Raw genomic sequence first — 57097 nt, 5'->3', positions numbered from 1 at the left:
GGAACCGACGAAGCGGGCAGCCGACCACATGGCCGACCACCTGCTCACGGCGGCCCGAACGCTGCCGCCTGCCGGTCTGTCACCGCGTGCCGACCGACCCGGTGGGGCCGGCCGGCGCCGACCGTTCTAGTCGGTCGCCGCGACAGCCTCGTCGACCGTGGTGTGAATGGGAAACACCTTGGTCAGGCCTGTGATCCGGAAGATCTTGAGAATGCGTTCCTGGTTGCACACCAGACGCAGCGAGCCCTCATGGGCCCGGACACGCTTCAAGCCGCCCACGAGCACGCCGAGTCCGGTGGAGTCGAGAAAGTCGACGCCTTCCATGTCGACAACCAGGTGGTAGCTGCCGTCATTCACCAACTCGACCAACTGCTCGCGCAGCTTGGGCGCGGTATACACATCAATCTCGCCACCGACCTCGACGACCGTACGGTCGCCACCAGGGCCGGACACATTGCGAGTCGACAGGGACAGGTCCACGGATCCTCCAGCACCTTGCTATCGAGCGGTCGCCCCTCGGTCTCCCCGACGGAGGTCAGGGGACGGATCGCCAGCCGCGATGGCATTCAATCACTTACCAGCAGCCATGCACGACGCCTTGGGACCATTGTCCGTCATGCCAGTGACACACTCGATGCCGATGGCCAAGAATCACCGCCCCAGTCGACCACCCGAGAACGTGGGCTCGCGCCCCTCTCCGTCGGTGGTTCTCGACCGGCTCGCCGCAGGGGCGAGCCGGGCGACGCGCATCACTCATACGGAGCACTTGCCCCCACGTGCCGGAACCCATGCCATCTGGCCGGATCGCATCCGGCCGGAAGTGATCTCGGCGATCGGCAGGGCCGGAATCGACCATCCGTGGACGCACCAGGCCACGGCGGCCGAGCACGCCCTGGACGGCGAGTCCGTCGTGATCGCCACCGGGACCGCGTCCGGGAAGTCGCTCGCCTACCTCGCGCCGGTACTGAGCGCCCTCGTCGACGGCTCCGAAGCCTCCAACGGCCGCGGCACGACCGCCCTGTACCTCGCTCCCACGAAGGCTCTCGCGGCCGACCAGCGCCGCGCGGTCAAAGCGCTCGCGGCTCCCCTCGGCACAGCGGTCCGCCCCGCCGTCTACGACGGGGACACACCGGTCGAGGAACGCGAATGGGTACGTCAGTACGCCAACTACGTCCTGACGAACCCCGACATGCTGCACCGCGGCATACTCCCGTCACACCCTCGGTGGGCCTCCTTCCTTCGCGCCCTCCGCTTCGTCGTCATCGACGAGTGCCACACCTACCGGGGCGTTTTCGGGTCCCACGTCGCCCAGGTACTGCGCCGCCTCCGCCGACTGTGCGCCCGCTACGGCTCCGATCCGGTCTTCCTCCTCGCCTCCGCCACCGCGGCACAGCCTGCGGTCGCCGCGGGCCGCCTGACGGGCCTGCCCGTCAAGGAGGTCGCGGACGACGCCTCCCCTCGCGGAGAGATGGTCTTCGCCCTGTGGGAACCCCCGCTGACCGACCTGCACGGTGAGAAGGGCGCCCCCGTACGCCGTACCGCCACGGCCGAAACAGCCGACCTCCTGACCGACCTGACCATCCAGGGCGTCCGATCCGTCGCCTTCGTACGCTCGCGGCGTGGCGCCGAGCTCATCTCCGTCATCGCCAAGGAGCGTCTGGCCGAGGTGGACCGTTCTCTGCCCGCGCGCGTCGCCGCCTACCGGGGCGGTTACCTGCCCGAGGAGCGTCGCGCTCTGGAGCGCGCCCTGCACTCCGGCGAACTGCTCGGGCTCGCCGCCACGACCGCTCTGGAGCTCGGCATCGACGTCTCGGGGCTGGACGCCGTCGTGATCGCGGGCTACCCCGGCACGCGCGCCTCTCTCTGGCAGCAGGCCGGCCGCGCCGGACGGTCCGGGCACGGGGCCCTGGCCGTCCTCGTCGCCCGGGACGATCCGCTGGACACATTCCTCGTCCACCACCCCGAGGCGCTGTTCCAGCAGCCCGTGGAATCGACCGTCCTCGACCCGGACAACCCATACGTACTCGCACCGCACCTGTGTGCCGCCGCCGCTGAGCTGCCGCTCACGGAGGCCGACATCGCACTCTTCGGCCCCGCCGTGCCCGACCTGCTGCCCCAACTGGAGGCTGCGAAGCTCCTGCGCAGGCGGACGACGGGCTGGCACTGGACCCGCCGCGAACGCGCCGCAGACCTCACCGACATCCGCGGCGGGGGCGGCCGGCCGGTCCAGATCGTGGAGGAGGGCACTGGGCGGCTTCTGGGAACGGTGGATGAGTCAGCCGCGCACACAGCCGTTCACGAGGGGGCCGTCCACCTCCATCAAGGCCGGACGTACCTGGTCCGGAAGCTCGATCTGGAGGACGCGGTCGCCTTGGTGGAGGAAGCCGCCCCGCCGTACTCGACCAACGCGCGGGACACCACCGCCATCGCCGTCCTGGAGACCGACACCGAGGTCCCGTGGGGTGACGGCCGGCTGTGCTTCGGCTCGGTGGAGGTCACGAACCAGGTCGTCTCCTTCCTGCGCCGGCGGCTGATGACCGGCGAGGTCATGGGCGAGACCAAACTCGACCTGCCGCCCCGGACTCTGCGCACCCGTGCCGTGTGGTGGACGGTCACCGAGGACCAGCTCGATGCCGCCAGGATCAATCCCGAAATCCTCGGAGGCGCCCTGCACGCGGCCGAGCACGCCTCGATCGGGATGCTGCCGCTCTTCGCCACCTGCGACCGCTGGGACATCGGCGGCGTCTCTGTCCCCCTGCACCCGGACACTCTCCTTCCCACGGTATTCGTCTACGACGGCCATCCGGGTGGCGCGGGCTTCGCCGAGCGCGCCTTCCACACGGCCCGCACATGGCTGACGGCGACCGTGCAGGCCATCGCGTCCTGCGAGTGCGAGGCGGGTTGCCCGTCCTGCATCCAGTCGCCCAAATGCGGCAACGGCAATGAGCCACTGCACAAGCGCGGCGCCGTACGCCTCCTGAACGAGCTGCTCAGAACCGCACCGCCGGACCCAGAGGCGGACCCGCGAGTAACACCCGAGGCGGACCTGGGACCTGACCGGAGAATCGACCGCCGGGCGACGGGGACGGAAGACCCCGGGCCGGAGATTGCGGAGGGTTGAGTCCACGAGCCCGGACCGGTTTGCCGGCCGACACCGACACAGACGAGCGTCCTGCGGGCGCTACCGGCTCGGGAGGTCCTGCTCGCGACCTGACCTCCGCCTTGTACGGGCCGAAATGCGCGCGGGCCGTCACGTCGGCGATTTCGCCCTGGACCGAGCACCGCACAAGCACCGCTTCCTGAGCCCCGGCGACCTCGCGCGCCGCACCGCATGCCTCGGCCGAACCGCGCAGCACACGGTCGGCCGCGGCCAACGCGGCCAGGTCCGCCGCGCCGCCGGCCCGGTGCCGGGCGGACACAGCCTGGCCGAGAACCAGCACCACCGCGAACACCGCACAGAGGCTCGTCGTCGTGATGGCCGCCCAGACCGTCGCCAGCCCGTCGTCCCCACCACGAAACCCGCCACACTTCCTCCCGGCCCGTGGCCCATGGACGGTCCGCCTCACGGTTGCGACCCTCCCGTGCCCCTTGGCTCCACCCCTACCGTGTCCTCGGCCAGCGCGACCGCCTCCGCGCTCAGCGTCAGGCCCAGCGGTCCAGGACCCGGCGTCGGCGCCTCCACCCGGACGCGCCACACCTCCCCGGTCCGCCGCACATCCACCCGAGCCCTGGCCGGTGCAGTCTCCTTCGCCACCAACCGGACAGCCGCCTCCGGTTCGGATCTGGCCGCGGCCCTCGCACCCGCTCGTGCAGCATCCACACACCGGATCTGGTCCGACGCGGCGACCAGCGCCCAGACAAGCGCCATGACGAACGCCACCAACACGGGCAGCACCATCGCGGCTTCCGCTGTCACCGCCCCGCGGTCACCACGCCGTTGGTTCCTCCTCACCGCCGACCTGAGCATCGTGCGTACCCTCCCCGCTTCAGAACTTCGCATCGAGCGCGTCCTTGATCAGTGACTGCAGCGCCGACAGCACGGCTCCGCTGGTCACCACCTTGTAGAGCACAGCCGCGAACGCGCAGGCGGCGATGGTCCCTACCGCGTATTCGGACGTCGTCATTCCCCGGTCGGAGCCATCGGACCGGGTTCGCCTGCCCACCGTGGTCTCCCAAGCGCGACGGCCCGCACTCAGCGCCCGCTCGAAGGTGTTCTTGCTCATCTCGACCTCCATGATGTTGTTGCGTTTCACTGATGTTGTTGCGCTTCGTTTTCCGACTTCGACTACGCCGAACACCCCGGCCCTCCCTTGGTTTGAGCGAGAGCAGGTTTCGAGATCGATCGCAGACCCGGCTCGGTCGCTTCAGTCACAGACCCGACTCGATCGCGGGGGCGGAGGGAGGGCCGGCCGCGCCCCACTCGTTTCAGCTCAGTTGCGGTGCAACAGACCGGTCGCGAGCCCGATGACCACAGGCGCGACGCCGACCGCCAGGAAGGCGGGCAGGAAGCAGAGGCCGACGGGAGCGGTGATCAGAACACCCGCTCGCTGGGCGCGCGCCACGGCCGCACTTGCCCGCTCCGCGCGCATCTCATCGGCAAGTCGGGCTACCGGCTCCGCGGCGGGTGCCCCAGTCGTCCCCGCCCGCTCCAGGCAGCGCGCCAGGGGTGCGGCACCCGGTACCTCACCGAACCGTCCCCACGCCTCGATCGGGTCGCCACCGAGCCTGATCTCGGCCGCCGTTCGGGCCAATCGGTCGCCGAGCGGTCCTCCCATGGATTCCCCCACCGCTTCCGCGGCATCCCGGGGCCCGGCTCCGGCGGAGATGCAGGACGCCAGAAGGTCCGCAGCGAGGGGCAGTTGTCGGGCGATCCGAGCCAATTCGCCTTGCTCACCCTTCGCTTCTCGGCGCTTCGAAAAACGCTGCCACCGCCAGACGCCGTACGCGGCCGCCGCGCCGATCACGCAGCCCGTCGCGCCACCGACCAGAACCCACCCGGTCGCCCAGGACGCGAGAGGTGCGACCCAGCGCCGAGCCGGATCCCATCCCGCCCCCCGTAGATTCAGTCGTCCTCGCCCGTTGCGGGGCGACGAGGTCGTGGTCAGGAGTGCCCCTCGTCTGCGTATCACCCGCGCGTGCCGGCCCTCAGCCAACGTGAGGGCCAGATACGCCGCTGCCCCCAGTGCCGCTCCCACCGCCACCGCAGCTCCGGGCAACTCGCCGCCCTCAGGCAAGCCGTTCACGTCGCCTCTCCCGCAGTCACGATTCGCGATGCCCAGAACAGCCCAGCGGCCTCGAGCAGGCCACCCGACGTCAGGCAGACCAGGCCCCCGGGGGTGTGCAACAGGACGTGCAGTGGATCCGCGCCGAGGGCCGCCCCCAATCCAAGACCGACCACCGGAAGCAGAGCCAGCACCATCACCGTCGACCAGGCTCCCGCCAGCTGAGCTCTCAGTTCATCGCGTCGGCGTCGGTCGGCCCGCAGTGCACTCTCCAGGCGTGCCAGGCCGGCGGCAAGGCCGGCTCCCCCGTCCACCGCGACTCGCCAGCAGGCCGCGACTCCCACAAGCCCGTCAAGACCGGGGCCGGCCGATGCCCGTCGTAGCGCGCTCGGCACGTCGCCGCCGAACAGCGCAGCCGCCAGCACCGCGGACTCGGCGACGCCCAGCGCACCCGCATTCCGCCCGGCAGCCAGCAGCGCGTGTCCAGGCTCCCTCCCTGCCCGCAACTCACCCACCACTGCTCCGCAGAGCGCCGTGACCGCGTCGGCGGCTCGCTCGCGCTCGCGCCGCCGGGCTCTGCGGCGCATCCAGCGCCGCACCAGAGGAATCACCACGGCCCCGGCAAGCAAGGGCAGCACCGAGTCGCCCACGACAGCGAGCAGAGCCGCCACAGGGGCGCACAGCCATTCGCGCCGCCGATCGGCGAACATGCGCACCATGGCCCACGCCAGCCTCGCGTCCGGCCAACCAGCTCGCTTCCTCGCGAACAAAGCCCTCGCCCGCCGCACGCCCGGATCGCGAGTCACGGCCAAGCCACCCGCCACCCCCGCGCATACGGCCATCACCCACGCGAGTCCGCTCATGAGCGGGTCCTCGCCCACCGCGATCACGGCTGCTCCCCGGTCAGCGCGCCGAGACGCTGCCATCCGCGCTCCCGGATGAACCCCCCCGGGCCCCAACTGAGCGCGGGCACGGTGATCACAAGGCCGGCCCGGTCCCTCTCGAGTACGTGCACCTCGGCCAACCGGCGCCGCCCCCCGCCATCCCTGACGAGGTGGAGCACTACGGAAAGTGCTGCCGCCAGTTGGCTGTGCAGTGCGGCCCGGTCAAGGCCCGCAGCTGTACCGAGGGCCTCCAGACGCGCTGGAACGTGCTCAGCCGCGTTCGCGTGCACGGTGCCGCATCCACCCTCGTGCCCGGTGTTCAGGGCCGCCAGCAGCTCCGTCACCTCGGCGCCTCGCACCTCGCCCACCACAAGACGGTCAGGGCGCATGCGCAACGCCTGCCGCACGAGATCCCTGAGGGTCACCTGGCCCGCTCCCTCCTGATTGGCGGGCCGTGACTCCAGGCGCACCACGTGCGGGTGGTCGGGACGCAATTCCGCAGAGTCCTCTGCGAGCACGATGCGTTCGCGCTCGCCGACCGCCCCCAACAGGCTCGACAGCAAGGTCGTCTTGCCGGCGCCGGTCCCGCCGCTGATCAGGTAGGACGTCCGAGCCTCCACCAATGCCTTCAGAAGCCGGTCGCCACCCGGCGGGATGGTTCCCGCCCTCACCAGCTCCGCCAAGGTGAAGGCTTTGGGCCGCACCACCCGCAGAGACAGACAGGTCGAGCCGACCGCGACCGGTGGCAGGACCGCGTGCATCCGCGTCCCGTCCGGCAACCGCGCGTCCACCCACGGCCGGGCATCGTCCAGGCGACGTCCGGCCACCGCTGCGAGCCTTTGAGCCAGCCTCCGGACCGCAGCCGCATCACGAAAGGTCACGCGGGTCAGTTCGAGCCCGCCGCCTCGGTCCACCCACACCCTGTCCGGTGCGGACACCAGTACGTCGGTCACCGCCGCGTCTGCCAGGAGCCCCTCGAGGACCCCTGTACCGACCAGCTCGCCGCGCAACTCCTCTGCCGCCCCCAGTACTTCTGTGTCCCCGAGAAGCCGGCCCTGTTCCCGAAGTGCGGCAGCCACCCCTGCCGGGGTGGGCTCCGCCCCACTACGGGCCAGTCGCTGCCGAACCGCGTCGAGAAGCGCCTCGGTCATGGCGTGCCTCCCTGGTAGTCCCCGGCCGGGATTCCGCCCGAGGCACCCGCGGCTTCCCAGAACGCCGCACAGAAGCGGGCCAGGGCTCCACGGGAGTCCCCGCCGGGCGGCATACCGCCGTCCTGGGCCGCGAACAACTCCGCCTCCACCGGCATATCGCCCACGAGTGGCAGCCCAAGCGCCTGCGCCACCCACTGTTCGTCCAGCCCCGCCCCGTACGGGCCTCGGGCGACGACTCGCAGGTCCTCCAAAATCGTTCCCACCGCGGATGCCACGCGCTGGGCCGCCGCCACCGCTCTCAGTTCACCGGGGACCACCAAGAGCCCGACATCCAGTTGCGCGATGGCTTCTGCCACGCTTTCATCGACCCGCCGCGGGAGGTCCACCACCACCACTCCACCGAGTCGGCGGGCCGCTGCTAGAACCGATCGCATGGCTTGACGTGGAACGATCACCCCGTCGTCCCGGCTCCAGCTGAGGACGCGCAAACCGTGCAGTGCGGGCAGGGAATCCTCCAGCGCGCCACCGCCGACCCTCCCCTTCGACCGTGCGAAATCCGGCCACCGTAAGCCTTTGGATTGTTCTCCCCCCAGCAGCACGTCGATGCCACCGCCCAGCGGGTCTCCGTCGATCAGCATGGTCCGGTGGCCGGACCTGGCCGCCGTGACGGCCAGTGCGCAGGCGAGTGTGGACGCGCCGGAACCGCCCCGGCCTCCCATCACTCCTACGGTCAGCGCCGCCCGGCCCACGCCCTCCGCTGCATTGGCGATCTGATCGACCAGCCAGCCCTCAGAATCCGGAAGCCGCAATACGTACTCGGCCCCGATCTCCACCGCACGCCGCCACACCTCGGGGTCGTCCTGATCGCGCCCGACGAGCATGACGTCCCGCCTGCGGGTCATGCCCCGGCAGCGCGCCGCCGCGTCATCGCCCACCAGGACCATCGGGGCGCGCTCCCACTCGCTTCTTTCGCCCGGTGGGCCGTGATGCACCTCGGGCACCGCTCCGGCAGCGGCACACAGCCGGAGCAGATCGTCCAGGAGGTCCACGTCCCCCGTCACGATCATGGGCCCACCCACCGCCCCTTCGACGCTCGACAGCGCCACGTCCGTGATAGATCCAGCCACGATCTCCGGCCCCTTCTCCGGTCCCTTCACTGCGGATTCGCGACGGCTCGATGCCTTCCGAGATGCGCGATTCCGGAACCCGCGGTCTTCACGGGTGGAAACAACATGCAGCGCCTCGGGAAAACGTGTGGATCTTGCTCGAAAACTGTGGACAACCGCGGCATTGTGAATAACTCGGTCGCTCGTACAGGGGACTTTCGGAGCGCAGCCCTTTCGCTACAGTGAGTGACCATGCATGATCAAAGCAACCCGCTCCACAGGGGGGCGACCTGGGCACGCGGCAAGGGGAGGAGTTTGGATCGTGAAGCCGGAAACGGGTCCGGACATGCGACGACCCCCGCCGGGGGGGAGAGCGGGGGTCGTCCCCACGGCCGACTCGGGGGGGGAGGAGCCGGACCGGGTTAGCACGGTCGCGAACGATCCGTGACTTCCATGGTGTACCCGAGCGCCTTCTCAGGCAAACCCACCCGCCGCGGTTTACGCCGAATGGCGGGCCCCTATGCTCACCTTTGTGGAAAACTGCTTCTCGCCGCGCACCGCAGCCTTCTTCGACCTGGACAAGACGGTCATTGCGAAGTCATCGACGCTGACCTTCAGCAAGTCCTTCTACCAGGGCGGGCTGATCAACCGCCGCGCCGTTCTGCGCACCGCGTACATCCAGTTCGTGTTCCTCGCCGGAGGCGCCGATCACGACCAGATGGAGCGGATGCGCGAGTACCTCTCGGCACTCTGCAAGGGTTGGAACGTCCAGCAGGTCAAGGATCTGGTGGCCGAGACCCTGCATGACCTGATCGACCCGATCATCTACGACGAAGCAGCGACCCTCATCGAGGAGCATCACACCGCCGGGCGCGATGTCGTCATCGTTTCGAGCTCAGGGGCCGAAGTAGTCGAACCCATCGGGGAACTCCTCGGCGCGGACCGGGTCGTCGCGACCCGGATGGTCGTCGGCGACGACGGCTGCTTCACCGGCGAGATCGAGTACTACGCGTACGGGCCGACAAAGGCGGAGGCGATCAGGGCTCTCGCCGAATCGGAGGGCTACGACCTCTCGCGTTGCTACGCCTACAGCGACTCGGCCACGGACGTGCCGATGCTCGACGCGGTCGGCCACCCCTACGCCGTCAACCCGGACCGGGCCCTGCGACGGGAGGCAGCCCTCCGCGAATGGCCAGTTCTCGTCTTCGACCGGCCTGTCCGCCTGAAGCAACGCCTGCCCGCGTTCTCGATGCCGCCACGTCCGGCTCTCGTAGCCGCCGCAGCGGTAGGCGCCGCGGCCTTGACGGCAGGGCTGGTTTGGTACACCAACCGTCGCCGTGCCGCCGCGGCAGCATTCTGACGGGCGGGGTGCAGTCGAAGCCGAAGCGTAGCTTCCGGCACGACTTCGCGGATGCCTACAAATGCACGATTCACCCCTATTTGAAACCAAAAGTAAAGAAATCTGCCCAGGGGTTCCTCTGCACCGGGTCCTGGAGTAAAAAGGGATTACCGGCCCGCGAGACCTGGGACATCCGAGAGGATCACCCATTCACGCACGAACGGCCCCACGGACCGCGCACGAAAGCTGAGCACCCACGCGACGTCGACCCGTCGATTACGGGCCAGCCGCACCAGGTGACGGGCAATGAACCCGACCTGATGGGCATATCTCGAGGACGCCTGGTAACCCGGCGGACGTGCCAGCGGCGGTACCGAATCCGGTACCGCCGCAACCCTTACCCCGCCATGACGCCCAGCTCCGGCCGGTGGCGGGTCACGTCGGCCCTAAGCCGCGCCCCGCTGCAGGGCTTCGCACACCGCCGTGGATTCCCTGACGCCCAGTTCCACAGATCGTCCGCAGTGGGTGATCCACGCGGCCATACCCTCGGGTCGCCCCGAGAGATACCCGTCGAACGCCGCTACGTACGATGCCCGCCCCTGTTCGGCGTGACCGACTTCGGGGGGACAGATCGCTTTCGGATCAAGACCGCTACCGATCAACACGATCCGCTCGGCGGTCCGGGCCACCAGACCGTTATGGGAACCGAAGGGTCGTAGCGCCAGAAGCTCACCGTGGACGACCGCAGCGGTTACCAGTGCGGGCGCCGCACTCCCGGTGATGATCAGATGCGACAGCCCTTCGAGCCTTCCGGACACCTCATCCGCGTCGGGAAGAGGTGCCTCGATCACGGGCTCCTCCACCGGCTCACCCGACAGCCGAGGCCGGCCGACGCCGTCGTCGGGGACGGCTCCGCCCGCTGCGACGAGATGCAGACGCGCGAGCACCCGGACAGGCGACTGCCGCCAGATGGAGAGCAACTGCCCCGCCTCCGCCGTGAGCCGCAGAGCGGCACCGACGGTTCGGGCCTCCGGCTCACCACTGAAATCCGTACGCCTGCGCACCTCTTCGAGGTTCCAGTCGGCGCCCGAGAGGGCAGCTGAACCCCGGGCGCCACGCAGGGCCGCTTCCGCGGTGACCTCGTTACCGCGGCGCCGCATCACTCGATGGCCGTAGACCCGGTCCACAGCCTTGCGAACGGAGTCCACCGCGCCGGTGACGCCCGGCAGGGCGGCCAGGGCGGCAAGCGGGTCCGAGGAAGTCGTACTCATAAGTAGCAAGGCTACGCGCCCCTGCGCCTACGCCACCGCGAAGTGTCTTTCTTCACGAAGCCTGGACACAAAGAGCAATCAAACCGCTACCGTAGGTGAACATGAAGATCGCTTTCGTGGGTAAGGGCGGCAGCGGCAAGACAACGCTGTCCTCGCTCTTCATCCGTCACCTCGCCGCCAATGAAGCCCATGTCGTCGCAGTGGACGCCGACATCAACCAGCATCTCGGAGCCGCCCTCGGCCTGAACGAGGACGAGGCAGCCACGCTGCCCGCCATGGGGTCCCAGCTCCCCCTCATCAAGGACTACCTGCGCGGTAACAACCCGCGCATCACCTCCTCGGCGACCATGATCAAGACAACGCCGCCCGGGCAGGGCTCGCGGCTGCTGCGCGTCCGCGAGGACAATCCCGTCTACGACGCCTGCGCCCGCACAGTCGCGCTCGACGACGGGGACATCCGGCTGATGGTCACCGGTCCGTTCACCGAGTCCGACCTCGGAGTGGCCTGCTACCACTCGAAGGTCGGGGCGGTCGAACTCTGCCTCAACCACCTGGTCGACGGCCCCGACGAGTACGTCGTGGTGGACATGACGGCTGGTTCGGACTCTTTCGCGTCAGGGATGTTCACGCGTTTCGACATGACCTTCCTCGTCGCCGAGCCGACCCGGAAAGGCGTTTCCGTCTACCGGCAGTACAAGGATTACGCGCGCGACTTCGGCGTCGCGCTGAAGGTGGTCGGCAACAAGGTGCAGGGCCAGGACGACCTCGACTTCCTGAAGGCGGAGGTCGGCGAAGACCTGCTGGTCGGTGTCGGCCATTCCAACTGGGTACGAGCGATGGAGAAGGGCCGCCCCGCACCGTTCGACCTGCTGGAGGCGGACAACCGGATGGCTCTGCAGGCTCTGCAGAATGCCGCGGAGGATTCGTACGAACTGCGCGACTGGGAGCGCTACACCCGGCAGATGGTGCACTTCCACCTGAAGAACGCGGAGAGCTGGGGCAACGAGAAGACGGGCGCCGACCTGGCTGCCCAGGTCGACCCCGCCTTCGTCCTGGATGAGCACCGCACCGTGGCGAGCGCTACCCAGCCGGCCTGACCGTACGGAAAGAACCAGGTGGCTCAGTCCCGTCCAGCGCTTTCTTCGGCACCCGTGCCGGCCGGCCGTCCGTCGGGCCCGGCGGGCACGGGACTCCCCGAGGCGTCGGCCTGAGCAGCGCCGGCGAGAAAGGCCGCCCAGCCGGGCTTGGGTGCCTGGCCAACCTTCAGAGTGCCGAGCTTGGCCAGCGTCGCGGGGTCCTGTGCATCCAGCCAGTCGGCGAGCTGGCGGAAGGAAACGCACTGCACATCCCGCTGGGTGCAAACGGTCTTGATCGTCTCCTCGATCGCACGCATGTACGTGCCACCATTCCAGGATTCGAAGTGGTTACCGATGATCAGTGGGGCACGGTTTCCGTTGTAGGCGCGGTCGAACGCCTGGAGCAGACCATCACGCATCTGGTTGCCCCAGTACGCGTGCTTGGTCGGGTCACCCTGCGTCGTGCCTGACTGGTTGAACATGAAGTTGTAGTCCATCGACAGCGTCTCGAACGCCCGGCCCGGCACAGGGACAAGCTGCAGCGGGAGATCCCAGAGTCCCTCCTTCTTCGAAGGCCAGACCTGGTTGCCGATACCGCTGGAGTCGTAGCGGAAGCCCATCGTCCGCGCTGCCGCGACCATGTTCTTCTGACCCTCGAGGCAAGGAGTACGGGCGCCGACGAGCTCCTTCTCGTAGTCGAACGGCAGCGGCGCTTCGTTCTTGAGGGCCGGGACGTTGGTCTTCCAGCTCTTCACGAACGACTTCGCCTGACTGATCTCGCTCTTCCACTCGTCCACGGACCAGGTGCCGACGCCTCCGTCCGGACCACAGAAGTGCCCGTTGAAGTGGGTGCCGATCTCGTTGCCGTCGAGCCACGCGGCCCGGAGCTCCGTGAGGGTGTCACGGATTCCCTCAGCGTCGTTGAACCCGATGTCGGAGCGGCCCTCAGAGTGCTGTGGCGGGTCATAGAGCGCCTTCTTCTCCTCCGGCAGGAGATACACACCGCTGAGGAAGTACGTCATCCTGGCGTCGTACTTCTTGGATACGGCCCGGAAATGCGAGAACAACTTCTGACTGTCCTCACCAGCACCGTCCCAGGAGAACACCACGAATTGCGGCGGCTTCTGACCGGCCTTCAGGCGCTTCACCGCGGGGAGCTTCGGCTGAGGTCCGGTGAAGGCGGTGGAACCGTCCCCGATGAGGGTGACCGCAGCCTTCGGCGCCGCAGCCGGCGAGTTGCCCTCAGCCGGCTTCTTCCCGGCGCCGGGACCGGCGGCTCCCGTACCCAGCCCCGAGCAGCCGGCCAGACCGGCGATCAGCGCCGTGACCACGGCACCCAGGGCGATCCGCTTCGTGGCGGCCATCATCCGTCCACCCTCTTCCTTGCAGGAGGTCGCGCGTCGTAACGCCGACACGGCGCGGCCAACCTCACACGCAGAGCTGCGGAAACCAGTACGACAAGCCGGACGAAAAGCTGCTTATTCACTTGAACGAGTGACCAAATGCGCTATTTGCTCGAAAACATGGACACTACTCTTTACTCTCCATTACGATTCATTTACTGAGAGTTGAGAATCCCGCCGCTTCACCCCACCGCCGCACGCCGTGATCCACGGCCGCCGTCAGTCACATACCGCGACCGCGCTGCCCCGGAGGAGACGGGAACATGTCTGCCTGCGTCCCCACCCGCAATGACCACTCATCCCGCAGTTCGCGCCTCTCCCGGGCGTCGGGCTTCAAGCGGCACCACAGTCCGCCACCCCGCCGCGGACGCTTCCGCGTCTCCGGTGCCGACCTGTCCGCATCGATCACTGTCTTCCTCATCGCCGTGCCCATGTCGCTCGGGCTGGCCGTGGCCATGGACGCCCCCTTGGCGGCCGGCCTGGTCTCGGCGGCAATCGGCGGCATCGTCGCCGGGTCGCTCGGAGGCACCCCCCTCCAGGTCAGTGGACCGTCCGCGGGACTGACCGTTGTCACGGCCGAGTTGATCCAGATCTACGGCTGGCGCACCACCTGTGCGATCACCGTAGGCGCAGGCCTCCTGCAGATTCTGCTCGGCTCACTGAGAGCCGCCCGTAGCGCATTGGCCGTCAGCCCGGCCATCGTGCACGGCACGCTCGCGGGCATCGGGGTGGCGATCGCCCTCGCCCAGGTCCACATCGTGCTCGGCGGAGGCCCTCAAAGCTCCGCGCTCGACAACGCGCTTGCACTCCCGGCCCGCCTCGCGCAGTCCGATCCGGCCGCTCCCCTCATCGGAGCGCTGACGATCCTCCTCCTGATCGTGTGGCCACGCCTGCCTGGCCGCATCGGATCGATGATGGGAAGGATTCCGGCCGCGCTCGCCGCCGTGGTCTCGGCAACGGCCGTAGCCGCCGCGACGGCGCCGGGAATCGCCCGGGTCGACCTTCCGTCATGGCGCTCGCACGCCCTGCCCGAGGTACCGCAGGGCCCGGTGGCCGCGCTCGCCACAGCGGTGTTCACCGTCATGCTCGTCGCGAGCTTGGAGTCCCTGCTGGCCGCCGTCTCCGTGGACAAGATGTCGGCCGACCGGGTGATGTCGGCCCCTAAGGACGGGGCGGCACCGCTTCCGCCCGTCAAACGCTCGGATCTCGACCGGGAGCTGCGCGCCCAGGGCGTCGCCAACACATTGTCAGGGCTTGTCGGAGGACTGGCAGTCTCCGGGGGTGCGGTACGCAGCTCCGCGAACGTGCGGGCAGGCGCAGAGAGCCGTGCTTCCACGGTTCTGCACGGCGTATGGGTGCTGCTGTCGGCAGCTTTGCTTGTCACGGCGCTCGAATGGATTCCTCTGGCCGCGCTCGCCGCGCTGGTCATGGTGGTCGGCATCCAGATGGTCAACTTCGCGCACATCCGCAAGGTGCACAAACACCGTGAGTTCCTGGTGTACGGAGCCACCATCACCGGCGTGCTCCTCTTCGGCGTACTCGAGGGGGTGGCGATCGGCATCGTCGTTGCGGTGGCGGTCGCCCTCCACCGGCTGGCCCGCACACGCATCACGGTGTCCGAGCAGGAGGGCCGCTATCTCGTGGCCGCTCGCGGACAGCTGACCTTCCTCGCGGTGCCACGACTGAGCCGGGCCCTGGGACGGCTTCCGCACGGAGTCGACGCCGTGGTCGAGTTGGACGGCTTCTTCATGGACCATGCGGCCTACGAGACCATCCAGGACTGGTACGCGGCTCAGACCGCGATGGGTGGGCGGATCGAATTCACCGGACGTTCCGGGGGCAGGATCGCCGAGCCGGCATCGGCGGCGCACTCCTGCTGCCGACCATGGACACCGTGGCGCAACCATCACTGTCACGACCGCGTGCAGGAAGCCGCCCCCACGCCCACGGTCTCACCCATGGTCCGGGAAAACCCTCCGGCAGCCACCCCGTCGGCACCCCCGGCCGAGCGACAGGGCGGGCATCGCCTGCTCAGCGGTCTCAGCTCCTTCCAGCGCAACACGGCACCCCTGGTCCGTGAGGAACTGGCCCGTCTGGCCGCCGAGGGGCAGCGACCCTCCCAGCTCTTCATCACCTGCGCCGACTCCCGCCTGGTCACGAGCATGATCACCGCCAGTGGGCCCGGCGATCTCTTCACTGTGAGGAACGTCGGAAACCTGGTACCCCCGCCGGGCACTCCGGAGGCCGTCGCCCAGGACGACTCGGTGGCAGCCGCGATCGAGTACGCCGTGGACGTGCTGGGGGTGGACTCCATCACGGTATGCGGCCACTCGGGATGCGGTGCCATGCAGGCCCTATTGGGGGCGGCCCCGGAAACACCCCGTACGCCTTTGTGGCGTTGGTTGCGCCATGGACTGCCGAGCCTGGACAGAATGCGTTCGCGTCACCACTCCTGGGCTCGCATCGCGGGCAGGATGCCCACCGACGCGGTGGAGCAACTCTGCCTCACCAACGTGGTCCAGCAGTTGGAACATCTGCGGGCACACGAGTCGGTAGCCCGCAGGCTGGCGGCGGGTTCCCTGCAGCTGCACGGCATGTACTTCCACGTCGGAGAGGCGCAGGCTTACCTGCTGACCGAGGGTGTCAGCTCCGGGACGGGACCCGACGAGGTCTTCGCCAAGGTCGCTCCCGGAGTGGAAGGGGCGGTGAACGACGGCACGGAGGTCCTGGACCTCGCACCCGACGCCGCGGTCCGTACCTGAACCGCTCGCACATCTGGTCCGTGAAACCTGGTGGTCCCGCTTCCGCGCGGCGCACGTCGAGGCACGCGGAGGCGGGACCTGTGGCTCCTTACACGAAGCACAGGTCTAAACCAATTCCCGGCAGACACTTGTCACCTGGCCCGCAGCCTGATGAGCTGTCCCCCGGGACACAACGGACACCCTGGGAATGGGAGATGTCGTGAGCAACGAAAGCCTGGCCAATCTGCTCAAGGAGGAGCGGCGGTTCGCACCGCCTGCCGATCTGGCCGCGAACGCCAACGTGACAGCGGAGGCGTATGAGCAGGCCGAGGCGGACCGGCTGGGCTTCTGGGCCGAGCAGGCCCGTCGCCTGACCTGGGCCACGGAGCCGACCGAAACACTGGACTGGAGCAATCCCCCCTTCGCGAAGTGGTTCGCGGACGGCAAGCTCAACGTCGCCTACAACTGCGTGGACCGGCACGTCGAGGCAGGCAACGGCGACCGAGTCGCCATCCACTTCGAGGGCGAGCCCGGCGACAGCCGCGCGATCACCTACGCGGAACTGAAGGACGAAGTCTCCCGCGCCGCCAACGCTCTCATCGAGCTGGGCGTCTCCAAGGGTGACCGGGTCGCCGTCTATCTGCCGATGATCCCCGAGGCCGCCGTCGCGATGCTGGCCTGCGCCCGCATCGGCGCCGCGCACTCCGTCGTCTTCGGGGGCTTCTCCGCTGACGCCATCGCCGCCCGAATCCAGGACGCCGATGCCAAGGTCGTCATCACCGCCGACGGCGGCTACCGCCGCGGCAAGCCCTCCGCGCTCAAGCCCGCGGTGGACGCAGCAGTCGCCCGAGTCGACAGCGTCGAGCATGTCCTCGTGATCCGGCGCACCGGGCAGGACACCGCGTGGAACGAGGGCCGTGACGTCTGGTGGCACGAGATCACCGGTCGGCAGCCGGCCGAGCACACCCCGGAGGCTTTCGACGCGGAGCAGCCGCTCTTCATCCTGTACACCTCGGGGACGACCGGTAAGCCGAAGGGCATTCTGCACACCTCCGGTGGCTACCTGACCCAGGCGTCCTACACGCACAACGCGGTCTTCGACCTCAAGCCGGAGTCGGACGTGTACTGGTGCACCGCCGACGTCGGCTGGGTGACCGGACACTCGTACATCGTCTACGGCCCGCTGGCCAACGGTGCGACCCAGGTCATGTACGAGGGCACGCCGGACACCCCGCACCAGGGACGCTTCTGGGAGATCGTGCAGAAGTACGGCGTCACGATCCTCTACACCGCGCCGACCGCGATCCGGACTTTCATGAAGTGGGGGGACGACATCCCCGCCAAGTTCGACCTGTCGTCCCTGCGCGTCCTGGGTTCGGTCGGTGAGCCGATCAACCCCGAGGCGTGGGTCTGGTACCGCAAGCACATCGGCGCCGACGCGTGTCCGGTCGTGGACACCTGGTGGCAGACCGAGACCGGCGCGATGATGATCTCGCCGCTTCCCGGCGTGACGGCGACCAAGCCCGGTTCGGCTCAGCGTGCCCTGCCCGGCATCTCCGCCACCGTGGTCGACGACGAGGCGAACGAGGTACCGAACGGCGGGGGCGGCTATCTCGTCCTCACCGAGCCGTGGCCGTCGATGCTCCGCACCATCTGGGGCGACGACCAGCGCTTCATCGACACCTACTGGTCGCGCTTCGAAGGCAAGTACTTCGCGGGCGACGGGGCCAAGAAGGACGACGACGGGGACATCTGGCTCCTCGGCCGGGTCGACGACGTCATGCTCGTGTCCGGGCACAACATCTCCACCACCGAAGTCGAGTCCGCCCTCGTCTCGCACCCCTCGGTCGCCGAGGCGGCCGTCGTCGGCGCGAACGACGAAACGACCGGTCAGGCCATCGTCGCCTTCGTCATACTGCGCGGCACCGCCACCGCCTCCGAGGAACTGGTTGCCGAACTGCGCAACCACGTCGGCGCCACACTCGGGCCGATCGCGAAGCCCAAGCGGGTCCTGCCGGTCGCCGAACTGCCGAAGACGCGGTCCGGCAAGATCATGCGCCGGCTCCTGCGCGATGTCGCCGAGAACCGGGAACTGGGGGACGTCACGACGCTGACCGACTCCTCGGTCATGGCGCTCATCCAGACACAGCTCCCCACGGCGTCCTCCGAGGACTGAGCGGGGACTGAACACAGCGGGCCGGCAGAACAGCCGCGCGCGGAACACAGCAAGGCGTGGCGCGGATACGGCGCGAGCAAGTGAACGACCCGCCCCGGGCGGAAACCTGCTCGCCATCGACACGCCTACCACTGACACCGCTGACACCATACGAGGGGCATCCGGCACCGCCGGGTGCCCCTCGTGCTGCCTGAGCAGAACATGAGGGACCCGGCGGGCAAGGCCGACGGGCCAACGGGCTGACAGCAGGCGCAACGGGCAACGGTGACGCGAGAACCGCTGCACGCTGTCGGGCCGGCGGCGCCGAATCCGGATAGCGTGCCGATCACCCCCGTGAAGTGGTGGTTCCGCCGACGGAGCATGTCAAGCGTGCGCTCTCGTCACCCGTCGGACGCGCCCATCGAGGATGCACTCAGAGCAAGCAGGTGCGTCGTTTCGCGCCACGAGCGTTACGATCGCTCGAGCGTGCAGGAACCGCACCTGAGCCGCGCGCACGCGGCGACAGGACGACGACAAGTGCGGCGACAACTTCATATGACATCTCCACAGGGGCGCCGGGAAGTCTGGTCGGCAGGTGAATCCGCCATGCCACCACTGCCGTAATCCGACCCGGAGGTTTCTCTCGTGGCCCCGCCCGCTCCCCCGACCGACCGCCATGGCACCCTCTTCGGCCGGCTCTCCCTGCCCGAGCGGAACTACCTCGCCGAGGCGCTGCGCACCGAGACGGTCGGCGGTGTCATCCTGCTGGCCGCTGCCGTCGCCGCGCTGATCTGGGCCAACACCTACGGCTCCGGCTACACGGCGGTCAGCGATTTCCACTTCGGCCCGGAGTCCCTCGGCCTGCACCTCTCGGTAGCCCACTGGGCTGCCGACGGGCTCCTTGCCGTCTTCTTCTTCGTCGCAGGCCTTGAGCTGAAGAGAGAGCTGGTGGCCGGTGAGCTCCGCGACCCCCGCGCAGCGGCCCTGCCCGTCGCGGCGGCGCTGTGCGGCATGGCCGTCCCCGCGGTCGTCTACGCCCTGACCGCCGCGCTCGGTGGCGGGACCACCGCCGGCTGGGCCGTACCCACCGCCACGGACATCGCGTTCGCGCTCGCTGTCCTCGCGGTCATCGGCACCTCGCTGCCGGCGGCACTGCGCGCCTTCCTCCTGACCCTCGCGGTCGTCGACGACCTCTTCGCCATCCTCATCATCGCGGTCTTCTTCACCGAGGACATCGACTTCCTCGCCCTCGGTGGTGCGTTCGTCGGCCTCGTCGTCTTCCATCTGCTGCTGCGCGCCGGTGTGAGGGGCTGGTACGTCTACCTTCCGCTGGCGCTGGTGATCTGGGGGCTGATGTACAACAGCGGAGTCCATGCCACGATCGCCGGCGTCGCCATGGGCCTCATGCTTCGCTGTACCCGGCGCGAGGGCGAGGCGCAGTCCCCCGGAGAACGCATCGAGCATATGGTCCGCCCCCTGTCGGCCGGTGTCGCGGTTCCGCTGTTCGCGCTCTTCTCAGCGGGTGTCGTCCTCAAGGGCGATGCCCTGGCCGGCGTGTTCACCCGGCCCGAAACGCTCGGAGTGGTGCTCGGTCTCGTCGTCGGCAAGACCGTGGGCGTCTTCGGCGGCACCTGGCTCGTGACCCGCTTCACCAAGGCGCGGCTCAACGAGGACCTGGCCTGGGCCGACGTCTTCGCAGTGGCGACTCTGGCCGGCATCGGTTTCACCGTTTCACTGCTCATCGGGGAACTGGCGTTCACCGGCAACGAGGACATGATCAACGAGATCAAGGCGGCGGTCCTCATCGGTTCCCTGATTGCCGCCGTACTCTCCGGTGTACTGCTCAAACTCCGGGTACGCAGATACAAGGCCCTGTACGACGCGGAGGAGCTCGACGAGGACGAATCGGGGGTTCCCGACGTGTACGAGCAGGACGACCCCGAGTACCACCTGCGCATGGCCGCGCTCTTCGAGCGGAAGGCCGCGGAGCACCGCCGCCTTGCCGAACGGGCGGGGGCAGCGAGCAGCGAGCCGGACAGTCCGGCATGATCTGACATCGGATGTACGCAAAAGGAGAGGGAGTCAGGGATGAGCGACCCCGGCAACTACGCGGGCAGCACCGACCGTAGTATCGGCCAGCTGTTCGCTTCGGCGACGGCCGAGATGTCCGCGCTGGTGCACGACGAGATCGCGCTGGCCAAGGCCGAGGTGCGCCAGGACGTCAAGCGCGGCGTGATCGGCAGCGTGGCGTTCATCGTCACGGGCGTGCTGATCCTCTTCGCGATTCCTGTGCTGAGCTTCGCCGCGGCCTACGGGATCCACAATCTCGGCCTCGGTCTCGCGTGGTCGTTCCTGATCGTGGGCGGTGCGTTCATCCTGTTGGGCGTGCTGCTCGCCCTCTTCGGGCTGGCCAAGTTCAAGAAGGTCAAGCCGCCGGAGAAGTCCATCGCTTCGGCCAAGCAGACCGCGGCGGTGCTGCAGGGCGTCAAGCCCCACCCCCGCCCCGCCGTGACCGCGGTCGCGATCGAGCAGACCCAGGGCAGCTCGATCGCCGACCGGGCGATCGAGGGCCGTCCGGTCCTGGACAAGCCTGCCGCTGTGACACGCTCATCCACATGACCGACCCCGATTTCAGCGCATCCGGCCCGGTTGGCCCATTGGGAGCGGCCGCCGGTCCCGGTGGCCCCGTCCGAATCGAAGGGCCCTGGACCCACCGCGATGTGGCGGCCAACGGCGCACGTTTCCACATCGCCGAGCTCGGTGACGGGCCGTTGGTGCTTCTGCTGCACGGCTTCCCGCAGTTCTGGTGGACCTGGCGCCATCAGCTGACCGCTCTGGCCGACGCCGGCTACCGCGCGGTGGCGATGGACCTGCGCGGGGTCGGCGGCAGCGACCGTACGCCACGGGGTTACGACCCGGCGAACCTGGCTCTCGACGTCACGGGGGTCATCCGCTCGCTCGGCGAGCCGGACGCGGCGCTGGTGGGCCACGACATGGGCGGTTACCTCGCCTGGACGGCGGCCGTGATGCGCCCCAAGCTGGTGCGGCGGCTCGTCGTGTCGTCGATGCCGCACCCTCGCCGCTGGCGTTCCTCGATGCTCTCCGATCTCGCTCAGTCCCGGGCCGGCTCGCACGTGTGGGGGTTCCAGCGCCCCTGGGTGCCGGAACGTCAGCTCGTCGCGGACGACGCCGCGTTGGTGGCGAGGATGATCCGCGACTGGTCGGGGCCGCGCACCCCGGACTTTCCCGACGACGCGACGGTGGACGTGTACCGCCGTGCGATGTGCATCCCGTCGACGGCGCACTGCTCGATCGAGCCGTACCGCTGGATGGTCCGCTCCCTGGCACGGCCGGACGGTGTGCAGTTCAACCGCCGGATGAAACGCCCGGTACGCGTACCGACGCTGCATCTGCACGGCTCGCTGGATCCGGCGATCCGGACGCGTAGTTCCGCGGGATCGGGCGAGTACGTCGAGGCACCGTACAGGTGGCGACTTTTCGACGGTCTGGGGCACTTCCCCCACGAGGAGGATCCGGTCGGCTTCTCGACCGAACTCATCAACTGGCTCAAGGACCCCGAGCCCGACCGGTGACCGATGGGCACGCCTGTCTGACGAACAGCCACTTGCCTGCCGCATAAGCCAATTGGCTGACTCGCACGCGATTACCGACCATGGGTCACGGGCAGACGTCGGGGTATGGGCTGGACGCGCGACTTCAGTGACGCAGCACGCAACCGCCGCTCGACCGCTCCTGCTGGTCCGAGCATTCACGAGGGGGGCGGCTCCCGGAGCCGGGTGCACGATGTGAGTGATTTTCACGATCTCCGACTGGGAATTCCGCGCATTCTCACGCGCCGGGCGCGCTGGGTGTCCGCTCGGCTCCGTCATACCCGCGGATGACGGGCACGCCTCAATGACACACACCGCGCGCGAGCTCCCGGACCGTCAGGTTCCGGGGGCCCCGGCGTGAGGGCGTAACAGCAGAGGCCCATAGGGGTTCCGGGTTCCGTCCGGATTTCCGCACGTGCCGCCTGCCGGCCACCCCGTCCCGGGTGCCTGTGCGGCGCGCAGGCACCGCTTCCGCACACCGCACACCCGCACATGCCCTCCCCGGATCCGGGGAGGGCATACGGCTCTCAGAGGGCGCAGCCCTGGCTGTCGACCTGCTGGGCCGAGGCCTTGCCTAGGTCGATGTCCTGGCGGATCTCGTCGGCGGTCAGTGCGTACCCCGTGTCCGGGTCGTCGAGCGACTTGGCGAACACCACTCCGTAGACCTTGCCCTCGGGGGTGAGCAGCGGGCCGCCCGAGTTCCCCTGGCGCACGGTCGCGAACAGGGAGTACACATCGCGCCGCACGGTGCCCCGGTGATAGATGTCGGGGCCGTTGGCATCGATGCGCCCCCGGATGCGTGCGGAGCGCACGTCGTAGGCACCGTTCTCGGGGAAGCCGGCGACGATGGCGCTGTCGCCGCTCTCCGCGTCGTCGTCCGTGCCGGTGAAGCGCAGCGGCTCGGCATCGAGATCGGGGACGTCCAGTACGGCGATGTCGCGCTGCCAGTCGTAGAGGACGACCTTGGCGTCGTACAGGCGGCCTTCGCCGCCGATCTGGACGGTCGGCTCGTCGACGCCGCCGACCACGTGTGCGTTGGTCATCACCCGGCGGTCGGAGAACACGAAGCCGGTTCCTTCGAGGACCTTGCCGCAACCCGGTGCCATGCCGACGACCTTGACGATGGACTTCTTCGCGCGGGCGGCGACCTGGCTGCCGGCCAGCGCCGGATCCGGGGGCTCGACCTCCGTGATCGGCTCGTTGGCGAAGGGGCTGAAGACCTGCGGGAAGCCGTTCTGCGCGAGGACGGAGGAGAAGTCGGTGAACCAGTTGGACGCCTGAGCGGGCATCACCCGGGATACCCCGAGCAGCACCGAGGAGCTGCGGACCTCCTTGCCCAGGGTCGGCAAGGACGTACCCGCCAGGGCGGAGCCGATCAGCCAGGCGACGAGCAGCATGGCCACCACGTTCACCAGGGAGCCGCCCGTGGCGTCCAGGGCGCGGGCCGGGGACCACGTGATGTACCGCCGGAGCCGGCTGCCGAGGTGCGTGGTGAACGCCTGGCCCACCGAGGCACAGACGATCACGATCACGACCGCGACGATGGCGGCCGTGGAGGAGACCTCGGATCCGTCGGTCGCCTGGTCCCAGATGACCGGCAGCAGGTAGACGGCCGCGAGGCCACCGCCCAGGAACCCGATCACGGACAGGATGCCGACGACGAAACCCTGGCGGTAACCGATGACCGCGAACCACACGGCGCCGACGAGCAGCAGGATGTCGAGCACGTTCACCGTCTATAGCCTCGCAGATTCGTCACCTGGCCCGTCCGGTCGGACGGGGTCCGGGCCAGGCCCGGAACAGCGCAGCACGGGAGTCAGCCTGTCATGCGCGCCAGTCGAGCGGCACCCGCTTGGTCCTGTCCCAGGGGCGTTCCCATCCCGCGTAGTGCACAATCCGGTCGATCAAACCGGCCGTGAAGCCCCATACGAGTGCGGATTCGACCAGAAATGCCGGGCCCTGGTGCCCGCTCGGGTGGACTGCCGTGGCCCGGTTGGCGGGATCCGTGAGATCCGCCACGGGGACGGTGAAGACCCGTGCCGTCTCGGCCGGATCGACGGCAGCCACCGGGCTGGGTGTCCGCCACCATCCGAGGACCGGCGTGACGACGAAACCGCTCACCGGGATGTAGAGCCGCGGAAGCACTCCGAAGAGCTGGACACCGTCCGGATCGAGCCCCGTCTCCTCCTCCGCCTCACGCAGCGCGGCCCGGAGCGGTCCGGTGGTCGTGTGGTCGCCGTCCTCGGGATCGAGCGAGCCGCCGGGGAAGGACGGCTGGCCGGCGTGGGAGCGCAGGGAACCGGATCTCTCCATCAGGAGCAGTTCAGGACCGCGCTCGCCCTCACCGAAGAGGATCAGGACGGCGGACTGGCGTCCCGCACCGCTCTCGGGCGGCAGGAAGCGGCTGAGCTGCTGGGCACGGACGGTCCGCGCCGCGTGGGCGACGGGGTCGAGCCAGCCCGGCAGCCCTTCCGTGGTGACGGCGATCGCGTCGTCGCTGGCCGTGTCCGTCTCCTCTGCGGCAGCCCCGTCGGCGGCCCGTGTCTTTTGTGCGTGCGTCATGTGCACCCCCGTCGGTCCAACGCATGTCGTCGGGCGATTCGTTCCGCACGCCCCCCGCCCGGCGGGTCCGCCGAAGGCGAATTCACCCGGCTCCCAGGGGCGGAGCGGGGCTGCCCGGGTAGTCCGGGGGCGGGCTGAGGCGCTGCCCCGGGTAACCGCCCATCTCGTACTTCAGGAGCTTCTTCGCCTTCTCCGGGTCCGTCTCGCCCTCGCCGTAGGCGGGACAGAGCGATGCGATGGGGCAGGCGCCGCAGGCCGGTTTACGTGAATGGCAGATACGGCGGCCGTGGAAGACCACACGGTGCGAGAGCATCGTCCACTCGCTCTTCGGGAAGATCGCGGCGATCTCCGCCTCGACCTTCTCCGGGTCCTCCTGCTCGGTCCACTTCCACCGCCGGACCAGCCGGCCGAAGTGGGTGTCCACCGTGATGCCGGGCACGCCGAACGCGTTGCCGAGGACGACGTTGGCCGTCTTGCGCCCGACGCCGGGAAGCTTCACCAGATCGACGAGGCGGCCCGGCACCTCACCACCGAAGTCGTCCCTCAGAGCGGCGGACAGGCCCATCAGGGACCGCGCCTTGGCCCTGAAGAAGCCGGTCGGACGGATGATCGCCTCCAGTTCCTCGGGGACGGCGGCGGCCATGTCCTCGGGGGTCGGATAGGCGGCGAAGAGCGCGGGGGTGGTCTGGTTCACCCTCAGGTCGGTGGTCTGGGCGGAGAGGACCGTGGCGACCAGGAGCTCGAAGGGATTGCGGAAATCCAGCTCCGGGTGGGCGTACGGGTAGACCTCGGCGAGCTCGCGGTTCATCCGTCGGGCGCGGCGGACCATCGCGAGATGCGACTCCTGCTTCGCGGGCTTGGCCGTTGGCGCCCCACTCTGCCCTTTTGCGGCATTTCTGCCACTTCGTGCACCCTGTTCGCCCACGGCGGAATTCCTGTCTCCCGACACCCCATCAGCCCCCTTGGCCTGCACTGTCACCGGCGTTCCGGACACCCGGCCAGCCTAGAGCCCGGCGCCGACATCGGCCCCGGTCACCGCACATCCGCGCCCGATCGGCCCCCTGCCGTAGGGTCCGGCACGCCCGTGCGTCAAACTGGTTTGTGATCGATCGCACTGTTTTACCGTCCGGCATCATGGAAACCACGCTTCCCTGAACAGGCCGACAAGGAGAGAACTCGTGGACGACGTTCTGCGGCGCGCCCCGCTTTTCGCGGCGCTCGATGACGAGCAGGCCGCGGAGCTCCGCGCCTCGATGAGTGAGGTGACCCTCGCGCGCGGCGACGCGCTGTTCCACGAGGGCGACCCGGGCGACCGCCTGTACGTGGTCACCGAGGGCAAGGTGAAGCTTCACCGCACCTCCCCCGACGGGCGGGAGAACATGCTGGCCGTCCTCGGCCCCGGTGAGCTGATCGGCGAGCTGTCGCTCTTCGACCCCGGCCCGCGCACGGCGACCGCGACCGCGCTCACGGAGGTCAAGCTCCTCGGCCTCGGCCACGGAGACCTCCAGCCCTGGCTGAACGCACGCCCCGAGGTGGCCACCGCGCTGCTCCGCGCCGTCGCCCGCCGGCTGCGCAAGACCAACGACCAGATGTCCGACCTGGTCTTCTCCGACGTGCCGGGTCGTGTCGCCCGCGCGCTCCTCGACCTGTCGCGCCGCTTCGGCGTGCAGTCCGAGGAGGGCATCCACGTCGTGCACGACCTCACCCAGGAGGAGCTTGCCCAGCTGGTCGGCGCCTCCCGCGAGACGGTCAACAAGGCACTCGCGGACTTCGCGGGCCGCGGCTGGCTGCGCCTGGAGGCACGTGCCGTGATCCTGCTCGACGTCGAGCGGCTGGCCAAGCGGTCCCGCTGACGCTCCGACGCGTACGCGACGCCCCGGGCGGGAGTGCCCCGGGCGGGCATCCCCCGGAGGAGTCACGACCGTCGAGGAAGGCCCCACCCCCGGGTGGGGCCTTTTCCCGTACTGCCGGCCGGTCAGATCAGGCCGTGTTCCGTCAGGTACTCCATCTGCGCCCGCACCGAAAGCTCCGCCGCGGGCCACAGGGAACGGTCCACATCGGCGTAGACCGCCGCTACGACCTCGGCGGGCGTCCGGTGCCCCGCCTCCACGGCCGTCTCGACCTGTGCCAGACGGTGGGCCCGGTGCGCGAGGTAGAACTCGACCGCGCCCTGAGCGTCCTCCAGCACGGGCCCGTGCCCCGGGAGGACCGTGTGCACCCCGTCGTCGACCGTCAGCGACCGCAGCCGCCGCAGGGTGTCCAGGTAGTCACCGAGCCTCCCGTCCGGGTGGGCGACGACGGTGGTGCCCCGCCCGAGGACCGTGTCGCCCGTCAGCACGGCCCCGTCGGCCGGCAGGTGGAAGGACAGCGAGTCCGACGTGTGCCCCGGGGTGGGCACCACCCGGAGTTCGAGCCCGCCGGTCGTGATCACGTCGCCCGCCGCCAGCCCCTCGTCGCCCAGGCGCAGCGCCACGTCCAGGGCCCGCACCCCGGTACGCGTGAGCTCCGCGAAACGCGCGGCTCCCTCCGCATGGTCGGGGTGTCCGTGCGTGAGCAGGGTGAGCCCCACGCGTCTGCCCGCCCGCTCCGCCGTCTCGATGACGGCTCGCAGGTGTACGTCGTCGAGCGGCCCGGGGTCGATCACGACGGCCAGGTCGGAGTCCGGTTCCGCGACGATCCAGGTGTTCGTCCCGTCCAGGGTCATCGCCGAGGGGTTCGGGGCCAGGACGTTGACGGCGCGGGTGGTGGCGGGACCGGAGACGACCCCGCCGCGGGGCTGCCCCGGCAGTGCGGCCGCGTCGCTCATGCGGGTCCCCCGCCCGGGGAGTCGGCCGGCGTGGAGGGAGCCGGCACGTCCCCAGCCGGAACGTGCTTGGTGAACTCCTCGTGCCCCGGCCAGGTCAGCACCAGCTCGTCGCCCTCCATGCGGGCCTCTGCGAGTACGGGAGCGAGGTCCTGGGATTCCGCCGCCTTCAGCGCCTCTCCGGCCGTTCCGTACGGCCTCAGCGCCCGCAGGGTGGCCACGGTGGGCGGCATCATCAGCAGTTCCCCCCGGTCGTAGCCGTCGGCGGCCTCGCCTGGCCTGATCCAGACCGTGCGGTCCGCCTCGGTGGAGGCGTTGCGGGTGCGCTGCCCCTCCGGAAGCGCGGCGACGAAGAACCAGGTGTCGTACCGGCGTGGTTCGAACGCCGGCGTGATCCACCGCGCCCACGCGGCCAGCAGGTCCGAGCGCAGCACCAGGCCCCGGCGGTCCAGAAACCCGGCGAAGGACAGCTCACGGGCGACGAGGGCCTCGCGGTCGGCCTCCCAGTCGGCACCCGTGGTGTCGCTGACGACGGTGCCGGCGGTCGGCCCGGCCAGCAGGACGCCCGCCTCCTCGTACGTCTCCCGGACAGCCGCACAGACGACGGCCTGCGCCTCGGCGGCGGTGTCGACGCCGAGGCGTTCCGCCCAGCTCTCCAGGGACGGCCCCGCCCAGCGCACGAGCAGATCGTCGTCGCGTGCGTCGACCCCGCCACCCGGATAGGCGTACGCGCCCCCCGCAAAAGCCATCGAGGTGCGCCGGCGCAGCATGTGGACGGCCGGAGCCCCCTCACCCGGGCCGGACGGGTCGTCCCGGAGCAGCATCACCGTGGCCGCCCGCCGAGGTGCGACGGCCGTCAGCTCGCCGCTGGCGAGGGCCCTGATGCGGGCGGGCCATTCCGGTGGGTACCACTGACCGTTGGGCATGGCCGGAGGCTATCCGGAACCGCGCCGATGTTCGAGAGGGGTCCCGGACGCCGCCGCCCTGCCGTACACGCGTGATCCCGCCCGGTCGTGGGACCGGGCGGGATCAGGGACGTGGAACGGATCAGGCCTCGACGAGCTCGACCTGGATCTCGACCTCGACGGGCGCGTCCAGCGGCAGCACCGCCACACCGACGGCGCTGCGGGCATGCACACCCTTGTCGCCCAGGACGGCGCCCAGCAGTTCGCTCGCACCGTTGATCACGCCCGGCTGCCCGGTGAAGTCGGACGCGGAGGCGACGAAGCCCACGACCTTCACGACGCGGGCGATCCGGTCCAGGTCACCGGCGACCGACTTCACGGCCGCCAGGGCGTTCAGCGCACAGGTCCTGGCGAGCTCCTTGGCCTCGTCCGCCGTCACCTCGGCGCCGACCTTGCCCGTCACGGCGAGCTTGCCGTCCAGCATCGGGAGCTGGCCGGAGGTGTACACGTACACCCCGGACCGCACCGCCGGCTGATAGGAGGCAAGCGGCGGTACGACGTCGGGGAGCGCCAGGCCGAGCTCGGCGAGCTTCGCCTCGACGGCGCCCGCCACTAGGCCTTCTCCCGCTTCAGGTAGGCCACGAGCTGCTCGGGGTTGTTCGGGCCGGGAACGACCTGGACCAGCTCCCAGCCGTCCTCGCCCCAGGTGTCCAGAATCTGCTTGGTCGCGTGCACGAGAAGGGGCACGGTCGCGTATTCCCACTTGGTCATGAGCCGACTGTAATGCCTGGCACATGCGGCCTCGTGCGTAGCCTGCCCGCCGACTGGTTAGGCTCGAAGACGTGAGCAGGTTCCAGGTCGTCAGCGGCAAGGGCGGGACCGGTAAGACCACGGTCGCCGCCGCACTCGCGCTCGCCCTCGCGACCGAGGGCAGGCGCACCCTCCTGGTCGAGGTCGAGGGCAGGCAGGGCATCGCCCAGCTCTTCGAGTCCGAGGCCCTCCCCTACGAGGAACGCCGGATCGCGGTGGCGCCCGGCGGCGGCGAGGTCCACGCCCTCGCCATCGACGCCGAGCGCGCGCTCCTGGACTACCTCCAGATGTTCTACAAGCTGGGCAGCGCCGGCCGGGCGCTGAAGAAGCTCGGCGCGATCGACTTCGCCACCACCATCGCGCCGGGGGTCCGGGACGTCCTGCTGACCGGCAAGGCGTGCGAGGCCGTGCGGCGCAAGGACAAGCAGGGCAGGTTCGTCTACGACCACGTGATCATGGACGCCCCTCCCACCGGGCGCATCACCCGCTTCCTCAACGTGAACGACGAGGTGGCCGGGCTGGCCCGGATCGGCCCGATACACAATCAGGCACAGGCCGTGATGAAGGTCCTGAAGTCCCCCGAGACCGCGGTCCACCTCGTGACGCTCCTGGAGGAGATGCCGGTCCAGGAAACCGCGGACGGCCTCGCGGAGCTGCGGGCCGCGGAACTGCCCGTGGGCCGGATCGTCGTGAACATGGTGCGGCCGCACCTGCTGGACGAGGACGCGCTGCGCACCGCGTCGGGCGGCCGGCGCAAGGAGATCGCGAAGACACTCACCCGGGCGGGCGTGACCGGTTCCGCGGGACTCGTGCGGCCCCTGGTCGCTCAGGCGGCCGAGCACGCCCAGCGGGTCGGTCTGGAACGCGAACAGCGCGCTGTGCTGGCCGGGCTGGGACTGCCCATGTCCGAGCTTCCGCTGATGGGCGAGGGCGTGAGCCTGTCCGGGCTGTACGAGCTGGCCGAGGAGTTCCGCAAACAGGGCGTCGGCGACGACACGGCGGACGAGGCGGGGCAGAGGTCCGGGGCCGGCAGGCGACGGGCAACGGGAGAAGGGGCGGGTTCATGACGCTGGGCACGGACATCGCACCGGGGCTGGACACCGACGCGCTCCTGGACGATCCCGGCATCCGCATCGTCGTGTGCTGCGGGTCCGGGGGCGTGGGCAAGACCACGACCGCGGCGGCGCTCGGTGTGCGGGCCGCGGAGCGCGGCCGCAAGGTCGTCGTCCTCACCATCGACCCGGCCCGCCGTCTCGCGCAGTCGATGGGCATCGACCGGCTGGACAACGTCCCCCGCCGCGTCGAGGACATCGAGGGCGAGGGCGAACTGCACGCCATGATGCTCGACATGAAGCGCACCTTCGACGAGACGGTCGAGGCGCACACGGATGCCGAGCGGGCCCGCGCCATCCTGGAGAACCCCTTCTACCAGTCCCTGTCGGCCGGCTTCGCGGGCACACAGGAGTACATGGCGATGGAGAAGCTGGGGCAGCTGAGGGCTCGCGACGAGTGGGACCTGATCGTCGTCGACACCCCGCCGTCCCGGTCCGCCCTGGACTTCCTGGACGCGCCGAAACGTCTCGGCTCCTTCCTGGACGGCAAGTTCATCCGGGTACTGATCGCGCCGGCGAAGATCGGCGGCCGGGCCGGGATGAAGTTCCTCAACGTCGGGATGTCGATGATGACGGGAACGCTCGGCAAGCTGCTCGGCGGGCAGTTCCTGCGCGACGTACAGACCTTCGTCGCGGCGATGGACTCCATGTTCGGCGGATTCCGTACCCGGGCCGACGCCACGTACAAACTCCTCCAGGCGCCCGGTACGGCGTTCCTCGTGGTGGCCACGCCCGAGCGGGACGCGCTGCGTGAGGCCGCGTACTTCGTGGAACGCCTGGCCGCGGAGGAGATGCCGCTCGCCGGCCTTGTCCTCAACCGGGTGCACGGCAGCGAGGCCGCACGGCTTTCCGCGGAGCGGGCGCTGGCCGCCGCAGAAAATCTTGAGAGCGCCGGCATTGTGGATCAGACGGCCGGGAAGGCTGGCCTTGGTGACACGGCGGACCCGGCGGCCGCGGTCCCGCCCGAAGCCCCCCAGCCACCGCTCTCCCCCGAGCCCGGCGACGAGACGCACCGACACGAGCCGACGCAGCACGACGCGACGCCCCGTGAGCACGACACAGCCGCCGCGGACGACGTGTCCGTCGAGCAGCTGACCGCGGGCCTGCTTCGGCTGCACGCCGAGCGGATGCAGGTCGTCGCGCGCGAACAGCACACCCGTGACCGCTTCACGACGCTCCACCCCGAGGTCCTGGTGACCGAGGTGGCCGCGCTGCCCGGTGACGTGCACGACCTCTCCGGCCTCAGGGCCATCGGGGAACGGCTCGCGACCGGTTCCGCTCCGGCCGGAGCTGCTTAGGGGCTTCCCGGGCCTCCCCCTGAGGGAAGCCCGCGCGGCGCTACCCCACAGCGGCGAACGTCTCGTGCAGTTCGTCGTCGTGCAGGCCGTCGTCATGCAGTCCGTCGTCCAGGCCCACCCCTGCGGGCATCAAGCCCGTGGACCGCTCGTATTCACCGCGCGCGGTCTCCAGCAGACGGCGCCAGGACGTCACGGTGGGCCGCCGGCGCAGCAGTGCGCGTCGCTCCCGCTCCGTCATCCCGCCCCACACGCCGAATTCGACGCGATTGTCCAGCGCGTCGGCCAGGCATTCGGTCCGCACCGGACAACCGGTGCACACCGCCTTGGCCCTGTTCTGCGCTGCCCCTTGTACGAACAATTCATCCGGATCGGTAGTGCGGCAGGCTGCCTGCGCACTCCAGTCGGTTACCCAGCCCATGCCGGCGCCGTCCTCTCCCGAATCGAGGCTCCCCCACGGCGGTAGCGGCATATTCACCGCTGCCAGTTGAGGACGTTACGGAAGGTGGCGACAGCACAACACCCCCTTCGGGCCCAATCTTGAATGGCCCGAACGGACTATGCGTACGCGGCAGATCACCCAGGGGAGTGATGCGAGGACATGCGCGACTATCCCGAAAGAATCGGGACAGGATACCCAATTCGCAACGGACATTCAGCGACACATGAGGCGAATTCGGGAGCGCCTCCGGCCATGGCTGAAATCCGTAAAGGGCCGCGCATGGGGGTTGATACAAAATCGGACTGCTGTGACAGTTGAGAGCAGCTTAGGCCAACGCCTGTGCGCGTGTCCGGCGAATGGGAACCTGGGCGCCTCGCATTGCCGTGCCGTCATGCCCGCAGGACGCGCGTCGGCACACGGTTCGTCCGCGAGGCCGCCGGCATCCCCCGCCGGGCCGGGCCGTCAGCAGGGAAATCGGCCCCGGCCGCACCCGCATGTCACGGTCTGGTACTCGAACGCTCCGAGGAGCCCCTGCCCCTGCGGATCACCGCTGACTACGGATTAGGCTGCCCTCATGCCAAAGAAGCGCTCAGGCGGGGGTCTTACGACGACCCAGCAGGCCGCCAAGTTCCTCGGTGTCGCCGCACTCTCCGGAGCTGTCCTGGCAGGCATCGCGCTGCCGGCCGCCGGGGCACTGGGGCTCGCAGCCAAGGGAACGGTCGAGGGATTCGACGAGATTCCCTCGAACCTCAAGACCCCACCGCTGAGCCAGCGGACGACGATCCTGGACAACGAGGGCGACATGATCGCCACCGTCTACTCGCGTGACCGTACGGTCGTCCCGCTCAAGGACATCTCCCCGTACATGCAGGACGCGATCGTCGCGATCGAGGACTCACGCTTCTACGAGCACGGCGCGGTCGACCTCAAGGGCATCCTGCGAGCGATGAACCGCAACGTGCAGGAGGGCGGCGCCGCGCAGGGGGCGTCGACGCTCACCCAGCAGTACGTGAAGAACGTCTTCGTCGAGGAGGCGGGCGACGACCCGGACAAGGTCGCCGAGGCCACCCAGCAGACCCTGGGCCGCAAGGTACGTGAGCTGAAGTACGCGATCCAGGTCGAGGAGGAGCTCGGCAAGAAGAAGATCCTGGAGAACTACCTCAACATCACGTTCTTCGGGCAGCAGGCCTACGGCATCGAGGCCGCCTCACAGCGCTACTTCTCCAAGCACGCCAAGGACCTGACGCTGGAAGAGGCCGCGATGCTCGCCGGTCTCGTCCAGTCGCCGACCCGCTACGACCCGGTCAACGACTCGCAAGAAGCGACCAAGCGTCGTAACACCGTCCTGCAGCGCATGGCGGCGGTCGGCAACATCTCGCAGGACGAGGCCGACAAGGCCATCGCCGCCCCGCTCAAGCTCAAGGTCAAGCAGCCCAAGAACGGCTGCATCACGGCCGTGGAGGGTTCCGGGTTCTTCTGCGACTACGTGCGCAAGACGATCCTGACCGACCCCGCCTTCGGGAAGACGGACGAGGAACGCACGAAGCTGTGGAACCTCGGTGGCCTGACCATCAGGACCACGCTGTCCCCGCGGGCCCAGGAGGCGGCCAACGAGGCGTCCACCCTGAAGGTCAACAAGACCGACAAGATCGCTGCCTCGGTGGTGCAGGTCCAGCCGGGCACGGGCAAGATCCTGTCGATGGGCCAGTCACGCCCGTACGGCCTGGACCAGAAGAAGCACGAGACGGTGCTCAACCTGGCCGTCAGCAACAAGATGGGCGGCAGCACCTACGGCTTCCAGGTCGGCTCGACCTTCAAGCCGATCACCGCCGCTGCGGCTCTGGAGAAGGGCGTCAGCCCGGCACAGACCTTCTCGACGGACTGGAAGATGTCCGTCCCGAAGAACAAGTACACCAACTGCTCCGGGGCACAGGGCGGCGGCGACTGGTCCGTCCAGAACGAGCTGGAGGAGGAGAAGGGCACCTGGGACATGACGAGCGCGCTCGGCAAGTCCATCAACACCTACTTCGCCCTGCTGGAGCAGAAGGCCGGACTGTGCGAGACGGTCACCATGGCCAAGAAGGTGGGTTACGAGCGCGGTGACAGCAAGCAGCTCGTGGAGGAGCCCGCGATCACGCTCGGCAGTGAGGTGAGCACACCGCTCTCCATGGCCGCGACCTACGCCGCGTTCGCCAACCGGGGCACCTACTGCACGCCGATCGCCATCCAGTCGATCAAGGACGCCAACGGCAAGAAGGTGCCGGTGCCGAAGTCCACGTGCACGTCCGCGATGAGCGAGAAGACGGCGGACACGATCAACGCCATGCTCAAGGGTGTGGTCGAGGACGGCACGGGAACCCTGGCCGGCCTGTCGGACCGCGACAACGCGGGGAAGACGGGAACGACGGAAGAGCGCAGGGACGCGTGGTTCGTCGGCTACACCCCGAACCTCTCCACGGCGGTGTGGGTCGGTTCCGACGGCGCCAAGAAGGTGCCGATGTACAACATCACGATCGGCGGTCAGTACTACGACAAGGTCTGCGGTGGCTGTCTGCCCGGACCGATCTGGCGGACCGCGATGACCGGCGCGCTGGAAGCGTCGGAGACCCCCTCCTTCAACCCGGTCGTGCTGCCCCGTGGCAAGGAGAAGAAGGAAGAGGAGAAGGGGCGGGACAAGGGCCGGGGCAACGAGAACGGCGGTGCCGGTGACGACGGCAAGCCCGACCCCATCGGCGGCATCACCTTCCCGCCCGGCGTCATCGGTGGGAACGACGGCGGCGGTCGGGGCGGCAACGGTCCCTGACCTGCTGCGGCCCGCCTGACGACGGCATGAGGAAGGGGCACCCCCGGGCGGGGGTGCCCCTTCCTCATGCCGTCGGCCTCTCAGCCCGCGAGCAGCTTCTTCACCGCGGCGGCCACCCGGCCCCCGTCGGCGAGCCCGGCCACCTTCGGGTTGACGATCTTCATGACGGCGCCCATGGCCCGCGGCCCCTCGGCGCCGGCGCCCTTCGCCTCCTGGACGGCCTGCGCGACGATCACGTCCAGCTCGTCGTCGGAGAGCTGCTTGGGCAGGTAGGCGTCGAGCAGTTCGCCCTCCGCCTTCTCCCGCTCGGCCTGCTCGGTCCGGCCACCCTGCGCGAAGGCCTCGGCCGCCTCTCGGCGCTTCTTCGCCTCCTTGGCGATCACCTTCTGCACCTCGTCGTCGGAGAGTTCGCGCGCCGTCTTGCCGCTGACCTCTTCCTTGGTGATTGCGGTGAGGGTGAGCCGGAGGGTGGACGAGGTGAGCTCGTCACGCGCCTTCATGGCCGTGGTGAGGTCTTCCTTGAGCTTGGACTTGAGCGTGGTCATGCGGCGATTGTGACAGCTACGGGGTACCCGCCGCCCGCCGGTTTTCGTCCGCCCCCTCCGTGTCTGCGACGATGGGCACATGCGCGCACGCTACGGAGTACCCCTGAAAGCAACGGCAGTCGGCGCTGCGGTCGGCGCCGCCGGTCTCGTGTACGCCGCCGGATTCGAGGCACGGTCGTTCCGGCTGCGCCGGATCGCGATTCCCGTACTCCCCCACGGGGCACGCCCGTTGCGCGTACTCCAGGTCTCCGACGTCCACATGGTGAGCGGTCAGCGCAAGAAGCGCGCGTGGCTGCAGTCACTGGCGGGCCTCCGGCCGGACTTCGTGGTGAACACCGGCGACAACCTCTCCGACCCGGAGGCCGTGCCCGAGCTGCTCGACGCGCTCGGCCCGCTGATGGAGTTCCCCGGGGTCTATGTCTTCGGATCCAACGACTACTACGGGCCGAAGCTCCGCAACCCCGCGCTCTACCTCCTGGAGAAAATGCAGGGCAAGCACGGCCTGAACGGCAACGCCCCGGCGGTCAACGTGGTCCACAACCCGTGGGAGCCGATGCGGGATGCCTTCGACGAGGCGGGCTGGCTGAACCTGACCAACACCCGGGGGCGGATCAAGGCCGACGGCCTCGAGATCGCCTTCACCGGCCTGGACGACCCGCACATCAAGCGGGACCGTTACGCCGAGGTCGCCGGCGGCCCCGAGACGGGCGCTGACCTCTCGATCGGTGTCGTCCACGCCCCCTACCTGCGCACCCTGGACGCCTTCACGGCGGACGGCTACCCCTTGATCCTGGCGGGCCACACCCACGGCGGGCAGCTCTGCATCCCCTTCTACGGAGCCCTCGTCACCAACTGCGACCTGGACACGGACCGGGTGAAGGGCCTCTCCGCCCACACCGTCGGCGAGCGGCGTGCCTACCTCCACGTCTCGGCCGGCTGCGGCACCAACCGCTACACCCCCGTCCGGTTCGCCTGCCCCCCCGAGGCGACCCTGCTGACACTGACCCCCCGGGACTGAGGACGGCGGCCGAACCGTAATACCGGATTTCGCCTCCGGGCGCCGGTGGGCTAAAGTAATCGATGTCGCCAGGACAATCGGTGGACATCGGGGTGTAGCGCAGCTTGGCAGCGCGCTTCGTTCGGGACGAAGAGGTCGTGGGTTCAAATCCCGCCACCCCGACAGCTGAAACACCAGGTCAGGCGCCCTCTGCTTGCAGAGGGCGCCTGACCTGTTCCCGTATGTGCGCGAGCTACTCGGTGGGCAGGCCCTCGCGCATCGCCTTCGCGGTGGCGGTCGGGTCGTATCCCTCGGGGACGCCTTCGACCATGATGATGTCGCCCTCGATGTGCCGTGAGCGCAGGGGCGCGATCGCCTGGTAGGCGGGTGAGTCCCACCAGGCCCGTGCCTCCGAGATACCCGGGAAGCCGATCAGCACGACGTGCCCGGGCCAGCTGCCCTCCTTCACCTCGTGCGGTGTGGCGTGCACCAGGAAGCGCCCCCCGTACGGCTCGAAGGTGCCGGCGATGCGCTCGACGTACTCGATGATCTCCGGGTGGGGGTCGGCCTCTGCGAGGTGGGCTATGGCGTACGCGGTCATGGCGTCCTTCCGGTCAGGGGCGGGCTCCGTACGTCAAGATCATTGCATTCGGTCCTGCCGGGGTCGACGTGCTTTCCGGACTGCGGGGACCCCGCCCTTCTGGCACACAGGTCCCCCACCGCCTGCGGCACGACGAAGTGAGGGCCCGGTCCTGTCCCCGCCTCTGTGAGGGGAACAGGACCGGGCCCACACGAGCCGGTCATGGCTTTTGCGGCGGAGCCGCGTCCTCGGCGGTTCTGTGCCGAGGGATGGATCAGGCAGCAGCTGCGGTGCTCTTGGCGATCTGGCCGAGAACCTCGGTCAGCGAAGTGACGACCTCGGCGTCATCGGCCGGGTGGAGCTCCGCGAAGCGGATCACGGAACCCGGGATGGAGAGCTTGACGTCGGCGAGAACGGACGCGCCGGCGAGGCCGAGCGCTTTGCGCGCCTCGTCCTGGGCCCACACGCCACCGAACTGGCCGAAGGCGGTACCGACCACGGCGACCGGCTTGGCGGTGAGGGCGCCGGCGCCGCGCGGGCGCGACAGCCAGTCGATCGCGTTCTTCAGGACGGCCGGCATCGTGCCGTTGTACTCCGGCGAGAACAGCAGGAACGCGTCGGCCTGGCCGGCCGCCTCGCGCAGCCGGGCGGCCGCGGCAGGCACGTCGCCCTCGACGTCGATGTCCTCGTTGTAGAACGGGACGTCCACGAGGCCCTCGTAGAGCTCGACCTCGACGCCCTCGGGCGCGTGCTTGGCCGCCGCCTCGGCGAGCTGGCGGTTGTGGGAGCCGGCGCGGAGGCTGCCGACGAGAGCAAGAATGCGTACAGACATGGGGGAAGCTCCTGGGGAGACCGAGACTGCAGAAATAAGCGGACCGTAGTCCGTTTAAATGTGTACCACTCGAAACGGACTACGGTCCACTTCCGGTCCTCCGGCGCTACCCTTGGAGCCATGACCGCCCCCATGTCCCCGCTGTCCGGGCCGCCCGACCCCGGCGGGACGCGCACAAGCCTCACGCTCGCGGCCGTGGGCGAACCCGAGCGTCTCCGGGCGGACGCGGCACGCAATCGCGCCCTCCTGCTGGAAGCCGCTTCGCGGCTGCTGGCGGAGTGCGGGGCCGCAGACCTCACCATGGAGTCGGTGGCAGCGGCGGCCGGAGTCGGGAAGGGCACCGTCTTCCGGCGCTTCAAGGACCGCACCGGTCTGCTCATCGCGCTCCTCGACCACCGCGAGTCACTGCTCCAGGCGACGTTCCTCTCAGGGCCTCCCCCCATGGGGCCGGACGCCCCGGCCGCCGAGCGGCTGCACGCGTTCGGCCCGGCCGTCATGCGCCACGAGCGCGATCACCACGAACTCATCCTGGCCTCACGCACCGATCCGCTGCGCGCCTTCGCCATCCCCGCCTACCGGCTGCGGCTCAGCCACGTCGCGATGCTGGTGCACCGAACGGGCGTGGCCGGGAATCCGGAACTGCTCGCCCACTCGCTCCTCGCATCGATCGACACCCCCCTCGTCCACCACCTGGCCTGCGAACGCGGCGTGCCGCTCGCACAGTTGGAACAGGGCTGGCACGACCTCGTCACCCGGCACGGCGTGCCGCGCTGAGCGGGCCGCCCCGCCCGGCGCGCACCTGGACCAAGGCGTGCGTGCCGCTGGTACGCCAGGCACGGCCGGATGTCTCCAGGCGTTCCAGGGTGGGCACGTCCAGCCCCACCACGACATCGGACTTCAGCGTCCGCAGCGCCGCGACAGGGCCGGGGAAGTACGCGGTGACATCGGCGAACGGCGTCGTCGGCGGCCAGAGCCGGTCACCCACGAGCCGACGGTAGTTGAGGTCGCCCTTCAGGATCGTCATCGTGGCGGCGGCCAGTTCGGCCCGGAGATCCTCGGGCATCAGCTCGTACGGGAACGGGGCGCAGAAGAAGGCGTGGGTTCGCACGTCGACCCGGCCCGCTCCCATGGCCTCCCAGACACGCCTGCCGATCACACCCGCTTCACCGGGGGCGCCGCTCAGACGGCGGAGGCAGTCGACGACGTCGGCCGTCATCGCGTCGGAGACGTAGTAGGGACGGGGCTTCACATAGAGCACCACCCGGTCCGCGTGCCGGTGTTCGAGCAGATGGTCGATGAGGATCAGGTCGGGGATGAGCTCGCGACCGGTGTTGTCCGCGATGACGGCGACGGTGGCCCGCCCGCCGGCGGGCAGCAGCGACCACAGCTCCCCCGTGTCGTCGGCGACCAGGCTGTGGTCCGGCTCGCCGAGGGACGGCTCGTCCGCGGAGGAGCGGAAGCCCAGGTCGGCGCGGTTCCCCCAGAGCGAGGCCTGGAGGAGGGCTGCCGCCCGCTCACCCGCGGGGAGAGCGGCGAGGCCGTCCAGAGACCTGAGCTCCTCGTCCACCGTGTCGCCGCGCAGTTCGGCCCGTTTGAACGGTGCGAAGGGGTCGATGCCCTGCCAAGGCCCCTCGTCGAAGTAGCCGACTGCCTGCAGGAGTCTGCGGTAGAAGTAGCTCTCCGCCCAGAGGAACGGGGCGTCGAACCAGGGGCGCCCGAAGTACTCACGCCCCTGGTCCAGCCAGAACCCCCGGTCCGGACTCGCGGCACCCGGCGGTTCGACGACACCGTGGATGATCTCGTGACGCAGGTCGTCGAGGGCACGGTGCGGGCCGGGACCGTAGGGGAAGGCGTCCCGCACCTGTTCGATGAGCGCCGGATGGCGCTCGGCCAGCACACCCCAGGCGAAGGTGCCCGGCTCCCGGCATGTGATCACCGGTGGCAGCCCTGAGTCCCGCGTGGTCCCGGAAACCGTTCGTTCGTCGCCCATGCGCCCAGTCTGCCTGTCAGGCGGGACAGGCTCCGGCTGCGGGTGCCCGTGTCCGCCGTCCGCCGTCCGCGTCCACGACGCGGCGGGTCACACGGCCAACAACCCCGGACGAAGGAGCACATGGGCACACCTGGGCCTGGTTACGATATGTGTCGACTCAGATGATTTAACCAAGAGAGGGAACCCGCACCCATGCCGGCCGAGACTTTCGAGTTCCAGGTAGAAGCGCGTCAGCTCCTGCAGATGATGATCCATTCGATCTACTCGAACAAGGACGTTTTCCTCCGCGAGCTCATTTCCAACTCTTCGGACGCGCTGGACAAGCTGCGACTGGAAACCCTCCGCGACGACACACTCCGGGCCGACTCGTCCGACCTCCACATCGCCATCGAGGCGGATGCGGAGAATCGCACGCTGACTGTGCGCGACAACGGAATCGGAATGTCGCACGACGAGGTCGTGCAGCTGATCGGGACGATCGCGAATTCCGGTACGGCCAAATTCCTCCAGGAACTCAAGGAGGCCAAGGACGCCACCGCGTCCGAGGAGCTCATCGGCCAGTTCGGTGTGGGGTTCTATTCGAGCTTCATGGTTGCCGACGAGGTCACTCTGCTGACTCGGCGCGCGGGTGAGGAGACCGGCACCCGCTGGCAGTCCGGTGGTGAGGGCACGTATACCGTCGAGCCCGTGGACGACGCCCCGCAGGGCACTTCGGTCACGCTGCGGCTCAAGCCGGAGGACACCGAGGACAAGCTCTTCGACTACACCTCTCCCTGGAAGCTCAGGGAGATCGTCAAGCGCTACTCGGACTTCATCACCTGGCCCATCCGCATGGCGGCGGTGTCGGGTGAGGAGGACGCCGAGCCCGCGACGGAGACGGTCAACTCGATGAAGGCCCTGTGGGCCCGGTCGAAGGACTCCGTGACGGACGAGGAGTACAGCGAGCTCTACAAGCACATCAGCCACGACTGGACCGATCCCCTCGAGACCATCCGCATGCAGGCGGAGGGGACCTTCGAGTACCAGGCCCTGCTCTTCCTCCCGTCCCACGCACCGCAGGACCTGTTCATGCAGGACCACAAGCGGGGTGTGCAGCTCTATGTGAAGCGCGTATTCATCATGGACGACTGCGAAGCCCTCATGCCGACGTATCTGCGGTTCGTGAAGGGCGTAGTCGACGCGCAGGACCTTTCCCTCAATGTCTCGCGCGAAATCCTGCAGCAGGACCGCCAGATCGAAATGATGCGGCGTCGGCTCGTCAAGAAGGTGCTCTCGACCGTCAAGGACATGCGGTCCAAGACGCCTGAGAAGTACACGACGTTCTGGAAGGAATTCGGCCGGGTCCTCAAGGAAGGCCTCTTCCAGGACTTCGAGAACCGGGACGCGATCCTGGAGATCGCCTCCTTCTCCTCGACCCGGGACGAGGAGGAGCCGACCACCCTGCGCTCGTACGTGGAGCGGATGAAGGAGGGGCAGGAGCAGATCTTCTACATGACGGGCGAGTCGCGCTCCGCCATGGAGAGCTCGCCCCACATGGAGGCGTTCCGTGCCAAGGGCTTCGAGGTCCTCCTGCTGACCGACCCGGTCGACGAGGTCTGGGTCCAGTCCGTGCCGGAGTTCGACGGCAAGCAGTTGCAGTCCATCGCCAAGGGCGAAGTCGACCTGGACAGCGACGAGGAGAAGAAGGAGATCGAGGCCGAGCGCGAGCAGCGGCAGCAGGAGTACGCCGGACTCCTCACCTGGATGACGGAGCAGCTGGGCGACACCCTGAAGGAGGTACGCCTCTCCTCACGGCTCACTGTCTCCCCGGCCTGCATCGTCTCGGACACGCACGACGCCACCCCGGCCCTGGAGAACATGTACCGCGCCATGGGCCAGGAAGTGCCGCGCGCCAAGCGGATCCTGGAGCTCAACCCGTCCCACGGACTGATCAGCGGGCTGAAGAAGGCTCACGACGCGAGGGGCGAGGACCCGGACGCCTCCGCAGAGCTGGCCGAGACGGCCGAACTCGTCCACGGGCTGGCGCTCCTCTCGGACGGTGGCGAGCTGAGCGATCCCTCCCGCTTCAGCAGGCTGATGGCGGACCGGCTGGAGCGCACGCTGTAGCCCGGACCACCCCCGACACCGCTGCGGCCGCCAGGGCTCCTGGCGGCCGCAGTCGTGTGCGGGCCCAGTAGCGAGCAGCGGCAGAGAACGAGACGGAACCGCCGACGGGAGGACGGACTCAGGGAGCGCAACCGTCGGGTCACGAAGGTGGCGGGAGAGTGAGCGCCGCCTGGCGATTCGAACGTACGGCCATCCGTCGAGGATGACGCGCAGGAGTCACGGAGAGTGGCGAAACGCCCCGCGACTTCACCATTTCGAGGGCCCGCCGAAGGTTTATCTACGCGCGGAGCATCGACCCCCGAACGATCATTCGGGCATATCAGACGACTTCCAGCGAGGCCACTTACCGACGGGTACCGGGAGCTGCTAAAAACATGCTCGCCCCACGAACTCCCCCCTCGTCCCCCACATTTCGAAGGGCTGGCAGCCATGTCAGTACGAACCTTCCGGGCCTCCGTCCTCACTCTCGCGATCGCCGCCGCTGCCGCACTCGGCATCGCCCCACCCGCATCCGCCGCAGGGGCCGACTACGTAGCTCTCGGTGACTCCTACTCCTCCGGAGTGGGCGCCGGGAGCTACACCTCGGAGAGCGGCAACTGCATGCGCAGCACCAACGCGTACCCGTACCTCTGGACGAACGCCAACAACCCGTCCTCGTTCAAGTTCGTCGCCTGCTCGGGCGCGACGACGGCGTCCGTGGCGAGCAGTCAGCTGAGCGCGCTGACTTCGTCGACCACGCTCGTCAGCGTCACGGCCGGAGGCAACGACGTCGGATTCGCGGACGTCATGCAGACGTGCGTCCTGCAGAGCGAGGCCACCTGCGTGAGCCGTGTTAACACAGCGGTCTCACAGATGCAGAACTCGCTGCCGGGCGCACTCGACTCGCTCTACGCCGGGATCCGTTCACGTGCCCCCCAGGCTCACGTGGTCGTCCTCGGGTACCCGCGCTTCTACAAGCTGTCGGGCAGCTGCATCGCCGGGCTCACGGAGACCGAACGCGGGTCGATCAACAACGCGTCGGACGTGCTGAACGGGGTGCTCGCCAAGCGGGCGGCCGACGCGGGGTTCACCTACTCCAGCGTGGTGGACGAATTCACCGGACACGAACTCTGCTCGGGAGACGCCTGGATCCACAGCGTGTCCATTCCCATCACCAACTCGTACCACCCGAAGGCGGTCGGGCAGTCGAACGGCTATCTGCCGGCCTTCCGCTCCGTGGCATAGCGCGCGCACAGAACGCGGCTGTGCCGCGGTGGCGCCCCCGGGCCGTGCTCGGGGGCGCCACCGCGCACACCTCCGGGCATGCACGACAGCCCCACGACCGGCTCGCTCCCTGCACACCCCACACGTTCCGAGGCAGAAGGGTCCCCGCCGAGCTCAGTACCGCTCGACAAGGTGCTCCCGGCCGGTCGGCGGCTCGTACGGCTCGGGCCAGAAGTCCGTCACCTCCGTGATCCGGCCGGCCGCGTCGAAGGTGAAGAAGTGGACGGCCGGTATCTCCTCGTCCGCCACGGTGAAACAGGTCCGGGCCGCGGCCTGTCGCCCGTCCCCGTCGGCGACGATCCGCTCGATACGGACGCACCAGTCCCCCGGATACTCCTGGTTGAACCGGACGTACCGCTCCTTGCCGAGAACGCGCTCGCGGGTCTGCGGCAGGTCGTACACCACACCGTCGGAGAGGATGGCCGCGAACGCCTCCCAGTCGCGGGTGCCCGCCGCCCAGTAGGCCTCCACCGCGGCGCGCTGAGCGGCGGCTCGCGGCGTCGTACCGGTTCGGTCAGCCATCTCAGTCATGCGTCCGAGTGTGGCGCCCGCCACTGACAATCGGCCGGGGACGCCGGTCTCAGCGCTCGATCGGCCGCGAGGCCTTGACCGAATACACCATCGGGATGCGCGGCCGGCCGGGAAGCGGTAGTACCCGTCCGTGTGCCGCTCCAGGGCCGGATACCTGGGGAAGAGTGTCGCGTCGTGCTCGCGCAGGAACTCGATGCGCAGCCCGGCCGCCGCGAGTGCCGAGACCACCTCGCCCACCGGATGCTGCCATTCGACGCTGCGGTTGTGGACGGTCGTGGCGTGGCGATCCGCGTAGGTGCCGGGCGACTCGTCCACCCAGGGATCGCGGCTGAAGTAGTCGTACGTGACCCTCGAGCCGGTCTCGTCGTCCAGGCATTCCGTCAGCGGATGGAACTCCGCGACGTAGAGGAATCCGCCGGGGGCGACCAGCGACGCCGCGGTCTCCGCCCACAGTCCGACATCCGGAAGCCAGTTCAGGGCTCCGAACCCCGTGTAGACGATGTCGTACGCGGAGTCCGGAACCGCCTGCGCCGCGTCGTACACATCGGCGGCCACGAAGGCCGCGCGCTCAGGCGTCAGCTCCAGTGCCCGCGCCAGGCCGCGGGCGGTCTCGACGGCGGGCTCCGAGAAGTCGAGGCCGACGACCTGCGCGGCGCCGTGGCGGGCCCAGGACAGGGTGTCCACGCCGATGTGGCACTGCAGGTGCAGCAGTGTCCGGCCGGTCACGTCCCCCACCTCCTCGATCTCGAACGCGCGCAGGGCGTCCCGGCCCGCCAGGAAGGCGTCCAGACCGTAGAACTCGCCGGCCGCGTGGATGGGCACGCGTTCGTCCCATCGCGCGCGGTTGGTCTCGTGCCAGTCGTCGGGAGTCGGTGCGTACATGCCGCGAAAGTTACCCACAGGACGAGGTGCGCGCGAGCGGTTATCCACAGGCCACCCGGCGCCGCGGTCACATCAGGTTGGATGGGGGCATGAGCGACACACAGAACGACGCGTCCGTGCCCGAACGCGAGAAGGAACCGCCGCAGTGGGAGCAGCGCTTCCGCGCTGCCCGGGTCTCCCTGCCCGACTGGGCCGAGGACGCCCCCGACCGCGCGCTCTTCGTGTCGAACGCCACCGGCACGTACGAGCTGTACGCGTGGGACCGGGCGACCGGGAAGCAGCGGCAGGTCACCGACCGGCCCAACGGGACGACGGACGGCGTGCTGACGCCGGACGGCGAGGACGTCTGGTGGTTCGCCGACACGGACGGCGACGAATTCGGCGTGTGGATGCGCCAGCCCTTCGCCGGCGGCACGGACGAGGTGGCGGCGCCCGGTCTCGAAGCCTCCTACCCGGCCGGGCTGGCGATCGGGCGGGACGGGACGGCGGTCGTCGGCCGCTCGACCGACGAGGACGGCACGACCGTGCACCTGGTGCGCCCAGGTGCGGAGCCCGTCGTGATCTACCGGCACCGGGAGTCCGCAGGCGTCGGCGATCTCTCCCACGACGGGGCCCTGATCGCCCTGGAGCACACGGAACACGGCGATGCGATGCACTCCGCGTTGCGGGTGGTGCGCCCAGACGGTTCGACGGTCGCCGAACTGGACGACACCGAGGGCGGTACGAAGGAACTGGGCCTGGCCGTACTGGGCTTCGCCCCGGTGGCCGGTGACACCCGGCTGCTGGTCGGACACCAGCGGCGCGGGCGCTGGGAGCCGATGATCTGGGACCCGGTCGCAGGGACGCAGACCGACCTGCCGATCGATCTGCCGGGTGACGTGGGTGCGGAATGGTATCCGGACGGCTCGGCCCTGCTGATCGAGCACAGCTTCGAGGCGCGCAGCGAGCTGTGGCGCCATGAGCCGGGGGCCGAGGGCGCGGTCCGGGTGGAGACGCCCGCGGGCACGGTGTCGGGCGCCACGGCACGGCCGGACGGCACGGTGGAGTACCTCTGGTCGTCGGCCGAACAGCCGCCTGCCGTGCGTTCCACGACGGGCTCGGTCGTCCTCGACCCGCCCGGGGCGAAGGCACCCGCGTCGGTGCCCGTGCGGGACGCCTGGGTCGACGGCCCCGGAGGCCGCATCCACGCCCTGGTCCAGACCCCGGCCGCCGGTGACGGGCCGTTCCCCACGGTCTTCGAGATACACGGAGGCCCGACCTGGCACGACAGCGACGCCTTCGCCTCGGGTCCCGCCGCATGGGTGGACCACGGCTTCGCCGTCGTGCGGGTCAACTACCGCGGCTCGACCGGGTACGGCCGCGCCTGGACGGATGCCCTCAAGCACCGGGTCGGGCTGATCGAGCTCGAGGACATCGCGGCGGTCCGGGCGTGGGCGGTGGAGTCGGGTCTCGCGGACCCCGAGCGGCTGGTCCTGGCCGGTGGTTCGTGGGGCGGCTATCTGACCCTGCTCGGCCTCGGCACGCAGCCGGACGTCTGGGCACTCGGACTGGCCGCGGTTCCGGTCGCCGACTACGTCACCGCGTATCACGACGAGATGGAGGCTCTGAAGGCGATGGACCGCACCCTTCTGGGCGGCACCCCGGAGGAGGTACCGGAACGCTTCGAGGCCTCGTCCCCCCTGACCTACGTCGACGCGGTGCGCGCGCCCGTCTATATCTCGGCCGGCGTCAACGACCCGCGCTGCCCGATCCGGCAGGTGGAGAACTACGTCGACCGACTCTCGGCCCGCGGCGCCGTCCACGAGGTGTATCGCTACGACGCGGGCCACGGCTCGCTCGTCGTGGAGGAACGCATCAAACAGGTCCGGCTGGAGCTGGACTTCACGCTGCGGCACCTGGGAGCAGCGGCGGCCGACCGTGCCGGGGAGGACGGGGGGCCGAAGGCGTAGGGTCCGGATAAATGGTGCACCCCGCTCCGGGCGCCCGGAACGCGGAACCGTACCGTGGAGGGGTGTACCGGTTCCTGCTGACCCCGCGATGGTGGGGGATCAACCTCTTCGTCGTGCTGGCCATACCGTTCTGCGTGTTCATGGGCACCTGGCAGCTCGGCCGCTTCGAGGACCGCGTCCAGACCCATGAGGAGGCCGAGGAACGCCCGGATCCCGGTACCCGCGCCGCGAAACCGCTCGACGAACTGCTGCCGGTGAGTACGGAGACCTCCGGGCGCCCGGCCGTGGCGACGGGGACGTACGGGGACCAGTTCCTCGTGCCCGGGCGCAAGCTGGACGACCGCGGCGGCTTCTACGTCCTGGATCTGCTGCGCACCGACAGCGGCAAGGCGCTGCCGGTCGTCCGGGGCTGGCTGCCGGGGTCGCCGGGCAGCGCCGAGGTCCCGGCGGCGCCGTCCGGGCGGATCACCGTGACCGGCGATCTGCAGGCATCCGAGAACAGCGGCACCAAGGGTGTGAACCTCACGGGTGGGCTGCCCGAGGGGCAGCTCGGCATGATCAGCGCCGCGTCCCTGGTGAACCTCGTCCCGTACGACGTGTACGACGCCTGGGTCACCTTGCCGGAAGCCGGTTCGGGTGGCTCGGCCGGGTCGGGTGAGGCGAGTGACGGCATGAAGCCGGTACCCGCCGCGGCCGCGCAGGGCAGCGGGCTCGACCTGAAGGCCTTCCAGAACCTCGGCTACACCGGCGAATGGTTCGTGTTCGGGGGCTTCGTGCTCTTCATGTGGTTCCGGCTCGTGCGCCGCGAGGCCGAAGCGGCGCGGGACGTGGAGCTGGGCCTCGCGGCCGACGCCGACTGAACAGGACAGGGACCCAACGAGACCCGAGCGGGAACGACCGGGCCCCACCAACGCCCTGCGGTGCGGATCAGGCCCGGTCGGCACCACCACAACCATGCGGTGCGGAACGAACCGGCCCGCCGGAACCTGGCAGGTTCTCGGCGGGCCGCGGATCGTGACAGGGCCCTCGTGACAGGGCCCTCGTGACAGGGCGCTCGTGACGGGCGCTACGAGGTGCCCAGGACGCCCGTCCGGTAGATCGTGCCGGCGCAGGCGTTGGAGATCGTGGTCTCGGCGGTCGGCGCACCGGCCTCCGGAGTGTGCGTGACCGCGATGCTGCCGTCCGCGGGCCCCTCGTCCGCACTGCCGAACTGCGCCGCGTCGTCCACCGTCCCGGCGGTGGTCCCGGTGCTGTCACCGCCGCCTCCGCCGCCGTCCGTCGGCGTCGGGCTGGGCGAGCCACCGGTGGTCGGGCAGGTGTCCGAAGGCACCCATGCGAAGCGCACCTCGTACGCCATCGCGGGCTTCAGGACCACCGTCCCCGGCTCCAGTGAGGGGTCGGGCAGCTCGGACGCCGGGTCCCCGGCAATGTGCTGGACGACATTGATCTTCATCGGGTCCGCGGCTCCCGCCGCCTGGAAGCCGACGGTGCCGTTGGTGGTGACCGAGCAGGAACTGCCGGACGCGTTGGAGATCTTGAACGCTCCGTAGACAGTGCCGTTCGCGCCGGCGGCGCCCGCCTCGGCCGAGGCGACACGGAGCTGACCGGGGTCGCAGGCGGTGGCGTCGGCGGCCTTGTCACCCGGAGTGCCGCCGAGTCCTGCGGTTCCACCGCCCTCGGCGTCGGGGCCGGATCCCTTGGAAGGTGCCGCGGAGTTGCCGTCCTCGCCCCCACTCCCCTCGGTCCGGGAATCCTTGGGACCGGCCGACTGCGGGCCGTCGGACCCGCTACCCGCGTCCTCGCCACTGCCGCCCTGCGCCTGCTGCCCGTGACCGGCTATGGCCGGGCTGGCCGTGGCCGAACCGTCGGAGTTCGCGACGTGGACGAAGGCGGGAACCGCCGTACCGATCAGCAGTGCCGCGGCCGCCACGCCCACCAATGCCTGACGCCGTCTGGCCCGACGGGCCGGCACCGCCCGTTGCAGGTGATCAAGGGTGCCGCTCGAGGGTTCGAGGCCCTGGACAGCGCCGCGCAGCAGGAGTCGCAGCTCGGCCTCGCCCACGTCATCACCGTCGTGGGTACCGCCGAAGAGGCAACCCGGCATTCCGGTCAACGTGCTTCCGGTGCCGCTTCCGGCCGTACCGCCGGTGCTGCCTCCGGATGCAGTGCGGGAGGCGGCACCGGACATGCCCCCGAACAGCTCGGTCAGCGTGCCGCCTTCACCCGGGGCGCGCACACCGCCGTCCGCACCGCCCGGCGCGAAACCACCGACCGGCGCAACACCACCGCCCTCCGCACAACCGGGGGCGAAGCCACACCCCTCGGCACCACCCGGCGCAGCACCTTCGGCTGCGGTACCTGGGGCCGCTTCGGCGCCGTCGACGCCGGCCTCGTTGGCCTGCTTCTGCTCACCGTCCCGCTCGGGCTCGCTGTGCGGGGTGTCGTCCGGCCCGTCGTTCACAATTCCGTTTCCAGTCCGGTCATCGTCGTGCCTGTGCTCGGGCCCGCTCATGCCTGCGCCTCCATCACCAGGCGCAGTGCCGCGATACCCCGGGAGCCGTACGCCTTCACCGAGCCGAGCGATATGCCCAGCGTCTCGGCGACCTGCGCCTCCGTCATGTCCGAGAAGTAGCGCAGCACCAGCACCTCGCGCTGACGGCGCTGCAGCCCCTTCATCGCCTTGATCAGCGCGTCCCGCTCCAACTGGTCGTAGGCGCCCTCCTCCGCGCTCGCCATGTCGGGCATCGGCTTGGAGAGCAGCTTCAGCCCGAGGATGCGCCGACGCAGCGCGGAGCGGGAGAGGTTGACCACGGTCTGACGGAGGTACGCGAGCGTCTTCTCCGGTTCGCGCACACGGTTGCGCGCCGAGTGCACCCGGATGAACGCCTCCTGCACCACGTCCTCGCAGGACGCCGTGTCGTCCAGCAGGAGGGCGGCCAGGCCCAGCAGCGAACGGTAGTGGGCGCGATAGGTCTCGGTCAGATGATCGACCGTCGTTCCTGCCGCCACGGTCTCCTCAGCGCCCTCGCGCTGCGAGGGCAGCCGGGCGGAGCGCGCAGCGGGCATGGGCGCAATCACCGGCATACCGCCGGGTGCGCGGGGCCGCCGGAGCGGGCGCACCGAAGCGCCCCGCAACGGGCCCACCACTGTGATGTCGAGAACCTCTGCCACGCCAGTTGGACACCCATCCCCCCGTCAGGGTTGTACGCCAACGGCACCGCGTTCGATGCTGTGCGACATGCCCTCATTCGTACCTGCTCTTCCCCAAATGCCCCGAAAACGCATCCAGCCACACAAGAAGTGACGAGGTAGACGCGTCGCATCCGACCAGCGGTTGCAGATGCCGAGGAGATCATCGTCGGATACGACAACGCCCCAGCTCAAGAGGTTCAGACCAGCGATTTACCCACAGGGCGCACACAGATCCTACAAAAGAGGTTCGATCAGGTCCGGGGAAATTCTCCGGCCACGGACTCGGCGATCTGGGCCACGTTCAGAGCCGCGCCTTTTCGGAGGTTATCTCCACAGATGAACATCTCGACGGCGCGCGGATCGTCCATCGACTGCCGTACCCGGCCCACCCACGTCGGGTCGGTGCCCACCACATCGGAGGGCGTGGGGAAGTCCCCGGCCGCCGGGCTGTCGAAGAGCACGACACCGGGCGCGGTCGCCAGGACCTCGTGCGCCCGGTCCACCGCGACCTCGTTCTCGAAGCGGGCGTGCACCGACATGGAGTGCGTCGCGATGACGGGTACGTACACACACGTCGCCGTGACCTTCAGCCCGGGCAGGCCCAGGATCTTGCGGCACTGGTCACGGATGGCCAGTTCCTCGGACGACCAGCCGTCCCCGGCGTCGGTCCCGGCCCACGGGACGACGTTCAGCGCCACCGGCGCGGCGAAGGGGCTCTTCTCCCCGTCGCCCACGGCCCGCCGCACGTCCCCGGGCCGTGTGCCCAGGTCCGTGCCCGCCACCAGCTCGAGCTGCTCGCGCAGCGCGGTGACACCGTCCCGGCCCACACTGCTCACGGCCTGGTAGGAGGAGACGATCAGTTCACGCAGCCCGAATTCGGCATGCAGCGCGCCGACCGCGACGATCAGCGACAGCGTCGTGCAGGTCGGGGACGCGACGATGCCGCGCGGCCTGCGCCGCGCGGCATGCGGGTTGATCTCGGGCACGACCAGGGGCACCTCGTCGTCCGTCCGGAAAGCCGCCGAGTCGTCCACGACCACGGCACCCTTGGCGGCGGCGACCGGCGCCCACCGGGCGGACACCTCGTCCGGCACCAGGAACAGGGCCACGTCCACCCCGTCGAACACGTCCTCGGAGAGGGCGAGGACCTCTGTCTCCTCGCCGCGCACGACCAGCTTGGTGCCGGCCGAGCGCGGGGAGGCGACGAGTCTGACCTCGCCCCAGACGTCCGCGTGCTCCGAGAGGATCTGGAGCATGACGCCGCCGATCGCCCCGGTCGCTCCCACGACCGCGAGCGATGGGCGGCGTACGGTCATCGGCCGGTGCCCCCGTAGACGACGGCCTCGTCGGAGCTGTCGAGACCGAAGGCGGTGTGCACGGCGCGCACGGCCTCGTTGACGTCGTCGACCCGGGTGACCACCGAGATGCGGATCTCGGATGTCGAGATCAGTTCGATGTTGACGCCCACGTTCGACAGCGCCTCGAAGAAGCCCGCGGTCACACCGGGGTTCGTCTTCATGCCCGCACCGACGAGGGAGATCTTCGCGATCTGGTCGTCATAGCGCAGGGACTCGAACCCTATGCCGGCGCGGTTGCGCTCCAGGGCGTCGATGGCCTTGCGTCCGTCCGCCTTGGGCAGCGTGAACGTGATGTCCGTGAGGCCGGTCGAGGCGGCGGAGACGTTCTGCACCACCATGTCCATGTTGATCTCGGCGTCGGCGATGGCGCGGAAGATCGCGGCGGCCTCGCCGGGCTTGTCGGGCACACCGACGACGGTGACCTTGGCCTCGGAGACGTCGTGGGCGACTCCCGAGATGATCGCGTGCTCCACCAGCTGGTCCCCTTGCGGCTCGTTGCTGACCCAGGTGCCGCGCAGTCCGGAGAAGGACGAGCGGACGTGGATCGGAATGTTGTAACGGCGGGCGTACTCGACGCACCGGTGCAGCAGCACCTTGGAGCCGGACGCGGCCAGCTCCAGCATGTCCTCGAAGGAGATCCAGTCGATCTTGCGGGCCTTCTTCACGACCCGGGGGTCGGCGGTGAAGACACCGTCCACATCGGTGTAGATCTCACAGACCTCCGCGTCCAGCGCGGCGGCCAGCGCGACGGCGGTCGTGTCGGACCCGCCGCGGCCGAGGGTCGTGATGTTCTTGCCCTCCTGGCTCACCCCCTGGAACCCGGCGACGATGGCGATGTTGCCCTCGTCGATCGAGGTGCGGATACGGCCGGGCGTCACATCGATGATGCGCGCTTTGTTGTGGACCGAGTCGGTGATGACGCCGGCCTGGCTGCCCGTGAACGACTGGGCCTCGTGGCCCAGGTTCTTGATCGCCATCGCCAGGAGGGCCATGGAGATCCGCTCCCCGGCGGTCAGCAGCATGTCGAACTCACGCCCGGCCGGCATCGGGGATACCTGCTCGGCGAGATCGATCAGCTCGTCCGTCGTGTCGCCCATCGCGGACACCACGACAACCACCTGGTTGCCGTTCTTCTTGGCGTCCACGACTCGCTTGGCGACGCGCTTGATGCCTTCGGCATCGGCTACGGAGGAACCTCCGTACTTCTGCACGACAAGGCCCACGTGCGCTCCTCGCTCAATAATGGTGCGGTCGGCTCAGTTTAACGAGCAGCCCGGAATCGACCCGTCGATACCGGATGGTGAGATGTCCCGCCCACCACGCGGACCGGAGTGTCGCTCCGAACTGCTCGTAGCGGGCTGCTGCCCTGCCTGCTCGAATCGCACGCCTCTTTGTGTCCCAGGACACAGCGCAAACGGAATCGGGCGGAGGCGCCGGGACGGCCGCCGGGACGGCTACAGAGCCGGCCGCAGACCCAGTGGTCCGGCGATCTCCGCGGCCATCACACGGCCCGCCTCCTCCGCCAGGTCGCCGTCACCGGGGTCCTGGTCGGTGTCCAGGCCGTCGAGCTCCTGGAGCGGCTGGTTGAGCCGGATGTGCGCGATGAGGGACTGGAGGGCACGCAGGGCGGCCGACGCGGTGGAGCCCCAGTTGGAGAAGTACGAGAACTGCCACCACCACATGGCCTCCGCCGTGCGGTCCGCCTCGTAGTGGGCCAGCCCGTGGCCGAGGTCGGTGACCAGGTCGGCCAGGTCGTCGGAGATGCGGTGCGGCACCGGGGCCTTGCGGGGCTCGTACGGGTCGAAGACCTCGGAGTAGACGTCGATGGGCTCCAGGAGCTCCGCGAAGCGCTCACGCAGGCCGTCGGCGTCCGGCTCGGGTCCGAGATCGGGCTCGTAGCGCTCGTCCGGGAGGATGTCCTGGTAGGCCCCGAGCCTGCCGCCCGCCAGAAGGAGCTGCGAGACCTGCAGGAGGAGGACCGGGACGGCCGTCTCGGGCTCGTCCGCCTTGGACACCTCGGTGACCGCGACGATGAACGTCTTGATCTGGTCCGCGATCTGGACGGCGAAGTCGTCCGGGTCCTGCGTGACGGAATTCAGCGTGGCGTCAGACATCGAGGGGACCTCCCGTGGGCACGGTCGCGAACGGTGGGTAGAACATAGCGCCGCCGAACATAAAGCCGCCATCAGATGTCACGTCACACATCGAGCAGTCGCCTCCCCTCGAAGGCGCGGCCCAGCGTCACCTCGTCGGCGTACTCGAGGTCGCCGCCCACCGGCAGTCCGCTCGCCAGCCGTGTCACCCGCAGGCCCATCGGCTTGACCATCCGGGCGAGGTACGTCGCCGTGGCCTCGCCCTCGAGGTTGGGGTCCGTCGCCAGGATCAGCTCGGTGATCGAGCCGTCCGCGAGCCGGGCCAGGAGTTCCCTGATGCGCAGATCGTCCGGGCCGACGCCCTCGATGGGGCTGATCGCACCGCCGAGCACGTGGTAGCGGCCCCGGAACTCACGGGTCCGCTCGATCGCCACGACGTCCTTGGGCTCCTCCACCACGCAGATGACCGAGCGGTCGCGGCGTGCGTCGCGGCAGATGCCGCACTGCTCCTGCTGGGCGACGTTGCCGCAGACCTCGCAGAAGCGGACCTTGTCCTTCACCTCGAGGAGGGCGTGGGCCAGACGGCGTACGTCGGTGGGTTCGGCCTGCAGGATGTGGAAGGCGATCCGCTGCGCGCTCTTGGGACCGACGCCGGGCAGCCTGCCCAGCTCGTCGATGAGTTCCTGAACCACGCCTTCGTACAACGGAACGCCTTTCCTTTTTTCCTGCTCGTACCGTAGACGGTACGTCCGGGTGGCTACGGGGTCAGAACGGAAGCCCCGGCATGCTGCCGCCGCCCAGGCCCTGGGCCAGCGGGCCCAGCTTCTGCTGCTGGAGCTGCTGGGCGTTCTCGTTGGCCGCCTGGACCGCCGCGACCACCAGGTCGGCCAGCGTCTCGGTGTCCTCGGGGTCCACCGCGCCGGGGTCGATGACCAGGGCACGGAGCTCGCCGGACCCGGTCACGGTGGCCTTCACGAGGCCGCCCCCGGCCTGGCCCTCGACCTCGGTCCTCGCGAGCTCCTCCTGGGCCGCGGCGAGTTCCTGCTGCATCTTCTGGGCCTGCTGGAGCAGCTGCTGCATGTTGGGCTGGCCACCACCGGGAATCACGGTCACTCCTGGCACTTCGACGACGGATTGTTTCGGTACGCCGAGCCTACGTGCTCACCGGACGCCGCGCCCCACCCGCCGGGGAGCAACTCTTTCGAGTGAGTCCGGAAAAGGGGCTGCGGTGCTCCTATACCTGACCAGAGGCCGTGCACACCCGGGAATCCCGCGATTTCGACCCCATGCCCCACCATTCGGCGGTAGGAAGAGGACGCGTATCCCTACGCACACGCACATCGCTGGTAACGCAGAGTTACACGGGTGGGGCCCGGTCATATGCCGGAGATCCGTCCCTCCCGTGACCGACAACCGTACCGATCCGCGTCGTTACGCGCCGAACGCAGAGTGCAGAGGAGTGCCCCGGTGAGTCAGCCGGAGATGCAGCCCGACGGGCAGCCCCGCAAGGAGTCCGGCGCTGGATCCGGCGCGAGTACCGGAACCGAACGGTCCACCTTGCGCCGGAGTCCGGGCCCCCGGGACCTGACCGGCCGCGCGTTCCCCCTCGGCGACTGGGGCGACCCGGCCGAGCGGCTCGACGAGCTCTACCGCTGGGTCGAGTCCGGCGCCCTGGAGACCGCCGACTGGTATATGCGTGACAGGGTCCGCAAGCGGCGCACGGCGAGGCTCCTGCGCGTGGGCACCGCGGTGGGCGTGGTCGCGGGCGCGGCCCTGCCCCTGCTCGACCTGACGGGCGAGCTGCACGGCTCGGCGGGCTGGGGCTATCTGTCCCTGCTGCTGGGGGCCGCCTGCATGGGCTGCGACCGGTACTTCGGGCTGACCTCGGGCTGGATAAGGAATCTGGCGACGGCCCAGGCCGTGCAGCGCCGGCTCCAGGTCCTGCAGTTCGACTGGGCCTCGGAGTGCGTCCGGGAGGTGCTCGGGCCGACCGAGGGCACGGCCAGCGAGGCCGCGGAGCGGTGCCTGGGCGTGCTGCGCCGGTTCTCGGAGGACATCACCGAGCTCTGCCGCATGGAGACGGCGGACTGGATGGTCGAGTTCCGGGCCGGACCCGCGCCCATGGGCATGCAGTCGCTGGTGTCGGGCGGCACCAGCGGCCGTCCCGAGCAGGGGGCGCCTCCGGGCCGCCTCACCATGCAGTCGGTGGCCCGTCCGAACATGCCGCGCCAGCGCCCCCCGGAGCCGCCCCGCTGAGCGGGGCGGCCTCGGGTCCGGAGTCCGGCGGTCAGCTGAAGATGATCATCGAGCCCTGCGCGAGGCTGCGGGTCGCCGCGGCGTGCAGGCCCAGCCAGACGTGCCGCTCGCGGGCGAACGGGCTGTCGTCATAAGGCGCCGGGGCGGCCGGCTCCTCCAGCGTGGTCGGGCCGGCGGGCGGGAGCGGGGGGGCCGGCGGGTTGGCCGGGTCGATACCGAGGGCCGGGCCGACGAATTCCAGTTCCCTCAGCAGCCCGTGTGACGAACCCAGCGGGCCACCGCCCTCCAGCAGTTGATCGTTGGACAGCGGGTGCGGGAAGTCCAGCGGGACGTAGGCCCCGGCGTGGTCGTAGTGCCAGACCAGGTGCGATTCCTGCGCACTCTGCTCGAACATCTCCAGCAACTGCTCGTAGTCTCCGCCCAGTTCGCCGACGGGCGTGACCGCGAGGCCGCTCAGCTGCAGCAGATAGGCCCGGCGCAGGAAGTGCAGGGCGTCGTAGTCGAAGCCGGCGACCGGGGCGACGTCCCCGGTGAGGCCGGGCATGTAGGCGTAGACCGGCACGGGCGGCAGACCCGCCTCGGTCAGCGCCTTGTCGTAGACGGCGATCTCTTCGGCGAACGGGTTGTCGGGGCTGTGGCACAGCACATCGACGAGGGGGACCAGCCACAGGTCACAGGCCACGAAGTCTCGCTCTCCAACGGGTTCGTGCGATGGTCGGGACAGCGTAATGCGACCGGGACCTCACGCACAGGGTCCGGGGCGGCGGCACGGCCCGGACCGGTGCGTCCGCGCCACGGCCGGGCCGTTGTGGCCCGGGCGCGGAGGCTTCCGGCGACACGGTCAGCCACGGTGGCCCGGATGAGGGGGATTGCCGGCCGCGGAGGCTTCCGGCGACACGGTCAGCCACGGTGGCCCGGATGAGGGGGATTGCCGGCCGCGAGCCGGTCGGCCCAGTTGCGCCCGTGGGCGTAGTAGGCGTCCAGCGCCGCGCGTACCGCCGGCCCGTCGGCGGCCGCGATCGCCTCCACCAGTTCCCGGTGGCCGTTCCACAGCCAGTCGCACACGTCGGCGTCCCCCCGGAGGTACGGGACGGCGAAGACCCACGCCTGCATCCTGAGGCGCTGCAGGAACTCGTTGATGTAGCTGTTGCCGATGACCGCGCCGAGCTCCCGCCAGAACCGCAGGTCGTAGCCGATGAGGACGTCGAGGTCGCCGCTGCGCGCGGCCCTCGTGGCCTCCTCGGCCCGGCGGCGTACGGAGACGAGGGCGGGCCGGTGGACGGCGAGCACGGTGGCCGCCGGGGTCGCCCCGTCGAAGATCGCGCGGAACACCCCGTCTATGACGAGGGCGCGCGCCTCCACCATCGCCCGGTAGTCGGCGACGGTGAACTCGCGGACCCGGAACCCCCGGTGCTGGTCGGATTCGAGCAGCCCCTGCGCGGAGAGGTCGAAGAGTGCTTCGCGCACAGGGGTCGCGGACACCCCGTACTGCTCGGCGATCTGTTTGACGGTGAATTCCACCCTCGGTTGCATACGCCCCGCGAGGACCTCGTCACGCAGCGCGTCGGCGATCTGCTGGCGCAGAGTACTGCGGGTCACGCCTCCGCTCGCAGGCACGACGCCCCCTCCCGATCTCGGCTTGGGTCACCATAAGCCAGGGCCTGTGTCCGCTCCTGGCACGGGGGAGGGCGTCGTTCCGGTGTCTCCTACACGGTGTGCTCGTCAGCCACCGAGAGGGCGGCGTCCAGGAGGGAGAGGCCCTCCTTCGCCTCGGCCTCGGTGATGTTGCAGGCGGGCACGACGTGGGTGCGGTTCATGTTGATGAAGGGCCA

At 69.5% G+C, this 57097-nt stretch carries 51 protein-coding genes, 1 tRNA gene and 3 pseudogenes (1 of these 55 only partly in view); 21 read left to right on the top strand and 34 right to left on the bottom strand.

Features of this window, described 5'->3' with window-relative positions; translation table 11 throughout:
• Window positions 1-126: 126 nt before the first annotated feature.
• A complete protein-coding gene (locus OG206_RS17945; protein WP_003967428.1) occupies window positions 127-480 on the bottom strand; it encodes an STAS domain-containing protein in 354 nt (117 codons plus the stop codon).
• A 79-nt stretch (window positions 481-559) separates the two neighbouring features.
• Here OG206_RS17945 and OG206_RS17940 point away from each other — a divergent pair, with 79 nt between their 5' ends.
• A complete protein-coding gene (locus OG206_RS17940) occupies window positions 560-3121 on the top strand; it encodes a DEAD/DEAH box helicase (RefSeq protein ID WP_327117234.1) in 2562 nt (853 codons plus the stop codon).
• 85 nt (window positions 3122-3206) lie between these two features.
• On the opposite strand, the pseudogene OG206_RS17935 reads toward OG206_RS17940, so the two are convergent.
• The 7 genes and pseudogenes from OG206_RS17935 to ssd all read right to left on the bottom strand — a co-directional run.
• A pseudogene (locus tag OG206_RS17935) lies at window positions 3207-3566 on the bottom strand (Rv3654c family TadE-like protein); the annotation flags it as partial.
• Window positions 3563-3967 (bottom strand): TadE family type IV pilus minor pilin, encoded by a 405-nt coding sequence (locus OG206_RS17930; RefSeq protein ID WP_327122314.1) that lies wholly within the window; start codon window positions 3965-3967, stop codon window positions 3563-3565. The pseudogene OG206_RS17935 and the gene OG206_RS17930, both read right to left, overlap by 4 nt.
• A 19-nt stretch (window positions 3968-3986) precedes the next feature.
• Window positions 3987-4223: a DUF4244 domain-containing protein gene (locus OG206_RS17925; RefSeq protein ID WP_327117233.1), complete on the bottom strand. Its 237-nt coding sequence runs from the start codon at window positions 4221-4223 to the stop codon at window positions 3987-3989.
• Between the two features lie 207 nt (window positions 4224-4430).
• Window positions 4431-5243 carry a type II secretion system F family protein gene (locus OG206_RS17920; protein WP_442805859.1) on the bottom strand — a complete coding sequence of 271 codons (813 nt, stop codon included), beginning with the start codon at window positions 5241-5243 and terminating at the stop codon, window positions 4431-4433.
• The gene (locus OG206_RS17915) at window positions 5240-6085 is read right to left on the bottom strand and encodes a type II secretion system F family protein (RefSeq protein ID WP_327122312.1); all 846 of its coding nucleotides are present in this window, start codon (window positions 6083-6085) and stop codon (window positions 5240-5242) included. Before OG206_RS17915 ends, OG206_RS17920 begins: the two co-directional genes overlap by 4 nt.
• Window positions 6086-6108: 23 nt before the next feature.
• Window positions 6109-7257 carry a TadA family conjugal transfer-associated ATPase gene (locus tag OG206_RS17910; RefSeq protein WP_327117231.1) on the bottom strand — a complete coding sequence of 383 codons (1149 nt, stop codon included), beginning with the start codon at window positions 7255-7257 and terminating at the stop codon, window positions 6109-6111.
• A complete protein-coding gene (ssd, locus tag OG206_RS17905) occupies window positions 7254-8384 on the bottom strand; it encodes a septum site-determining protein Ssd (RefSeq protein ID WP_442805858.1) in 1131 nt (376 codons plus the stop codon). The genes OG206_RS17910 and ssd overlap by 4 nt, the downstream gene beginning before the upstream one ends.
• Window positions 8385-8883: 499 nt before the next feature.
• On the opposite strand from ssd, the gene OG206_RS17900 reads away from it, so the two are divergent.
• Window positions 8884-9723 carry an HAD family hydrolase gene (locus tag OG206_RS17900; protein WP_327117229.1) on the top strand — a complete coding sequence of 280 codons (840 nt, stop codon included), beginning with the start codon at window positions 8884-8886 and terminating at the stop codon, window positions 9721-9723.
• 425 nt (window positions 9724-10148) lie between these two features.
• Here OG206_RS17900 and OG206_RS17895 read toward each other — a convergent pair whose 3' ends face one another.
• Window positions 10149-10973 carry an oxidoreductase gene (locus OG206_RS17895; protein ID WP_327117227.1) on the bottom strand — a complete coding sequence of 275 codons (825 nt, stop codon included), beginning with the start codon at window positions 10971-10973 and terminating at the stop codon, window positions 10149-10151.
• Window positions 10974-11068: 95 nt separating this feature from the next.
• Between OG206_RS17895 and OG206_RS17890 the strand changes: the two genes are divergently transcribed.
• Window positions 11069-12070 (top strand): ATP-binding protein, encoded by a 1002-nt coding sequence (locus OG206_RS17890; protein ID WP_327117225.1) that lies wholly within the window; start codon window positions 11069-11071, stop codon window positions 12068-12070.
• A gap of 23 nt (window positions 12071-12093) precedes the next feature.
• Here the strand turns inward: OG206_RS17890 and OG206_RS17885 are convergent, their stop codons facing one another.
• The gene (locus OG206_RS17885; protein ID WP_327117223.1) at window positions 12094-13416 is read right to left on the bottom strand and encodes a hypothetical protein; all 1323 of its coding nucleotides are present in this window, start codon (window positions 13414-13416) and stop codon (window positions 12094-12096) included.
• Window positions 13417-13715: 299 nt separating this feature from the next.
• On the opposite strand from OG206_RS17885, the gene OG206_RS17880 reads away from it, so the two are divergent.
• From OG206_RS17880 to OG206_RS17855, 6 genes are all read left to right on the top strand, one after another.
• Window positions 13716-16214, top strand: a complete 2499-nt coding sequence (locus tag OG206_RS17880; RefSeq protein WP_327117221.1) for a SulP family inorganic anion transporter — start codon at window positions 13716-13718, stop codon at window positions 16212-16214.
• Window positions 16215-16401: 187 nt separating this feature from the next.
• Entirely contained in the window at window positions 16402-18369 is a 1968-nt protein-coding gene (acs, locus tag OG206_RS17875; RefSeq protein ID WP_327117219.1) for an acetate--CoA ligase, read from the top strand.
• Between the two features lie 624 nt (window positions 18370-18993).
• A complete protein-coding gene (gene nhaA / locus OG206_RS17870; protein WP_327117217.1) occupies window positions 18994-20397 on the top strand; it encodes a Na+/H+ antiporter NhaA in 1404 nt (467 codons plus the stop codon).
• Window positions 20398-20436: 39 nt separating this feature from the next.
• On the top strand, window positions 20437-20967 hold the full coding sequence (locus tag OG206_RS17865; RefSeq protein WP_327117215.1) for a phage holin family protein: 531 nt from the start codon (window positions 20437-20439) through the stop codon (window positions 20965-20967).
• Window positions 20964-21941: an alpha/beta fold hydrolase gene (locus OG206_RS17860; RefSeq protein WP_327117213.1), complete on the top strand. Its 978-nt coding sequence runs from the start codon at window positions 20964-20966 to the stop codon at window positions 21939-21941. The genes OG206_RS17865 and OG206_RS17860 overlap by 4 nt, the downstream gene beginning before the upstream one ends.
• A gap of 105 nt (window positions 21942-22046) precedes the next feature.
• Window positions 22047-22250, top strand: a complete 204-nt coding sequence (locus OG206_RS17855; RefSeq protein ID WP_327117210.1) for a hypothetical protein — start codon at window positions 22047-22049, stop codon at window positions 22248-22250.
• 236 nt (window positions 22251-22486) lie between these two features.
• Here the strand turns inward: OG206_RS17855 and OG206_RS17850 are convergent, their stop codons facing one another.
• From OG206_RS17850 to nth, 3 genes are all read right to left on the bottom strand, one after another.
• On the bottom strand, window positions 22487-23692 hold the full coding sequence (locus OG206_RS17850; RefSeq protein ID WP_327117208.1) for a MarP family serine protease: 1206 nt from the start codon (window positions 23690-23692) through the stop codon (window positions 22487-22489).
• A gap of 91 nt (window positions 23693-23783) precedes the next feature.
• Complete coding sequence (locus tag OG206_RS17845) at window positions 23784-24521, bottom strand: NUDIX hydrolase (protein ID WP_327117206.1); 738 nt, start codon at window positions 24519-24521, stop codon at window positions 23784-23786.
• An 82-nt stretch (window positions 24522-24603) separates the two neighbouring features.
• A complete protein-coding gene (nth, locus tag OG206_RS17840; protein WP_442805857.1) occupies window positions 24604-25446 on the bottom strand; it encodes an endonuclease III in 843 nt (280 codons plus the stop codon).
• A 253-nt stretch (window positions 25447-25699) separates the two neighbouring features.
• Between nth and OG206_RS17835 the strand changes: the two genes are divergently transcribed.
• Window positions 25700-26374: a Crp/Fnr family transcriptional regulator gene (locus OG206_RS17835; RefSeq protein WP_014046869.1), complete on the top strand. Its 675-nt coding sequence runs from the start codon at window positions 25700-25702 to the stop codon at window positions 26372-26374.
• A 122-nt stretch (window positions 26375-26496) separates the two neighbouring features.
• On the opposite strand, the gene OG206_RS17830 is transcribed toward OG206_RS17835, so the two are convergent.
• The 4 genes from OG206_RS17830 to OG206_RS17815 form a co-directional block, all read right to left on the bottom strand.
• Entirely contained in the window at window positions 26497-27327 is an 831-nt protein-coding gene (locus OG206_RS17830; protein WP_327117202.1) for an MBL fold metallo-hydrolase, read from the bottom strand.
• Window positions 27324-28250, bottom strand: coding sequence for an NUDIX hydrolase (locus OG206_RS17825; protein WP_327117200.1), 927 nt, complete (start codon window positions 28248-28250; stop codon window positions 27324-27326). Before OG206_RS17825 ends, OG206_RS17830 begins: the two co-directional genes overlap by 4 nt.
• Before the next feature lie 121 nt (window positions 28251-28371).
• Window positions 28372-28842 (bottom strand): RidA family protein, encoded by a 471-nt coding sequence (locus OG206_RS17820; protein ID WP_327117198.1) that lies wholly within the window; start codon window positions 28840-28842, stop codon window positions 28372-28374.
• Window positions 28842-29000 (bottom strand): DUF4177 domain-containing protein, encoded by a 159-nt coding sequence (locus tag OG206_RS17815; RefSeq protein ID WP_003967454.1) that lies wholly within the window; start codon window positions 28998-29000, stop codon window positions 28842-28844. Before OG206_RS17815 ends, OG206_RS17820 begins: the two co-directional genes overlap by 1 nt.
• Window positions 29001-29071: 71 nt before the next feature.
• Between OG206_RS17815 and OG206_RS17810 the strand changes: the two genes are divergently transcribed.
• Entirely contained in the window at window positions 29072-30106 is a 1035-nt protein-coding gene (locus OG206_RS17810) for an ArsA family ATPase (RefSeq protein ID WP_327117196.1), read from the top strand.
• Window positions 30103-31449, top strand: a complete 1347-nt coding sequence (locus tag OG206_RS17805) for an ArsA family ATPase (RefSeq protein WP_327117194.1) — start codon at window positions 30103-30105, stop codon at window positions 31447-31449. The genes OG206_RS17810 and OG206_RS17805 overlap by 4 nt, the downstream gene beginning before the upstream one ends.
• Before the next feature lie 40 nt (window positions 31450-31489).
• On the opposite strand, the gene OG206_RS17800 is transcribed toward OG206_RS17805, so the two are convergent.
• Window positions 31490-31867 (bottom strand): WhiB family transcriptional regulator, encoded by a 378-nt coding sequence (locus tag OG206_RS17800; protein WP_327117192.1) that lies wholly within the window; start codon window positions 31865-31867, stop codon window positions 31490-31492.
• 595 nt (window positions 31868-32462) lie between these two features.
• Here OG206_RS17800 and OG206_RS17795 point away from each other — a divergent pair.
• Window positions 32463-34691 (top strand): transglycosylase domain-containing protein, encoded by a 2229-nt coding sequence (locus tag OG206_RS17795; protein ID WP_327117190.1) that lies wholly within the window; start codon window positions 32463-32465, stop codon window positions 34689-34691.
• Between the two features lie 80 nt (window positions 34692-34771).
• On the opposite strand, the gene OG206_RS17790 is transcribed toward OG206_RS17795, so the two are convergent.
• Complete coding sequence (locus tag OG206_RS17790) at window positions 34772-35236, bottom strand: GatB/YqeY domain-containing protein (protein ID WP_327117188.1); 465 nt, start codon at window positions 35234-35236, stop codon at window positions 34772-34774.
• A gap of 79 nt (window positions 35237-35315) precedes the next feature.
• Here OG206_RS17790 and OG206_RS17785 point away from each other — a divergent pair, with 79 nt between their 5' ends.
• The gene (locus OG206_RS17785; protein ID WP_327117186.1) at window positions 35316-36254 is read left to right on the top strand and encodes a metallophosphoesterase; all 939 of its coding nucleotides are present in this window, start codon (window positions 35316-35318) and stop codon (window positions 36252-36254) included.
• A gap of 88 nt (window positions 36255-36342) precedes the next feature.
• A tRNA-Pro gene (locus tag OG206_RS17780) sits at window positions 36343-36416 on the top strand.
• 70 nt (window positions 36417-36486) lie between these two features.
• Here OG206_RS17780 and OG206_RS17775 read toward each other — a convergent pair.
• Complete coding sequence (locus OG206_RS17775; protein WP_327117184.1) at window positions 36487-36834, bottom strand: DUF1330 domain-containing protein; 348 nt, start codon at window positions 36832-36834, stop codon at window positions 36487-36489.
• A 253-nt stretch (window positions 36835-37087) separates the two neighbouring features.
• Window positions 37088-37645: an NAD(P)H-dependent oxidoreductase gene (locus tag OG206_RS17770; protein WP_327117182.1), complete on the bottom strand. Its 558-nt coding sequence runs from the start codon at window positions 37643-37645 to the stop codon at window positions 37088-37090.
• 120 nt (window positions 37646-37765) lie between these two features.
• Between OG206_RS17770 and OG206_RS17765 the strand changes: the two genes are divergently transcribed.
• Window positions 37766-38419, top strand: coding sequence for a TetR/AcrR family transcriptional regulator (locus tag OG206_RS17765; protein ID WP_327117180.1), 654 nt, complete (start codon window positions 37766-37768; stop codon window positions 38417-38419).
• Here OG206_RS17765 and OG206_RS17760 read toward each other — a convergent pair.
• The gene (locus OG206_RS17760; RefSeq protein WP_327117178.1) at window positions 38394-39635 is read right to left on the bottom strand and encodes a damage-control phosphatase ARMT1 family protein; all 1242 of its coding nucleotides are present in this window, start codon (window positions 39633-39635) and stop codon (window positions 38394-38396) included. The genes OG206_RS17765 and OG206_RS17760 overlap by 26 nt on opposite strands.
• Before the next feature lie 192 nt (window positions 39636-39827).
• Here OG206_RS17760 and htpG point away from each other — a divergent pair, with 192 nt between their 5' ends.
• Both htpG and OG206_RS17750 read left to right on the top strand, forming a co-directional pair.
• Window positions 39828-41741: a molecular chaperone HtpG gene (gene htpG / locus OG206_RS17755; protein WP_327117176.1), complete on the top strand. Its 1914-nt coding sequence runs from the start codon at window positions 39828-39830 to the stop codon at window positions 41739-41741.
• Between the two features lie 429 nt (window positions 41742-42170).
• Entirely contained in the window at window positions 42171-42965 is a 795-nt protein-coding gene (locus OG206_RS17750; protein WP_327117175.1) for an SGNH/GDSL hydrolase family protein, read from the top strand.
• Between the two features lie 153 nt (window positions 42966-43118).
• On the opposite strand, the pseudogene OG206_RS17745 reads toward OG206_RS17750, so the two are convergent.
• Both OG206_RS17745 and OG206_RS17740 read right to left on the bottom strand, forming a co-directional pair.
• Window positions 43119-43448: pseudogene (locus OG206_RS17745) on the bottom strand (nuclear transport factor 2 family protein); the annotation flags it as partial.
• A 136-nt stretch (window positions 43449-43584) separates the two neighbouring features.
• Window positions 43585-44417, bottom strand: a pseudogene (locus tag OG206_RS17740) (class I SAM-dependent methyltransferase).
• An 89-nt stretch (window positions 44418-44506) separates the two neighbouring features.
• Here OG206_RS17740 and OG206_RS17735 point away from each other — a divergent pair.
• Window positions 44507-46366 carry a S9 family peptidase gene (locus OG206_RS17735; protein WP_327117173.1) on the top strand — a complete coding sequence of 620 codons (1860 nt, stop codon included), beginning with the start codon at window positions 44507-44509 and terminating at the stop codon, window positions 46364-46366.
• 62 nt (window positions 46367-46428) lie between these two features.
• Window positions 46429-47226: an SURF1 family protein gene (locus tag OG206_RS17730; protein ID WP_327117171.1), complete on the top strand. Its 798-nt coding sequence runs from the start codon at window positions 46429-46431 to the stop codon at window positions 47224-47226.
• A 206-nt stretch (window positions 47227-47432) separates the two neighbouring features.
• Here OG206_RS17730 and OG206_RS17725 read toward each other — a convergent pair whose 3' ends face one another.
• The 7 genes from OG206_RS17725 to OG206_RS17695 all read right to left on the bottom strand — a co-directional run bounded on the left by OG206_RS17725 (window position 47433) and on the right by OG206_RS17695 (window position 54116).
• Window positions 47433-48827 carry a hypothetical protein gene (locus tag OG206_RS17725; RefSeq protein ID WP_442805856.1) on the bottom strand — a complete coding sequence of 465 codons (1395 nt, stop codon included), beginning with the start codon at window positions 48825-48827 and terminating at the stop codon, window positions 47433-47435.
• A 47-nt stretch (window positions 48828-48874) separates the two neighbouring features.
• Window positions 48875-49450, bottom strand: coding sequence for a SigE family RNA polymerase sigma factor (locus OG206_RS17720; protein ID WP_327122309.1), 576 nt, complete (start codon window positions 49448-49450; stop codon window positions 48875-48877).
• Window positions 49451-49809: 359 nt separating this feature from the next.
• Entirely contained in the window at window positions 49810-50874 is a 1065-nt protein-coding gene (locus OG206_RS17715) for an aspartate-semialdehyde dehydrogenase (protein WP_327117167.1), read from the bottom strand.
• The gene (locus OG206_RS17710; RefSeq protein ID WP_327117165.1) at window positions 50871-52139 is read right to left on the bottom strand and encodes an aspartate kinase; all 1269 of its coding nucleotides are present in this window, start codon (window positions 52137-52139) and stop codon (window positions 50871-50873) included. The genes OG206_RS17715 and OG206_RS17710 overlap by 4 nt, the downstream gene beginning before the upstream one ends.
• Before the next feature lie 231 nt (window positions 52140-52370).
• Complete coding sequence (locus tag OG206_RS17705; RefSeq protein WP_327117163.1) at window positions 52371-53030, bottom strand: DUF5063 domain-containing protein; 660 nt, start codon at window positions 53028-53030, stop codon at window positions 52371-52373.
• Between the two features lie 83 nt (window positions 53031-53113).
• On the bottom strand, window positions 53114-53713 hold the full coding sequence (recR, locus tag OG206_RS17700; protein ID WP_327117161.1) for a recombination mediator RecR: 600 nt from the start codon (window positions 53711-53713) through the stop codon (window positions 53114-53116).
• A 61-nt stretch (window positions 53714-53774) separates the two neighbouring features.
• A complete protein-coding gene (locus OG206_RS17695) occupies window positions 53775-54116 on the bottom strand; it encodes a YbaB/EbfC family nucleoid-associated protein (RefSeq protein ID WP_327122308.1) in 342 nt (113 codons plus the stop codon).
• Window positions 54117-54476: 360 nt separating this feature from the next.
• On the opposite strand from OG206_RS17695, the gene OG206_RS17690 reads away from it, so the two are divergent.
• The gene (locus OG206_RS17690; protein ID WP_327117159.1) at window positions 54477-55265 is read left to right on the top strand and encodes an SLATT domain-containing protein; all 789 of its coding nucleotides are present in this window, start codon (window positions 54477-54479) and stop codon (window positions 55263-55265) included.
• A gap of 31 nt (window positions 55266-55296) precedes the next feature.
• Here OG206_RS17690 and OG206_RS17685 read toward each other — a convergent pair whose 3' ends face one another.
• From OG206_RS17685 to OG206_RS17675, 3 genes are all read right to left on the bottom strand, one after another.
• The gene (locus tag OG206_RS17685) at window positions 55297-55947 is read right to left on the bottom strand and encodes a hypothetical protein (protein ID WP_327117157.1); all 651 of its coding nucleotides are present in this window, start codon (window positions 55945-55947) and stop codon (window positions 55297-55299) included.
• A gap of 218 nt (window positions 55948-56165) precedes the next feature.
• On the bottom strand, window positions 56166-56882 hold the full coding sequence (locus OG206_RS17680; protein ID WP_327117155.1) for a GntR family transcriptional regulator: 717 nt from the start codon (window positions 56880-56882) through the stop codon (window positions 56166-56168).
• An 89-nt stretch (window positions 56883-56971) separates the two neighbouring features.
• Window positions 56972-57097: the final stretch of an aspartate aminotransferase family protein gene (locus tag OG206_RS17675; RefSeq protein WP_327117153.1), read on the bottom strand. It continues 1248 nt past the right edge of the window; the window shows 126 of its 1374 coding nt (coding positions 1249-1374); the start codon falls outside the window, past its right edge — the gene reads right to left on this strand; the stop codon is at window positions 56972-56974.

The sequence above is a fragment of the Streptomyces sp. NBC_01341 genome (genome assembly GCF_035946055.1).
In the GTDB taxonomy this organism is placed as follows: Bacteria; Actinomycetota; Actinomycetes; order Streptomycetales; family Streptomycetaceae; genus Streptomyces.
This window is presented reverse-complemented; position numbering and strand designations above follow the sequence as displayed.

Excerpts from the sequence above, each read along its gene's own strand:
- OG206_RS17940 (WP_327117234.1), top strand. The coding sequence starts at position 560 with ATGGCATTCAATCACTTACCAGCAGCCATGCACGACGCCTTGGGACCA.
- OG206_RS17930 (WP_327122314.1), bottom strand. The coding sequence starts at position 3,967 with ATGCTCAGGTCGGCGGTGAGGAGGAACCAACGGCGTGGTGACCGCGGG.
- OG206_RS17925 (WP_327117233.1), bottom strand. The coding sequence starts at position 4,223 with ATGAGCAAGAACACCTTCGAGCGGGCGCTGAGTGCGGGCCGTCGCGCT.
- OG206_RS17915 (WP_327122312.1), bottom strand. The coding sequence starts at position 6,085 with ATGAGCGGACTCGCGTGGGTGATGGCCGTATGCGCGGGGGTGGCGGGT.
- OG206_RS17910 (WP_327117231.1), bottom strand. The coding sequence starts at position 7,257 with ATGACCGAGGCGCTTCTCGACGCGGTTCGGCAGCGACTGGCCCGTAGT.
- OG206_RS17900 (WP_327117229.1), top strand. The coding sequence starts at position 8,884 with ATGCTCACCTTTGTGGAAAACTGCTTCTCGCCGCGCACCGCAGCCTTC.
- OG206_RS17895 (WP_327117227.1), bottom strand. The coding sequence starts at position 10,973 with ATGAGTACGACTTCCTCGGACCCGCTTGCCGCCCTGGCCGCCCTGCCG.
- OG206_RS17885 (WP_327117223.1), bottom strand. The coding sequence starts at position 13,416 with ATGATGGCCGCCACGAAGCGGATCGCCCTGGGTGCCGTGGTCACGGCG.
- OG206_RS17880 (WP_327117221.1), top strand. The coding sequence starts at position 13,716 with ATGTCTGCCTGCGTCCCCACCCGCAATGACCACTCATCCCGCAGTTCG.
- acs (WP_327117219.1), top strand. The coding sequence starts at position 16,402 with ATGGGAGATGTCGTGAGCAACGAAAGCCTGGCCAATCTGCTCAAGGAG.
- OG206_RS17865 (WP_327117215.1), top strand. The coding sequence starts at position 20,437 with ATGAGCGACCCCGGCAACTACGCGGGCAGCACCGACCGTAGTATCGGC.
- OG206_RS17860 (WP_327117213.1), top strand. The coding sequence starts at position 20,964 with ATGACCGACCCCGATTTCAGCGCATCCGGCCCGGTTGGCCCATTGGGA.
- OG206_RS17855 (WP_327117210.1), top strand. The coding sequence starts at position 22,047 with ATGGGCTGGACGCGCGACTTCAGTGACGCAGCACGCAACCGCCGCTCG.
- OG206_RS17845 (WP_327117206.1), bottom strand. The coding sequence starts at position 24,521 with ATGACGCACGCACAAAAGACACGGGCCGCCGACGGGGCTGCCGCAGAG.
- OG206_RS17830 (WP_327117202.1), bottom strand. The coding sequence starts at position 27,327 with ATGAGCGACGCGGCCGCACTGCCGGGGCAGCCCCGCGGCGGGGTCGTC.
- OG206_RS17825 (WP_327117200.1), bottom strand. The coding sequence starts at position 28,250 with ATGCCCAACGGTCAGTGGTACCCACCGGAATGGCCCGCCCGCATCAGG.
- OG206_RS17815 (WP_003967454.1), bottom strand. The coding sequence starts at position 29,000 with ATGACCAAGTGGGAATACGCGACCGTGCCCCTTCTCGTGCACGCGACC.
- OG206_RS17805 (WP_327117194.1), top strand. The coding sequence starts at position 30,103 with ATGACGCTGGGCACGGACATCGCACCGGGGCTGGACACCGACGCGCTC.
- OG206_RS17800 (WP_327117192.1), bottom strand. The coding sequence starts at position 31,867 with ATGGGCTGGGTAACCGACTGGAGTGCGCAGGCAGCCTGCCGCACTACC.
- OG206_RS17795 (WP_327117190.1), top strand. The coding sequence starts at position 32,463 with ATGCCAAAGAAGCGCTCAGGCGGGGGTCTTACGACGACCCAGCAGGCC.
- OG206_RS17790 (WP_327117188.1), bottom strand. The coding sequence starts at position 35,236 with ATGACCACGCTCAAGTCCAAGCTCAAGGAAGACCTCACCACGGCCATG.
- OG206_RS17785 (WP_327117186.1), top strand. The coding sequence starts at position 35,316 with ATGCGCGCACGCTACGGAGTACCCCTGAAAGCAACGGCAGTCGGCGCT.
- OG206_RS17775 (WP_327117184.1), bottom strand. The coding sequence starts at position 36,834 with ATGACCGCGTACGCCATAGCCCACCTCGCAGAGGCCGACCCCCACCCG.
- OG206_RS17770 (WP_327117182.1), bottom strand. The coding sequence starts at position 37,645 with ATGTCTGTACGCATTCTTGCTCTCGTCGGCAGCCTCCGCGCCGGCTCC.
- OG206_RS17765 (WP_327117180.1), top strand. The coding sequence starts at position 37,766 with ATGACCGCCCCCATGTCCCCGCTGTCCGGGCCGCCCGACCCCGGCGGG.
- OG206_RS17760 (WP_327117178.1), bottom strand. The coding sequence starts at position 39,635 with ATGGGCGACGAACGAACGGTTTCCGGGACCACGCGGGACTCAGGGCTG.
- htpG (WP_327117176.1), top strand. The coding sequence starts at position 39,828 with ATGCCGGCCGAGACTTTCGAGTTCCAGGTAGAAGCGCGTCAGCTCCTG.
- OG206_RS17750 (WP_327117175.1), top strand. The coding sequence starts at position 42,171 with ATGTCAGTACGAACCTTCCGGGCCTCCGTCCTCACTCTCGCGATCGCC.
- OG206_RS17735 (WP_327117173.1), top strand. The coding sequence starts at position 44,507 with ATGAGCGACACACAGAACGACGCGTCCGTGCCCGAACGCGAGAAGGAA.
- OG206_RS17720 (WP_327122309.1), bottom strand. The coding sequence starts at position 49,450 with ATGCCGGTGATTGCGCCCATGCCCGCTGCGCGCTCCGCCCGGCTGCCC.
- OG206_RS17715 (WP_327117167.1), bottom strand. The coding sequence starts at position 50,874 with ATGACCGTACGCCGCCCATCGCTCGCGGTCGTGGGAGCGACCGGGGCG.
- OG206_RS17705 (WP_327117163.1), bottom strand. The coding sequence starts at position 53,030 with ATGTCTGACGCCACGCTGAATTCCGTCACGCAGGACCCGGACGACTTC.